At 60.4% G+C, this 51,743-nt stretch carries 49 protein-coding genes; 28 read left to right on the forward strand and 21 right to left on the reverse strand.

Going from position 1 to position 51,743, the window contains the following annotated elements; genetic code table 11:
- Window positions 1-316 precede the first annotated feature (316 nt).
- Window positions 317-787: a MaoC family dehydratase gene (locus tag N5D61_RS25160; protein ID WP_108240104.1), complete on the reverse strand. Its 471-nt coding sequence runs from the start codon at window positions 785-787 to the stop codon at window positions 317-319.
- A gap of 43 nt (window positions 788-830) precedes the next feature.
- Window positions 831-1,775, reverse strand: a complete 945-nt coding sequence (locus N5D61_RS25165) for a lysophospholipase (RefSeq protein WP_279894612.1) — start codon at window positions 1,773-1,775, stop codon at window positions 831-833.
- A 211-nt stretch (window positions 1,776-1,986) separates the two neighbouring features.
- Here N5D61_RS25165 and fadD2 point away from each other — a divergent pair, with 211 nt between their 5' ends.
- From fadD2 to N5D61_RS25185, 4 genes are all read left to right on the forward strand, one after another.
- Window positions 1,987-3,675 (forward strand): long-chain-fatty-acid--CoA ligase FadD2, encoded by a 1,689-nt coding sequence (gene fadD2, locus N5D61_RS25170; RefSeq protein ID WP_279894613.1) that lies wholly within the window; start codon window positions 1,987-1,989, stop codon window positions 3,673-3,675.
- A 315-nt stretch (window positions 3,676-3,990) separates the two neighbouring features.
- Entirely contained in the window at window positions 3,991-5,688 is a 1,698-nt protein-coding gene (gene fadD1 / locus N5D61_RS25175) for a long-chain-fatty-acid--CoA ligase FadD1 (RefSeq protein ID WP_279894614.1), read from the forward strand.
- Window positions 5,689-5,940: 252 nt separating this feature from the next.
- Window positions 5,941-9,852, forward strand: coding sequence for an ATP-dependent RNA helicase HrpA (gene hrpA / locus N5D61_RS25180; protein WP_279894615.1), 3,912 nt, complete (start codon window positions 5,941-5,943; stop codon window positions 9,850-9,852).
- A gap of 261 nt (window positions 9,853-10,113) precedes the next feature.
- Window positions 10,114-11,235 (forward strand): beta-ketoacyl-ACP synthase III, encoded by a 1,122-nt coding sequence (locus N5D61_RS25185; RefSeq protein ID WP_108240099.1) that lies wholly within the window; start codon window positions 10,114-10,116, stop codon window positions 11,233-11,235.
- Between the two features lie 162 nt (window positions 11,236-11,397).
- On the opposite strand, the gene N5D61_RS25190 is transcribed toward N5D61_RS25185, so the two are convergent.
- Window positions 11,398-12,678, reverse strand: a complete 1,281-nt coding sequence (locus tag N5D61_RS25190; protein WP_108240098.1) for a putative porin — start codon at window positions 12,676-12,678, stop codon at window positions 11,398-11,400.
- A 275-nt stretch (window positions 12,679-12,953) separates the two neighbouring features.
- Between N5D61_RS25190 and N5D61_RS25195 the strand changes: the two genes are divergently transcribed.
- Window positions 12,954-14,081, forward strand: coding sequence for a GNAT family N-acetyltransferase (locus N5D61_RS25195; RefSeq protein ID WP_279894616.1), 1,128 nt, complete (start codon window positions 12,954-12,956; stop codon window positions 14,079-14,081).
- A 116-nt stretch (window positions 14,082-14,197) separates the two neighbouring features.
- On the opposite strand, the gene N5D61_RS25200 is transcribed toward N5D61_RS25195, so the two are convergent.
- From N5D61_RS25200 to N5D61_RS25215, 4 genes are all read right to left on the reverse strand, one after another.
- Window positions 14,198-16,057: an ABC transporter ATP-binding protein gene (locus tag N5D61_RS25200; protein WP_108240096.1), complete on the reverse strand. Its 1,860-nt coding sequence runs from the start codon at window positions 16,055-16,057 to the stop codon at window positions 14,198-14,200.
- 177 nt (window positions 16,058-16,234) lie between these two features.
- Window positions 16,235-16,792: a peptidylprolyl isomerase gene (locus N5D61_RS25205; protein WP_279894617.1), complete on the reverse strand. Its 558-nt coding sequence runs from the start codon at window positions 16,790-16,792 to the stop codon at window positions 16,235-16,237.
- Window positions 16,793-16,943: 151 nt separating this feature from the next.
- A complete protein-coding gene (locus N5D61_RS25210) occupies window positions 16,944-17,723 on the reverse strand; it encodes an alpha/beta hydrolase (protein WP_108240094.1) in 780 nt (259 codons plus the stop codon).
- A 36-nt stretch (window positions 17,724-17,759) separates the two neighbouring features.
- Window positions 17,760-18,686: a LysR family transcriptional regulator gene (locus N5D61_RS25215; RefSeq protein WP_108240093.1), complete on the reverse strand. Its 927-nt coding sequence runs from the start codon at window positions 18,684-18,686 to the stop codon at window positions 17,760-17,762.
- Between the two features lie 50 nt (window positions 18,687-18,736).
- Here N5D61_RS25215 and N5D61_RS25220 point away from each other — a divergent pair, with 50 nt between their 5' ends.
- The 3 genes from N5D61_RS25220 to N5D61_RS25230 all read left to right on the forward strand — a co-directional run bounded on the left by N5D61_RS25220 (window position 18,737) and on the right by N5D61_RS25230 (window position 20,734).
- A complete protein-coding gene (locus N5D61_RS25220) occupies window positions 18,737-19,051 on the forward strand; it encodes a 3-phosphoglycerate kinase (protein ID WP_279894618.1) in 315 nt (104 codons plus the stop codon).
- A gap of 408 nt (window positions 19,052-19,459) precedes the next feature.
- Complete coding sequence (locus N5D61_RS25225) at window positions 19,460-20,326, forward strand: carboxylate/amino acid/amine transporter (protein ID WP_279894619.1); 867 nt, start codon at window positions 19,460-19,462, stop codon at window positions 20,324-20,326.
- A gap of 174 nt (window positions 20,327-20,500) precedes the next feature.
- Window positions 20,501-20,734 carry a hypothetical protein gene (locus tag N5D61_RS25230; protein ID WP_279894620.1) on the forward strand — a complete coding sequence of 78 codons (234 nt, stop codon included), beginning with the start codon at window positions 20,501-20,503 and terminating at the stop codon, window positions 20,732-20,734.
- A gap of 185 nt (window positions 20,735-20,919) precedes the next feature.
- Here N5D61_RS25230 and N5D61_RS25235 read toward each other — a convergent pair whose 3' ends face one another.
- Window positions 20,920-22,173 carry a mechanosensitive ion channel family protein gene (locus N5D61_RS25235; RefSeq protein WP_279894621.1) on the reverse strand — a complete coding sequence of 418 codons (1,254 nt, stop codon included), beginning with the start codon at window positions 22,171-22,173 and terminating at the stop codon, window positions 20,920-20,922.
- Between the two features lie 176 nt (window positions 22,174-22,349).
- Here N5D61_RS25235 and N5D61_RS25240 point away from each other — a divergent pair, with 176 nt between their 5' ends.
- Window positions 22,350-23,690 (forward strand): DEAD/DEAH box helicase, encoded by a 1,341-nt coding sequence (locus tag N5D61_RS25240; RefSeq protein WP_108240107.1) that lies wholly within the window; start codon window positions 22,350-22,352, stop codon window positions 23,688-23,690.
- Window positions 23,691-23,870: 180 nt separating this feature from the next.
- Here the strand turns inward: N5D61_RS25240 and N5D61_RS25245 are convergent, their stop codons facing one another.
- On the reverse strand, window positions 23,871-24,146 hold the full coding sequence (locus N5D61_RS25245; RefSeq protein WP_279894622.1) for a hypothetical protein: 276 nt from the start codon (window positions 24,144-24,146) through the stop codon (window positions 23,871-23,873).
- Window positions 24,147-24,321: 175 nt separating this feature from the next.
- Between N5D61_RS25245 and N5D61_RS25250 the strand changes: the two genes are divergently transcribed.
- Entirely contained in the window at window positions 24,322-24,729 is a 408-nt protein-coding gene (locus tag N5D61_RS25250; protein ID WP_279894623.1) for a transcriptional regulator, read from the forward strand.
- 68 nt (window positions 24,730-24,797) lie between these two features.
- Here N5D61_RS25250 and N5D61_RS25255 read toward each other — a convergent pair whose 3' ends face one another.
- The 3 genes from N5D61_RS25255 to N5D61_RS25265 form a co-directional block, all read right to left on the reverse strand.
- Window positions 24,798-25,670 carry a DUF6279 family lipoprotein gene (locus N5D61_RS25255; RefSeq protein ID WP_108240086.1) on the reverse strand — a complete coding sequence of 291 codons (873 nt, stop codon included), beginning with the start codon at window positions 25,668-25,670 and terminating at the stop codon, window positions 24,798-24,800.
- Window positions 25,671-25,733: 63 nt separating this feature from the next.
- Window positions 25,734-26,477 carry a TorF family putative porin gene (locus N5D61_RS25260; RefSeq protein ID WP_279894624.1) on the reverse strand — a complete coding sequence of 248 codons (744 nt, stop codon included), beginning with the start codon at window positions 26,475-26,477 and terminating at the stop codon, window positions 25,734-25,736.
- A gap of 162 nt (window positions 26,478-26,639) precedes the next feature.
- Complete coding sequence (locus tag N5D61_RS25265) at window positions 26,640-27,125, reverse strand: hypothetical protein (RefSeq protein WP_279894625.1); 486 nt, start codon at window positions 27,123-27,125, stop codon at window positions 26,640-26,642.
- 236 nt (window positions 27,126-27,361) lie between these two features.
- On the opposite strand from N5D61_RS25265, the gene N5D61_RS25270 reads away from it, so the two are divergent.
- Complete coding sequence (locus tag N5D61_RS25270; RefSeq protein ID WP_108240083.1) at window positions 27,362-28,198, forward strand: S1-like domain-containing RNA-binding protein; 837 nt, start codon at window positions 27,362-27,364, stop codon at window positions 28,196-28,198.
- Between the two features lie 123 nt (window positions 28,199-28,321).
- On the opposite strand, the gene N5D61_RS25275 is transcribed toward N5D61_RS25270, so the two are convergent.
- A complete protein-coding gene (locus tag N5D61_RS25275) occupies window positions 28,322-28,702 on the reverse strand; it encodes a hypothetical protein (protein WP_279894626.1) in 381 nt (126 codons plus the stop codon).
- Between the two features lie 243 nt (window positions 28,703-28,945).
- On the opposite strand from N5D61_RS25275, the gene N5D61_RS25280 reads away from it, so the two are divergent.
- From N5D61_RS25280 to def, 3 genes are all read left to right on the forward strand, one after another.
- Window positions 28,946-29,137 carry a CsbD family protein gene (locus N5D61_RS25280; RefSeq protein ID WP_108240081.1) on the forward strand — a complete coding sequence of 64 codons (192 nt, stop codon included), beginning with the start codon at window positions 28,946-28,948 and terminating at the stop codon, window positions 29,135-29,137.
- A 245-nt stretch (window positions 29,138-29,382) separates the two neighbouring features.
- A complete protein-coding gene (locus tag N5D61_RS25285; protein ID WP_108240080.1) occupies window positions 29,383-30,384 on the forward strand; it encodes a YihY/virulence factor BrkB family protein in 1,002 nt (333 codons plus the stop codon).
- A 59-nt stretch (window positions 30,385-30,443) separates the two neighbouring features.
- Window positions 30,444-30,983 (forward strand): peptide deformylase, encoded by a 540-nt coding sequence (gene def / locus N5D61_RS25290; protein WP_279894627.1) that lies wholly within the window; start codon window positions 30,444-30,446, stop codon window positions 30,981-30,983.
- A gap of 57 nt (window positions 30,984-31,040) precedes the next feature.
- On the opposite strand, the gene N5D61_RS25295 is transcribed toward def, so the two are convergent.
- Window positions 31,041-31,475: a GNAT family N-acetyltransferase gene (locus tag N5D61_RS25295; protein WP_108240078.1), complete on the reverse strand. Its 435-nt coding sequence runs from the start codon at window positions 31,473-31,475 to the stop codon at window positions 31,041-31,043.
- A 116-nt stretch (window positions 31,476-31,591) separates the two neighbouring features.
- On the opposite strand from N5D61_RS25295, the gene N5D61_RS25300 reads away from it, so the two are divergent.
- From N5D61_RS25300 to N5D61_RS25325, 6 genes are all read left to right on the forward strand, one after another.
- Window positions 31,592-32,533, forward strand: a complete 942-nt coding sequence (locus tag N5D61_RS25300; RefSeq protein WP_279894628.1) for a fatty acid desaturase — start codon at window positions 31,592-31,594, stop codon at window positions 32,531-32,533.
- A gap of 9 nt (window positions 32,534-32,542) precedes the next feature.
- Window positions 32,543-33,322, forward strand: coding sequence for a PhnD/SsuA/transferrin family substrate-binding protein (locus N5D61_RS25305; protein WP_279894629.1), 780 nt, complete (start codon window positions 32,543-32,545; stop codon window positions 33,320-33,322).
- Window positions 33,323-33,460: 138 nt separating this feature from the next.
- A complete protein-coding gene (locus tag N5D61_RS25310; RefSeq protein ID WP_279894630.1) occupies window positions 33,461-33,970 on the forward strand; it encodes a sigma-70 family RNA polymerase sigma factor in 510 nt (169 codons plus the stop codon).
- A gap of 53 nt (window positions 33,971-34,023) precedes the next feature.
- Window positions 34,024-35,037, forward strand: coding sequence for an ABC transporter substrate-binding protein (locus tag N5D61_RS25315; protein ID WP_108240074.1), 1,014 nt, complete (start codon window positions 34,024-34,026; stop codon window positions 35,035-35,037).
- Between the two features lie 242 nt (window positions 35,038-35,279).
- Window positions 35,280-35,789: a hypothetical protein gene (locus tag N5D61_RS25320; RefSeq protein WP_279894631.1), complete on the forward strand. Its 510-nt coding sequence runs from the start codon at window positions 35,280-35,282 to the stop codon at window positions 35,787-35,789.
- Window positions 35,790-35,846: 57 nt separating this feature from the next.
- Complete coding sequence (locus N5D61_RS25325) at window positions 35,847-36,284, forward strand: nucleoside deaminase (RefSeq protein WP_279894632.1); 438 nt, start codon at window positions 35,847-35,849, stop codon at window positions 36,282-36,284.
- 193 nt (window positions 36,285-36,477) lie between these two features.
- Here N5D61_RS25325 and N5D61_RS25330 read toward each other — a convergent pair whose 3' ends face one another.
- From N5D61_RS25330 to N5D61_RS25345, 4 genes are all read right to left on the reverse strand, one after another.
- Window positions 36,478-37,797, reverse strand: a complete 1,320-nt coding sequence (locus N5D61_RS25330) for a PAS domain-containing methyl-accepting chemotaxis protein (protein WP_279894633.1) — start codon at window positions 37,795-37,797, stop codon at window positions 36,478-36,480.
- Between the two features lie 248 nt (window positions 37,798-38,045).
- Window positions 38,046-39,047, reverse strand: coding sequence for a diaminopimelate epimerase (locus N5D61_RS25335; RefSeq protein WP_279894634.1), 1,002 nt, complete (start codon window positions 39,045-39,047; stop codon window positions 38,046-38,048).
- An 83-nt stretch (window positions 39,048-39,130) separates the two neighbouring features.
- Entirely contained in the window at window positions 39,131-39,733 is a 603-nt protein-coding gene (locus N5D61_RS25340) for a LysE family translocator (protein WP_279894635.1), read from the reverse strand.
- Window positions 39,734-39,787: 54 nt separating this feature from the next.
- Window positions 39,788-40,624, reverse strand: coding sequence for an AraC family transcriptional regulator (locus N5D61_RS25345; RefSeq protein ID WP_108240068.1), 837 nt, complete (start codon window positions 40,622-40,624; stop codon window positions 39,788-39,790).
- 312 nt (window positions 40,625-40,936) lie between these two features.
- Here N5D61_RS25345 and N5D61_RS25350 point away from each other — a divergent pair, with 312 nt between their 5' ends.
- Window positions 40,937-41,275 carry a hypothetical protein gene (locus tag N5D61_RS25350; RefSeq protein ID WP_108240067.1) on the forward strand — a complete coding sequence of 113 codons (339 nt, stop codon included), beginning with the start codon at window positions 40,937-40,939 and terminating at the stop codon, window positions 41,273-41,275.
- Window positions 41,276-41,343: 68 nt separating this feature from the next.
- Window positions 41,344-42,483 (forward strand): PQQ-dependent sugar dehydrogenase, encoded by a 1,140-nt coding sequence (locus N5D61_RS25355; protein ID WP_279894639.1) that lies wholly within the window; start codon window positions 41,344-41,346, stop codon window positions 42,481-42,483.
- 50 nt (window positions 42,484-42,533) lie between these two features.
- Here N5D61_RS25355 and N5D61_RS25360 read toward each other — a convergent pair whose 3' ends face one another.
- Entirely contained in the window at window positions 42,534-43,340 is an 807-nt protein-coding gene (locus N5D61_RS25360; RefSeq protein ID WP_279894636.1) for a dienelactone hydrolase family protein, read from the reverse strand.
- Window positions 43,341-43,584: 244 nt separating this feature from the next.
- Here N5D61_RS25360 and N5D61_RS25365 point away from each other — a divergent pair, with 244 nt between their 5' ends.
- From N5D61_RS25365 to N5D61_RS25385, 5 genes are all read left to right on the forward strand, one after another.
- A complete protein-coding gene (locus N5D61_RS25365; RefSeq protein WP_108240065.1) occupies window positions 43,585-43,839 on the forward strand; it encodes a hypothetical protein in 255 nt (84 codons plus the stop codon).
- Between the two features lie 57 nt (window positions 43,840-43,896).
- Window positions 43,897-44,574, forward strand: a complete 678-nt coding sequence (locus N5D61_RS25370) for a response regulator transcription factor (protein ID WP_108240064.1) — start codon at window positions 43,897-43,899, stop codon at window positions 44,572-44,574.
- A complete protein-coding gene (locus N5D61_RS25375; protein ID WP_279894637.1) occupies window positions 44,571-45,914 on the forward strand; it encodes an ATP-binding protein in 1,344 nt (447 codons plus the stop codon). Before N5D61_RS25370 ends, N5D61_RS25375 begins: the two co-directional genes overlap by 4 nt.
- A 352-nt stretch (window positions 45,915-46,266) precedes the next feature.
- Window positions 46,267-47,601 carry a dicarboxylate/amino acid:cation symporter gene (locus N5D61_RS25380; protein ID WP_108240062.1) on the forward strand — a complete coding sequence of 445 codons (1,335 nt, stop codon included), beginning with the start codon at window positions 46,267-46,269 and terminating at the stop codon, window positions 47,599-47,601.
- 178 nt (window positions 47,602-47,779) lie between these two features.
- The gene (locus N5D61_RS25385; protein ID WP_108240061.1) at window positions 47,780-48,961 is read left to right on the forward strand and encodes a CaiB/BaiF CoA-transferase family protein; all 1,182 of its coding nucleotides are present in this window, start codon (window positions 47,780-47,782) and stop codon (window positions 48,959-48,961) included.
- A gap of 73 nt (window positions 48,962-49,034) precedes the next feature.
- Here the strand turns inward: N5D61_RS25385 and N5D61_RS25390 are convergent, their stop codons facing one another.
- Together N5D61_RS25390 and N5D61_RS25395 are read right to left on the reverse strand one after the other, a co-directional pair.
- On the reverse strand, window positions 49,035-49,529 hold the full coding sequence (locus N5D61_RS25390) for a SprT family zinc-dependent metalloprotease (protein ID WP_108240060.1): 495 nt from the start codon (window positions 49,527-49,529) through the stop codon (window positions 49,035-49,037).
- A 138-nt stretch (window positions 49,530-49,667) separates the two neighbouring features.
- The gene (locus N5D61_RS25395; protein WP_279894638.1) at window positions 49,668-50,267 is read right to left on the reverse strand and encodes a Yip1 family protein; all 600 of its coding nucleotides are present in this window, start codon (window positions 50,265-50,267) and stop codon (window positions 49,668-49,670) included.
- A 350-nt stretch (window positions 50,268-50,617) separates the two neighbouring features.
- Between N5D61_RS25395 and ttcA the strand changes: the two genes are divergently transcribed.
- Entirely contained in the window at window positions 50,618-51,442 is an 825-nt protein-coding gene (ttcA, locus tag N5D61_RS25400; protein ID WP_108240058.1) for a tRNA 2-thiocytidine(32) synthetase TtcA, read from the forward strand.
- Window positions 51,443-51,743: the final 301 nt, after the last annotated feature.

The following is a 51,743-nucleotide window of genomic DNA, read 5'->3' on the forward strand; positions in this document are numbered from 1 at the left end:
GTCGCAAATGGATCAGCCCTCGGTATCGGGACCGTTCAACCCTGCCATCGGCGCCGCTGAGATCGGGGGCAGATCCGTTTGCATGTGAGCTGGGAGCCGGACCGAATGCACGGTGGCATGCCTCGGCGCCGCTCCGTGGGCACACCCCGGACGGCCATCCCTGGCCGCGCGGCTCTCGCGGGTTCTGCCGCTCAACCCACTCCACAAAACTGGGTCCGGCTGGGACACACATGCGATCGGCGGCGTTTGGTCTACCGCATTTCAAGCGCAAAGCAGAACTGAAGAAAGTGGACCTCGCGACTGCGGATTTCGGGCTTCAACCCACCGTAATGGTCGGCAATTCCACCAGCGTCACGTTCTGCTCCTTGCGCGGTGCGAGGATTTCCGCTTCACCTGCAACCACCAATTCATCGTTCTGGTTGTACACGTTGGTCGCGATCCGGACCTTGAACTTCGGCAGCTTTTCGAGAATTTCCAGGCGCACGGTCAGGGTGTCACCGATCTTCACCGGCTTTTGAAAACTCATCTGCTGGCCCAGATAAATCGTGCCAGGCCCGGGCAGTTCGCAGGCGACCGCGGCGCTGATCAGTGCGCCACTGAACATGCCGTGGGCGATGCGGTCCTTGAACAGGGTCTTGGCGGCGAACTCGGCATCCAGGTGCACCGGGTTACGGTCGCCGGAGAGTTCGGCGAACAGTTGGATATGACGCTCTTCGACCGTTTTGGTGTAGCTGGCCTTCTGGCCGACTTCCAGCGCTTCGTAGGGCGTGTTGGTAACGTGAGTCATGCTGCGGTCCTGTGACTGAAGATGAAAAGTGAGAACGAGGCATTCATTCACTGCGGGGCGGGCGGGGCTCCGTCAGCGCCTCGTCGAGCCAGGCGAGTAAATCACGAGTGACTTCGTCTCGGTTGGTTTCGTTGAGGATTTCATGCCGGGCCTGTGGGTAGAGTTTCAATGTGACGTAAGGATGATCCGCACTGCTCAGGGCCTCGGCCAAATCCTTGAGACGTCGGCCTTCGCTCACCGGATCACATTCGCCGCCCATGATCAGCATCGGCAGGCGCTTGTCTATCTGCGCCAGGCTGGACGATCTGCTGATGCGTTGCAGCCCGCCCAACATGTCGATCCAGAACTGATTGGTACAACGAAAGCCGCAAAGTGGGTCGCTGAGGTACCGATCGACCTCATGTGGATCACGGCTCAGCCAGTCAAAAGGCGTGCGAGCGGGTTTGAACCGCTTGTTGAACGAGCCGAAAGAGAGAAATTCGATGAATGCGCTGCGTCCCGTCGGCCCCTGACGCCAGCGTTCGAGGCGAGCAATGACCGCAGCGATACGGTACAGCGCTACCGGTTGAAAGTTCGAGCCGCTGAGCACCGCCCCCTGCAGGTTGGCGCTGTGATGCAGCAGGAAGGCCTGCGCAATGTAGCTGCCGATGCTGTGGCCGAGCAGGAACACCGGAACACCCGGATGGCGCAGGGCAATCGAGGCTCGTAGCGTGGCCAGGTCACCCACCACTTTGTTCCAGCCATCCCGATCCGCGTAATGACCCCGTATCCCTTGGCTGGCCGTGCGGCCATGACCACGTTGATCGAGGGCATACAGCGCATACCCCGCCTCGGCAAGGGCCAGGCCCAGTCGTTCATACCGCCCGCTGTGCTCGGCCATGCCGTGGGACAGCATCACCACGGCCTTGAGCTGAATCGTGGGCTGCCAGGCGTTGACGAACAGGCGGGTTCGATCAGAAGTGTCGAGCCAAAAGGCGTCGTGCGTCATGGACCTGGCCTTGTATGAATGTGTCGTTAAAAAGCGTTTGGGCGAGTACCGATCCGCAGTGTATAGCCGTTATCCAATGGCGGTCAGATCACTCGCGAGATTCACGTCGGTGATGACGCCTGCCCTGGTATTTGCCTTCTTTGCCTCAACTGCTAACGTCGGGCAATCACAAGCGTGTCACAGCGCTCTCAGGTATGAGGATAAAAACAACATGCAACCTGATTTCTGGAACGACAAGCGCCCGGAGGGCGTCCTCTCTGAAGTGGACCTGCACGCCTATCAGTCAGTGGTCGAAGTTTTCGAGCGCAGCTGCAAGAAATACGCAGATCGTCCCGCCTACAGCAACATGGGCGTGACGCTCAGCTACGCCGAGCTGGAGCGGCGATCGGCGGCCTTCGCCGGGTATTTGCAGCAGCAGACCGAGCTCAAGCCGGGCGACCGCATCGCCGTGCAGATGCCCAACCTCATCCAGTACCCCATCGCAGTCTTCGGTGCCATGCGCGCCGGGCTGATCGTGGTCAACACCAACCCGCTCTACACCGCCCGTGAGATGCGCCACCAATTCAAGGATGCCGGGGTGCGGGCCTTGGTCTACCTGAATGTCTTTGGCAAAAACGTCCAGGAAGTTTTGCCCGACACCGACATTCAATACCTGATCGAAGTGAAGATGGGTGACATGCAGTCTGCCGCCAAGGGCTGGTTGATCAACACCGTCGTTGAAAAGATCAAGAAGATGGTGCCGGAGTACCATTTGCCTCAGGCCGTATCGTTCAAGAGCGTGTTGAAATTGGGCCGGGGCGACCACCTGCAGCGCGTGCCGCTGGATCTGGACGACATCGCGGTGCTGCAATACACCGGCGGCACCACGGGTTCTCCGAAGGGGGCGATGCTCACCCATGGCAACCTGGTCGCCAACATGCAGCAGGTGTACGCCTGTATGTTGCAGCATGGCCCGGATGGGCTGCCGGTTTTCAGGCAGGGCAGTGAAATCATGATCGCGCCGCTGCCGATGTACCACATCTATGCCTTCACCTGTAACTGCATGTGCATGATGGTCAGCGGCAACCATAACGTCCTTATTACCAACCCTCGCGACATCGCAAGCTTCATCAAGGAGCTTAAGAAGTGGAAGTTCTCGGCGATGCTGGGGCTCAACACCCTGTTCGTGGCGCTGATGGACCACCCTGATTTCAAAACGCTGGATTTTTCCAACCTGCGGCTGACCAACTCGGGCGGCACGGCGTTGGTCAATGCCACGGCTGAGCGCTGGTTGGAACTGACGGGATGCCCCATCGTGGAGGGTTACGGCTTGACTGAAACCTCGCCGGTGGCCACGGCCAACCCCTACGGCGGCAAGTCGAAGGTCGGCACGGTAGGCATGCCGGTGCCTGGCACCAGCGCCAAGATCATCAATGATGAGGGCGAGGAGTTGCCCTTGGGCGAGCGGGGCGAGTTGTGCCTGAAAGGGCCGCAGATCATGCTCGGCTATTGGCATAAACCGGATGCGACGGCCGAAGTGATCGACAGCGAAGGCTGGCTCAAGACCGGCGATATTGCGGTAATTGACCCCGACGGGTTCATTCGAATCGTCGACCGTAAGAAAGATCTGATTATTGTGTCGGGATTCAACGTATATCCCAACGAAATCGAGGACGTCGTCTCCCGCCATCCGAAGGTGGCCAACTGCGCGGTCATTGGGGTCGCCGATGAACGCTCAGGAGAAGCCGTGAAGCTCTTCGTGGTCCCTCGGGATTCCAGTCTCACCACCGAGGAGCTGAAAACCTACTGCAAGGAAAACTTCACGGGCTACAAGATTCCCAAGCACATCGTGCTGCGCGAATCATTACCCATGACGCCGGTGGGCAAGATTCTGCGGCGCGAACTGCGCGACATGGCGTGAACCGGCTATAAACAAAAACGGCGTGTTGCGAAACACGCCGTTTTTTTTGCGCGGGCGGCAGCGGCGCCGTGGAGGCAGGGCACAATTTCGACATTTAGGTTCATTGCTCTAAACGTGACTAAACATTATTCAAGAGTCATGTTCGTGACTGTAGAGGCTGCTTTTGCCTCTGGTCGACCCTCGGCAAAGCTGCTACGCTCGGCCCGCTTTTTGTTCAGTCGATAGGCAGAAAGCGGTGGCTACAACCATTCCAAACACAAGAAATCATCGCTTCGAGCGGTGTGTAGAAACGCTGTCGCTGAGGAGTCGGCTTCCATGATCGAAAATTTCTGGAAGGATAAATATCCGTCTGGTATTGCTGCCGATATCAACCCGGACGAGTACCCAAATGTCCAGGCGGTATTGAAACAGTCCTGCGAGCGTTTCGCCAATAAACCTGCCTTCAGCAACCTGGGCAGGACCCTCACCTATGGCGAGCTGTACCAACTGTCCGGCGCGTTCGCGGCATACCTGCAACAGCACACCGACCTGCAGCCGGGTGATCGTATCGCGGTGCAGTTGCCCAATGTACTGCAATATCCGATTGCCGTCTTCGGCGCCATCCGCGCCGGACTGATCGTCGTCAATACCAACCCGCTGTACACCGCGCGGGAAATGGAGCACCAGTTCAACGATTCCGGCGCAAAGGCGCTGGTTTGCCTGGCGAACATGGCGCATCTGGCCGAGAAAGTCCTGCCCAAGACAGGCGTCAGACACGTCATCGTCACCGAAGTCGCCGACCTGCTGCCGCCTCTCAAGCGCCTGCTGGTCAATAGCGTCATCAAGTACGTGAAGAAAATGGTCCCACCCTATCACCTGCCCAGGGCCGTCAAATTCAATGACGTGCTGGCACAGGGGCAGGGTCGGCCAGTGAACGACGCGTCGCCGAAGAGCAGCGATGTCGCGGTGCTGCAATACACCGGCGGCACCACCGGCGTGGCCAAGGGCGCGATGCTGACGCACCGCAACCTGATCGCCAATATGCTGCAGTGCAAGGCGCTGATGGGCTCCAACCTCAATGAAGGCACGGAAACGCTCATCACGCCGCTCCCGCTGTATCACATCTACGCCTTCACCTTTCACTGCATGTCGATGATGCTGATCGGTAACCACAACATTCTGATCAGCAACCCGCGCGATCTGTCAGCCATGGTCAAGGAGCTGTCGAAATGGAAGTTCACCGGCTTCGTCGGGTTGAATACCCTGTTCGTGGCGCTGTGCAATAACCCTGATTTCCGCAAGCTGGATTTTTCTACGCTCAAACTCACCCTCTCCGGAGGGATGGCGTTGCAATTGGCTGTCGCCGAGCGCTGGAAAGAGGTCACGGGTTGTTCGATCTGCGAAGGGTACGGGATGACAGAGACCAGCCCGGTCGCCACCGTCAATCCCATCCAGAAGATTCAAATGGGCACGATTGGTATCCCGGTGCCTTCGACCTTGTGCAAGACCATCAACGATGCCGGCGAAGAACTGGCGCTGGGCGAAGTGGGTGAGTTGTGCGTCAAAGGCCCTCAGGTCATGAAAGGCTACTGGCAGCGTCAGGAAGCGACCGATGAAATGCTCGATGCCGAGGGATGGCTGAAGACGGGGGATATCGCGATCATTCAACCCGATGGCTACATGCGCATCGTCGACCGCAAGAAAGACATGATTCTGGTCTCCGGTTTCAATGTTTACCCGAATGAGCTCGAAGATGTGCTCGCGACCCTGCCGGGTGTCCTGCAATGTGCGGCGATTGGCGTGCCGGACGAGAAATCGGGCGAGGCCATCAAGATTTTCGTGGTGGTCAAGCCGGGCGCGACTTTGACCAAGGAGCAGGTCATGGAGCACATGCGCGGCAACGTCACAGCCTACAAGGTACCGCGCAGCGTCGAGTTCCGCGACGCGCTGCCGACCACCAACGTCGGCAAGATCCTGCGTCGCGAGCTGCGCGATGAAGAACTGAAAAAACTGGCGCTGAAGAAACCGGCATAAGCGCTTCCCCTTACCAGACCCCGCCCTCGTGCGGGGTTTGTTGTTTTCGGACATACCGCAAAACTGCTTCTGATCGTTCCCTCGCTCTGCGTGGGAACGCCGCCCTCGACGCTCCGCGTCGGTTATACGCGGTGACGCAGAGCGTCTGGGGATGCATTCCCACGCGGAGCGTGGGCACGATCATGTGTCGTCTGCGGGTAAATCTGCGACAATCCGCGCCCTGCTTTCAGAAAGTAAAGACTTCGCGCCCTGATGACCGACGAATCGCCCTCCATCGACTCCCTGTTCAAGAACCTCGACCACGCGATGATCAGGGATCGCCATCGCCTGCGCCGCCAATTGCACGAGCTGCGCAAGAAGCCTGACGAGGCAAAGCTCGCGCAGTGGGTCGAGCGCGTGCAGGCGTCGTGTGCGCTGGCGAACTCACGCAAGCAGAGCGTTCCGACGCTTCGCTATGACGAGAACCTGCCCATCGCCGCCAAACGCGACGAGATCAAGGAGGCACTGCTCAAGCATCAGGTGCTGATCATTGCAGGCGAGACCGGTTCGGGTAAGACCACCCAGTTGCCCAAGATCTGCCTGGAAATCGGCCGCGGGCAGCACGGGTTGATCGGCCACACGCAGCCGCGTCGGATCGCGGCGCGCAGTGTCGCCAGCCGGGTTGCCGAGGAGATCGGCACGCCGCTGGGTGGTCTGGTTGGCTATCAGGTGCGCTTCGAAGACCAGAGTGACGAAAACACCCTGATCAAGCTGATGACCGACGGCATCCTGTTGGCCGAAACCCAGCATGACCGGTTTCTGGAGCGCTACGACACGATCATCGTCGACGAAGCCCACGAGCGCAGCCTGAACATCGATTTCCTGTTGGGTTTCCTGAAAACCCTGCTGCCACGTCGCCCGGACCTCAAGGTCATCATCACCTCGGCGACCATCGATCTCGAGCGGTTCTCTGAGCATTTCGACAAGGCGCCGATCGTGGAGGTGTCGGGCCGGACCTTTCCGGTGGAGACCTGGTACCGTCCCCTCACCGCCGAGCAGGACGAGGAGGGCAACAGCGTCGAGGACGACCTGACGGTCGATCAGGCGATTCTCGCGACCCTCGATGAATTGGATGCCTTCGAGCGTGCCGAGCGCAAGACCCCCGGGGATGTGCTGGTATTTCTGCCCGGCGAGCGGGAGATCCGTGACGCCGCCGAAGTGCTGCGCAAGGCTCAATTGCGACACATCGAGATTCTGCCGCTGTACGCGCGCCTGACCCCTGCCGAGCAGGCGAAGATTTTCCAGTCGCACCCTGGCCGTCGCGTGGTGTTGGCCACCAACGTTGCCGAGACCTCGCTCACCGTACCGGGCATCCGCTACGTGATCGATACGGGGACGGCGCGGATCAGCCGTTACAGCTATCGCGCCAAGGTTCAACGCCTGCCCATCGAAGCCATTTCCCAGGCCAGCGCCAACCAGCGCAAAGGGCGTTGCGGGCGCGTCGAGCCGGGGCTGTGCGTGCGCCTGTACAGCGAAGAGGATTTCCTCTCGCGCCCCGAATTCACCGACCCCGAGATTCTGCGCACCAACCTGGCAGCGGTCATTCTGCAGATGTTGCATTTGCGGCTGGGCCAGATCACCGACTTCCCGTTCATCGAGCCGCCGGATGGCAAGGCGATCAGCGACGGTTTCAACCTGTTGCAAGAGCTGTCAGCGGTTAACCGCGAAAACCAGCTCACTCCGCTGGGCCGCCAACTGGCGCGCCTGCCGGTGGACCCGCGCATGGGCCGCATGCTGCTGGAAGCGGCCAAACAGGGCAGCCTTCAGGAAGTGCTGATCGTCGCCAGCGCGATGTCGATTCAGGACCCTCGTGAGCGCCCACCCGAGCGCCAGCAGGCCGCCGATCAGGCCCACGCGCAGTGGAAGGATCAGGACTCGGACTTCGCCGGGCTGGTCAATCTGTGGCGGGGCTTCGAGGAGCAGCGCCAGGCCTTGAGTTCAAGCCCGCTGCGCAACTGGTGCCGACGCAATTTCCTCAATTATCTGCGGCTGCGCGAATGGCGTGACGCACATCGGCAGTTGAGCCTGATCTGCCGCGACCTGCAGTTGAACGTCAACAAGGAACCGGCGGATTACCCCAAATTCCACAAAGCCGTGCTCTCCGGGCTGCTGAGCCAGATCGGCCAGAAAACCGAAGAGGGCGACTACCTGGGCGCACGCCAACGGCGTTTCTGGGTGCATCCCTCGTCCGGATTGGGCAGAAAGCGTCCGCAATGGATCATGGCCGCCGAACTCGTGGAAACCACCAAGCTCTATGCGCGCATGGTCGCGAAAATCGAGCCTGAGTGGATCGAGCCGTTGGCCAGCCACTTGGTGAAGAAAAATCACTTCGAGCCCCATTGGGAGAAGAAACGCGGGCAGGTGGTCGCCTACGAACAGATCACGTTGTTCGGCCTGATCATCGTCGGGCGGCGGCCGGTGCATTTCGGCCCCATCGATCCGGTGGTGTCCCGTGAGTTCTTCATTCGCGAGGGGTTGGTGCGTGGCGAGATTCAGTCCCGGGCCAAATGCCTGAGCGCCAATACCCGGTTGCTCGAACAGTTGGACGAGCTTGAGGCCAAGGCCCGGCGGCGCGACATTCTGGCCGACGAAGAAACGCTGTTCGGTTTCTACGATGCCCGTCTGCCCGCGGAGATTCACCAGACCGCGACGTTCGATGCGTGGTATCGGATGGAGAGCCAGAAAAACCCGAATTTGCTGATCATGCGCGAGGAAGATGTGCTGGCGCGCGAAGCCAGCGAAGTCACCGCCAATCTGTACCCCGACACCCTGCGGCTGGGGGACTTGACCCTGCCATTGAGCTATCACTTCGAGCCCAACCATCCGCGCGATGGGGTGACCTTGCGGGTGCCTGCACCGTTATTGTTGTCCTTGCCTGCCGAGCGTCTGGAGTGGCTGGTCCCGGGCCTGTTGGAAAACAAGTGCGTGGCGCTGGTGCGCAACTTGCCCAAAGCCCTGCGCAAGAACTTTGTACCGGTCCCGGATTTCGTGAAGGCCGCGTTGCAACGCATGGTCTTCGCCGACGGCTCGCTGCCTCAGGCGTTAGGCCGCGAATTGCTACGCATGACCGGCGCACGGGTGCCGGACGAGGCGTGGGCCGAGTCCGCGCAGCAGGTGGAAAGCCACCTGAAAATGAACCTGGAGGTGGTTGACGCCCAGGGCAAGTTTCTCGGCGAAGGGCGCGATCTGGACGCCTTGACGGCGCGTTTTGCCGAAGCCGGTCAGGCCGCCCTCGCGGTGCCGCAATCGGCGAAGGCCCAGCAACCGGTGGAAGCGAAAGGCTTCGCCAAGGTGGAAGAGAAAACCCAACAAAAGATTGCCGGGTTGTCGATGACGGTCTACCCCGCCCTTGTGGAAGAAGGCGGTACGGTCAAGGAAGGGCGTTTTTCCACCCAGGCCGAAGCCGACTATCAACACCGCCGCGCCTTGCAGCGTCTGCTCCTGCAACAACTGGCCGAACCTGCGAAGTTTCTGCGCAGCAAATTGCCGGGGCAGACCGAACTGGCGCTGCTGTACCGTGACATGGGGCGCGTCGATGCGTTGATCGAAGACATCCTGCTGGCGAGTCTGGACAGTTGCATTCTCGACGGCGAAGCCACCTTGCCCCGGGACGGCGCAGGCTTGCTGTCGTTGGCCGAGCGCAAGCGCGGCAGCCTCACCGAGCACGCCGAACGGCTGGCCCGGCTGACGCTGGAGATCCTCAAGCTGTGGCACGGCCTGCAGAAGCGCTTCAAGGGCAAGATCGATCTGGCTCAGGCCGTGGCCCTGAACGACATCAAGGCACAGCTCGGGCACTTGGTGTATCCCGGTTTCGTACGTGAGACACCTGCGGTCTGGCTCAAGGAGTTGCCACGTTATCTGAAGGCCATCGAATTGCGCCTTGAAAAGCTGGGGGCGCAGGTGCAGAAAGACCGGGTCTGGAGCATTGAGTTGGGCAACCTCTGGGCGCAATACCAGACGCGCGCCGAGAAGCATGCCCAGGAAGGCAAGCGCGATGCGGAACTCACCGTCTATCGCTGGTGGCTGGAAGAGTACCGCGTGTCGCTCTTCGGTCAGCAGTTGGGGACCAAGGTGCCGATTTCCGACAAGCGCTTGAGCAAACAGTGGAGTCAGGTCGAGGGGTGAGGCCGTCGTACGTGAGCAGGCTGACGCTCACGGCACAGGGCTTTCCGAGAAGGGCTCGCCTTCGGCGTTCGGTGCTTGGCTAGCGCCAAATGGCAGCCGTTGTGGCACACTTCGCGGTTAAAACGGCACTGCATTACAAATAACCATCCCCCATCAAATGGGGGGCTTTATCGTTGCATTGGTACTGTCGTCCCACAAGCGGCCGGCACCATGCTTGCGCAGGCGTCTTGTCTGCTGCCATCCAAGAAGAGAGGAACGACCGTGTACGACGTCGTGATCAGTGGCACAGGGCTCTTTACCCCAGCCAACAGCATTTCCAACGATGAACTGGTGAATTCTTTCAACACCTACGTCGCGCAGTTCAACGCTGAAAATGCCGCCGCCATCGAGGCCGGAGAAGTGCAGGCGCTGACCGAGTCCAGTGCGGCATTCATCGAAAAGGCCAGCGGCATCAAGAGCCGTTTCGTCATGGACAAGGCCGGCATCCTCGATCCACAACGCATGAAGCCCCGGCTCCCCGAACGCTCGAATGACGAGTGGTCCGTTCTGTGTGAAATGGGCGTCGCTGCGGCGAAACACGCCCTCGAGCGCGCCGGGCGTACAGCGGCCGATATCGACGGCGTCATCGTCGCCTGTTCCAATCTGCAACGCGCATACCCGGCGATTTCCATCGAAATCCAGGCTGCCCTGGGTGTTCAAGGGTTCGGTTTCGACATGAACGTCGCCTGCTCGTCGGCCACGTTCGGAATCCAGACTGCCTACAACAGTGTCACATTGGGCCAAGCGCGCGCCGTGTTGGTGATCAGCCCGGAAATCTGCACCGCCCACCTGAACTTCCGTGACCGCGACAGTCACTTCATTTTCGGCGACGCGGCGACGGCGGTGGTCGTCGAGCGCGCGGACCTGGCCACCTCCCCGTACCAGTACGAGGTCGTCAGCACCAAGCTGCTGACCCAGTTCTCCAACAACATCCGCAACAACTTCGGCTTCCTGAACCGCACCGCCGAAGAGGGCGAGGGCAAGCCAGACAAGCTGTTCGTTCAGGAAGGCCGCAAGGTCTTCCGCGAGGTTTGCCCGATGGTGGCCGACCTGGTCGCCACTCACCTGGCGGAAAACAGCCTCAATGCCAGTGACGTGCAGCGTTTCTGGCTGCATCAGGCGAACCTCAGCATGAACCACTTGATCGTGAAGAAGCTGCTGGACCGCGATGCCACCGTCGAGGAAGCGCCGGTCATTCTCGACAGTTACGCCAATACCAGCTCTGCGGGCTCGGTGATCGCCTTCCACAAATACCAGGACGATCTGCCCAGCGGCGCCCTGGGCGTGCTGAGCTCGTTCGGCGCAGGCTATTCGATCGGCAGTGTGATTCTGCGCAAGAAGTGATAGGGCGGTATCCAGAAAAAAAACAGCCTGGCGTGCCCTGTCGAAACGGATGATGGGGATCCGACAGGGCAGCGCCAGGCTGGGAGAGTCGCGTCAGGTCGAGGGAGCACTCGAATCTGACGCTATGAGCGTGCCGCTAAACGTTGCAGCCGATTCGAGCGCTTAGAACTTGGCCAGTACATCCAATTGCAGGGTATTGGCGTCGGCGTCGCGTTGAGAGGCCACGGCGTAGTCCGCTTTGGTCAGGAAGTAAGTGGCCCCGATTGCGAAGTTCTTGTCGATGTCGTAGGAAACGCCCAGCTTGTGACCGCGCGAGCCGGTGGTGCCGTTGGCGAAATCGGAGTCGGTGAAGGCGCCGACCACCGCATTGCGCTGAACGTCGCGGTAGTTGTAATCCAGACCGAACCCGAACACCTTGGTCTTCACGCCTGCCAGCCAACCGGTGTCTTCGTCGCTGTCGGTGGCGTTATTCGTCACGTATTGACCGTAGAGCGCCAGGGGCACGGCCAGACCGTTGAAGTCCACTTGGCCAAAGCCTTCCAGCAGACGGAAGCGGTCGGTGTTGTTGCCGTTCACGCGTAACGCGGCACTGTCCTTGTCGTTCTGATACTGGTAGATGCTCGCGCCGGCCGTTACCTTGAGGGCGTCGATAGGCGTGAACTTGGCACCCAACTGCGCCGCGTTCAGGCGCAAGTCATTCTTGAACTGCGTGCCGTCGCCGTTGATGTTGTCCTTGAGGGTGTAATTACCCGCGCTGCCGAACAGCTCGAAGCCTTTGTTGATGGGCAGGCTGTAGGTGGCCGCCAGACCTTCCGGGTTGATGTCGCTGTCCCAGATCATGTCGCCCATGCTGACCCACGGCTGAGCCATTTTGCCGCCGATGATGTGCAGGTTCGGCAGAGCGGTCGGGTGGTAATCGATATAGCCCATGTCCAGCCACAGGTCTTTCTTGACGAAATAGCCGTCCAGGTCCTGGTTGGTGGAGCGGGCATCGTTGCTGCCGCCGGTGGCGATACGGATGCCGGTGCTGACCTGAGGATTGATGTCGGTGTAGGCGCCCAGGCGCACGCGAATACGTTGACGATCCTTGTCTTGCGAATTGTTCTGGCCATCGATCTTGATGGTTTCCTGACGCACGCGGACATCGCCCTTGAACTGGGTCTTGGCAGCCCAGGCCACCTTCTGTTCGAACGCCGACAGTTCCGAAGACTTGGCAGTCGCTGCGGCAATCTGATCAGCCTGTGCCTTTTGGGCTTGCGCTTGAGCCTGCTGATCCTTGGCCAGTTCGGTTTGCAATTCGGCGTACTGAGCTTGCGAAATCGAACCGTTGGCCTTGAGCATGTCGAGCAGTTTCGCGTCGACTGCGGCACTGGCCGGTACACTGGCGGCCAGCAGCAGACCGCCACACAGGGCTGCCGCAGTTTTCGTGGAAGCAAGACGCATATCAATCTCCGTAGATGAGAGGGAGGACAGAGCCATCCCGGAAACGACCGACCTTCAAACGGACGGGGAAAATGAGTTTTAAGAACAGAGGGCTCTAAAAACAGGCGCCAGTATCACGATCGTTTATGACAGACCTATGGCTAGGTGATGGCACGTCAATGACAGGGGCAGCGCAGGCGCCAACTGCGGTCTAGAGCGTCCGCCTGCGAATTTCATGTGCGCCTCCGCTTAATGGGTGATACTGCGCAAACGTTGGCGGGCAAGAGGAACAGTCGATGGCGTTGCATCGTTTGGACAGGTTGTCGGATCTCGGGGCGTCGGAGTGGGATGCGCTGATCCCGGGTGATTCGCCTTTCCTGCGCCATGCCTTCTTGAGCGCGCTGGAAGACAGCGGCAGCCTCGGTCCCCGGTCCGGTTGGCGCGCTGAGCATCTTCTGCATTACGAAAACGAACAGTTGATCGCCGCCTTGCCGACTTACCGCAAGTGGCATTCCTATGGCGAGTATGTGTTCGACCACGGCTGGGCCGACGCCTGTCGCCGCGCGGGGATCAGCTATTACCCCAAGTTGCTGGTGGCCGTGCCATTCAGCCCGGTCACCGGTCCGCGCCTGCTGGCCAGAACGCCGGAGGAGGGGGGTGAGTTGCTTGCCTGCTTGCCTGGCTACGCCGAGGCAGAGGGCCTATCCAGTGTGCACGTCAACTTCACCGAACCGACGCTTGACGCGTGGCTCGCCCAACAGCCGGACTGGCTTGCGCGCATTGGTTGTCAGTACCACTGGCAGAACCGCGGATACCGGGATTTCCAGGACTTCCTCGACGCTTTGAGTTCACGCAAGCGCAAGCAGATGCGCAAAGAGCGCGAGCAGGTCGCGGGGCAGGGAATCGATTTCGAGTGGCTGCATGGCCAAGCGGTGACCGAGGCGCAGTGGGATTTTGTCTACGCCTGTTATTCCAACACCTATGAAGTGCGCGGGCAGGCGCCTTACCTGACCCGAGCGTTCTTCAGCCTGCTGGCCGAGCGGATGCCCGACAGCATTCGGGTGGTTCTGGCAAAGCAGGGCGCACGCCCGGTGGCTATGGCGTTCAGCCTGATGGGCGGCGACAGTCTGTACGGCCGCTACTGGGGGTGCCTGGCCGAATTTGACCGGCTGCATTTCGAGACCTGTTTTTATCAAGGCATGGATTACGCCATCGCCCAAGGTGTGCAGCGGTTCGATGCCGGCGCACAGGGTGAGCACAAGCTGATTCGGGGCTTTGAGCCGGTGATTACCCATTCGTGGCATTACCTGGCGCATCCAGGTTTGCGCGAAGCGGTGACCGAATTTCTCGAGCGGGAGCGGGCGGGTATTCTGGCTTACGCACAAGAGGCGCGAGCCGCGTTGCCGTATCGACAGGCCGGGTGATTGAGCTGCCCCGCATCCGCACACTGGGTGTACGCACCGGGCGCCCGGTTGCGCGAGCGCGGTCCTCGGCGGGTTGACGAGCGACCGCTCAACTCACCGAAAACCGCGCCTTCCTGTCACAAAGACTGCGGTGCCAGAGGGAAATCCTCGACCCCTACGAAGCCCCCGGTCTGATGCGCCCACAGCCGCGCGTACAGGCCTTTTTGCGCCAGCAGCTCGGCATGGGTACCGCTTTCGGCGATCCGCCCATTTTCCAGCACGATCAGGCGGTCCATTCGCGCGATGGTCGATAAACGGTGCGCGATGGCGATCACGGTCTTGCCCTGCATCAGGGTTTCCAGGCTTTCCTGGATCGCCGCTTCCACCTCCGAATCCAGCGCCGATGTGGCTTCGTCCATGATCAGAATGGGTGCGTCCTTGAGCAGGACCCGAGTGATCGCGATGCGTTGGCGCTGTCCTCCGGAGAGTTTGACGCCACGCTCCCCCACATGGGCGTCCAGCCCGCTACGCCCTTCCGAATCGGTCAGCAAGGGAATGAACTCATCGGCCCGCGCCTTGCGCATCGCTTCCCACAGTTCGGCATCCGTGGCATTGGGTTTGCCGTACAGCAGGTTGTCGCGGATCGAGCGGTGCAGCAGCGAGGTGTCTTGCGTAATCATCCCGATGTGTGAGCGCAGACTCTCCTGCGCGACATGGGCGATGTCCTGGTCATCGATGGTGATACGCCCGCCCTGCACGTCGTACAGACGCAGCAGCAGGTTGACCAGCGTTGATTTGCCGGCGCCCGATGGCCCGATCAGACCGATTTTCTCGCCCGGCCTGATGTTCAGGTTCAGGTCGTGGATCACCCCTTTGCTTTTGCCGTACTGAAATTGCAGGTGCTCGAACTTCACCTCGCCGCGGCTGACGACCAGTTTCGGAGCCCCCTCGCGGTCCGTCACGCCGACGGGCTGGGAAATGCTCTGCAAGCCATCCTGCACCATGCCGATGTTCTCGAAGATGCCGTTGACCACCCACATGATCCAACCGGACATGTTGACGATGCGGATCACCAGGCCGGTCGCCAGGGCAATCGCGCCGACCGAGATCAACGACTGCGTCCAGAGCCAAAGCGCAAGGCCTGTGGTCCAGACGATCAGGATGCCGTTGAGCGCGGTGATCACAGTGTCCATCTCAGTGATCACGCGGCCCGCCAGTTGGGTCTTCTCCGTCTGCTCGCTGATCGCCTCGCGCGCATACTGCTGCTCCGAGCTGGTGTGTGCGAAGAGCTTGAGTGTGGTGATGTTGGTGTAGCCGTCGACGATGCGCCCCATCAGCTTCGAGCGCGCATCCGACGACACTACTGAGCGTGCCTTGACCCGTGGCACGAAATACCAGAGGGCGATGACGAAACCGGCGATCCAGCTAAGGAGCGGGATCATCAGGCGCCAGTCGGCCTCGGCGAACAGCACCAGGGCGCCGATCGAATAGATCAGCACGTGCCACATGGCATCCACGGTCTGCACGGCGGAGTCACGCAACGCGTTGCCGGTCTGCACGATGCGCTGGGCGATACGGCCGGCGAAGTCGTTCTGGAAGAAGTTCACGCTTTGCTTGAGCACGTAGCTATGGTTCTGCCAGTTGATCATGCTGGTCATGCCGGGGCTGATCGTCTGGTGGACCAGCAGGTCATGCAGGGCCACGAAGATCGGGCGCAGGACCAGGGCGACGATGCCCATCCACGCCAGTTCCAGCGCATGGTCGCTGAAGAAATTCGGGTTGGGGGCGCCTTGGGCCAGGTCGATGATACGACTCAGGTAGCTGAACAGCGACACCTCGATCAGTGCGCCAATCAGGCCCACCACCAGCAGCGCGAGAAAGCTGGGCCAGACCTGCTTGAGGTAATACACGTAAAACGCGACGACCCGGTTAGGTGGGGCGGCGGTCGGCGCTTCGCGGAAAATATCGATGAGCTGTTCGAAACGGCGATAGAGCATTGGCTATGACGCCCACGCTTGAGCGGGCTCTCCATTCTGAGGGGCTGTATGGGCGATGTTGCATGCGTCCCCGATCAGACCACATCAGCGCCCGATTGCTCGGTTTTTTTCCTGTGATGTGCCTCCCGAAAACGAAAAAGCCGGGCGCGTGCCCGGCTTTTGCACGCGTCAGACAGCTTAGTTCACGCGCTTGGCCGACTTGATGTAAATCGGGTCAAGCGGCACGTTCTGCATGCCTTTCACGTTACCGGTCTGGACGTTGACGATCTGATCGACCACGTCCATCCCCTTGACCACCTTGCCGAACACGGCGTAGCCGTAATCGCGGACGCCATGGTCAAGCATGCTGTTGTCGACGACGTTGATGAAAAACTGGCTGGTCGCCGAATTGACATCGGACGTCCGGGCCATGGCGAGGGTGCCGCGCACGTTGTGCAGGCCGTTGTCGGCTTCGTTCTTGATCGGGTCGTTGGTCGGCTTCTGCACCATCTGCCCCGTGAAGCCGCCTCCCTGAACCATGAAGCCCGGAATCACCCGGTGGAAAACGGTGTTCGAATAGAAGTTGCTGTCCACGTACTTGAGGAAGTTGGCGGTGCTGACGGGCGCCTTGTCCTGGTTCAACTCGATTTCAACCTGGCCAAAGCTGGTATCCAGCACGACATGCGGCGCAGGAGCGGCCATCAGCTTGGAAGCGAACAGAACAGCGGCGGCGCAAAGGGCAATTTTTTTCAGCATGGGGCAGTGGGTCCTGATTGATTGTTCGACTGCAAACGTTGGCAAGGGAACCACGTTTGCGCAGATTTTGACAGGGGGCATCCGGGCGGTGTTCGTGGGCCCGCCACGCAGACCTGGGTTTGCAAGGGTGGATGAGCTGGCGTCAGGAACGTCATGAGTCGAGGAACGCCAGCAGCGCGCGGTTGAAGGCGTCAGGTTGATCCAGCGGTGTCGCATGGCGGGAGTCTTCGATCACCACGAGTCTCGCATTGGGCATGAGCCGCACATACGCCTCCTTGAGCGCGACCGGCGTGTAATCGTTGTCGGCCGTTACAATCAGCGTCGGGCATTGGATGCGCGACAGCGCGTCCTCCACGCCCCAGCCGACGATGGCACTGAAGCTGGCCAGATAGGCGCGTTTATCGTTCTGCGCCCAACGCAGTGCTGCCTTTTCTCGCAAGTCGGCCTGTTCTGGGAGGGGGAACAGGTGCTTGCCCAGTGCCTTGCCGATGGCTTCCATGCTGAATGCCCTCGCCAGCAACCAGCGTTTGGCGAATTGCCGAAAGTCGGTGAACGATTTGATTTTGACAGCTGGGGCGCTGTTGACGATGGTCAGGCTTTTGAGCAGCTCTGGGCGATCTACCGCCAATTGGAAGCCGATCATGCCGCCCATCGATAACCCCACCAGGTGCACGGGGCCAGTCTGCAGGTGGCTGATCAGCGCTTGGACGTCCGCGCTGAATGCGGCCATGCTGTAGCGCTCGCGCGGCTTGTCGGAGCGCCCATGGCCTCGGACATCCAAGGTGATCACCCGGTATCGGGCTGCCAGGACTGGAATCTGATATTCCCAGTCCTGGCCGCTGGACCCCAACCCGTGAACCAGTAAAACCGGATCGCCCTGACCGAATGCCTCGTAATGCAAAGCGCAGCCGTCATGTTCGAAGCGGGGCATCGAGACCTCCCGTAGCGCAAGATCAAGGTGAGCGGGTCAAACGGCCTGTTGAGGCGTCGGGAACGCCGCGTCCAGCGGTGCGGTATCGAAAGTCCGGATCAATTCGACCAGGATCTGCGTGGCAGGCCCGAGCGGCTTTTCCTTGCTCGCGTAAAGATAGAAAGTCGGGTTTCTACTGCCACCCTTGTCCAATGGCAGGGGCTTGAGCACACCTTCGCGGATGTCTCGCTCGACCATGTGCCGCGGCAGCCAGGCAAAGCCCAGACCGCTGCTGACGAACTTGGCCGCCGTGGCCAGGCTGCCCACGGTCCAACGCTGTTCGGCGCCCAGCCAGCCGACGTCCCGGGGTTGATTGCGGCCCGAATCGCGAATCACCACTTGCAACTGGCTTTCCAGGTCCTGGAACGTCAATTCCCGCTGCATCTGGTGCAAAAAGTGATTGGGATGGGCAACGGCCACGAATTCGACGCTATTCATTTCAGTGCCCAAGTAGCCGGGAATATTGAACCCGCTGATGGCCAGGTCCGCCACGCCTTCAAGCAGAACTTCCTCGACCCCGGAAAGCACTTCCTCCCGGAGCCTGACCCGACAGCCGCGGCTTTGCGGCATAAAGGCCGTCAGCGCGCGCACCAGCCGGGCATTGGGGTAGGCGGCGTCGACTACCAAGCGAACCTCTGCTTCCCAGCCCTGTTCCATGTGATGGGCCAGGTCTTCGAGTTGGCTGGCGTTCTTCACCAGTTGCCGCGAACGCCGTAGCAGTACTTCGCCGGCGTCTGTCAGCACGGCCTTGCGCCCGTCGATACGCAGTAATGGGACGCCCAGTTGCTCCTGCATCCTGGCGACGGTGTAACTGACTGACGACTGTGAGCGGTGCAACGCTTCAGCCGCCTGGGCGAAGCCGCCGTGATCGACCACTGCTTGCAGGGTGCGCCATTGATCAAGGGTCACACGGGGCGCTTTCATCTTTCGTTCCTTCTGTCCTAAGCTGGCCCATCTTTCTGGGAGACTGCCGCATGAAAAAAATCTGTTGTGTGCTGCTGGCGATGCTGCCGTTAAGCGCATTTGCCTACCCGATTGATGTGGAAAAGCACATCAACGGTGTGCAAATCGATTACACCAGCCATGACACCGCGTATGACATCGGCACCGTCACCCTCAATAACTATGGCGATGTACCCGCCAAGTGCACGGCGGTGTTCAGCAACGGACCCGAGGCTCCCCGGACCCGGCGCGTTCAGCTCGCGCCAAAAAGCAGTGCCAACGTTACCGTCAAGTTCAGTCGCGAGATTGTCAAATTGCGCATCAAATTGACCTGCGACCCACAGTGAGCACCGCTGTACTGACGAAGAGCCTAGAGGCGTCTGGTGACTAAAACAAATTATTAGATATTTAGTAGCAAATTTTTGTGCTTTTTCATCGAATACCTTATCGCTAGTCTCGCCTCCATTGCCGCAACGGTGCTCCATCCATTGCACGCGCCCTTGTGCCTTACAGGTTCGCCCTCGAAAGCTACCGCTCGTTCTAGCGCGCGAGCGGGAAGGCTTAATGGTCCGTTAATTCCCGCGAGGGATGCTTCCTGTGTTCATCGACTCCTTTGGTACTCGAACCGCTCCTGAGTACGTCGCCCGATCACCGCGCCTGATAGCGTCGGACGATCGGGTTTTTTATTGCCTGGAGAATGCTTGAACGGGGCAGCCTGAAACCGCTAAGGTCGCGGCCTTCGAAACGAGGCGACCATGGGCTATTTACTGTTTGTCACATTGATCCAGGCATTTTCATTCAGCTTGATCGGGGTTTACCTGGCAGGGCACGTCGACAGTTATTTCGCCGTATTGATTCGCGTCCTGCTGGCCGGGCTGGTTTTTCTTCCCTTGACCCGTTGGCGTCAGGTCGAACCCGCTTTCCTGCGCGGCATGCTGTTGATCGGCGCGCTGCAATTTGGCGTCACCTATGTCTGCCTGTACTTGAGCTTCCGCGTGCTGAGCGTGCCGGAAGTGTTGCTGTTCACCATCCTCACGCCGCTGCATGTCACCCTGATCGAAGATGCGCTGAACCGGCGGTTCAACCGCTGGGGCCTGCTCGCGGCTATGGTTGCGGTGTTGGGCGCCGTGATCATTCGCTACGACCGCGTCGATGCGCACTTCCTCGGCGGTTTCCTGTTGCTGCAAGTGGCGAATTTCACCTATGCGGCAGGGCAGGTGCTGTACAAGCATCTGGTGGCACGGCACCCAAGCGACCTGCCGCATTACCGACGCTTCGGCTACTTCTACCTGGGTGCGCTGGCCGTGGCCTTACCAGCGTTTCTGATGTTCGGTAACGCGCACCATCTGCCCGATGGGCCCCAGCAGTGGGGCGTATTGCTGTTTCTGGGCCTGTGTTCGACCGCGCTCGGCATGTACTGGTGGAACAAAGGCGCTTGCCTGGTCAATGGGGCCACCCTTGCGGTGATGAATAACCTGCACGTACCGGTCGGTTTGCTGATCAACCTGCTGATCTGGGGGCAGGAAGAGGATTTGACCAAGCTGTTTTTTGGCGGCCTGGTGATCATTTCGTCGGTATGGATCAGCCGGTTCAGCTTGACCTCGCGCACGCCGAACGCTTGAAAGCGTTGGTCTAGAGGCTCTGGTGCTTTACATCATTGGAGTTGATGTTCGATATCTGCACGCTTGGTTTTTCATGTAAGGGCCGACCGAATAAATTGGCCCCAACGAAACGAACTAACCCGCTTACATCGAAACTCAACTTTGAAACTTACTGGCTTACCGGAGATTAAGATCATGAAAAAGTCCATCGCATTCGGCTTCGCACTTTCCATCCTCGCGGCAGGCTCGGCTTTCGCCAGCCCTGAGAAAACCTACCAGCGCGCCATCGTCGACAGCTCCAGCGCCAGTGTTCTGGACAGCAAGCTGGCCAGCAGAGATGCGGTTAAACCCTTTGATAGCAAGGCCTCTAGCACTGTGATCGTTGCGGAGAATCGTAAAGAGTTCGGTTCGACCTATCAGCGCTACTGAGTCAAGGCGCTCTTTCGGATACGTCTGAACTTCACCTAAAAACCCGGCAGTAGCCGGGTTTTTTTATGGTTGCTTAATTAATGAATCAACGTACTTAATTGAGACGATAGCGGTGCTTTATGATGAGTCGATGTGACGCGCTATATGCGCGACAACGGTTTTTAATAGTGTGGCGAGCACATCATTCAGCGCACAGCCAAACCGACCCTCATGTCTGACCCGCTCGGTTGTTGGTAAAGGCTCAGACCGAATTCCGGCAGGATGGCCAGCAAGTAATCGAAGATGTCCCCCTGAATCCGCTCGTAATCCGCCCAACTGGTGGTGCGAGTAAAGCAGTAGATTTCCAGCGGCACGCCTTGGGCGGTGGCTTCCATCTGGCGAACCATGCACGTCATGTCCGGGTGGATGTCGGGGTGGCTTTTCAGGTAGGCCAGCGCGTACGCGCGGAACGTGCCGATGTTGGTCATGCGACGGCGGTTGGCAGACAGCTCGGCGACGTTGCCCTGGGCCTCGTTCCAGGCGTTCAGTTCGGCCTTCTTGCGGCCCATGTAGTCGGTGAGCAGGCGCACTTGCGTGAGCCTCTGCTCTTCGGCATCTGCCACGAAACGCACACCACTGGCGTCGATGTAGAGGCTGCGCTTTATCCGGCGACCTCCGGCCTGCTGCATGCCACGCCAGTTCTTGAACGATTCGGACATCAGGCGCCAGGTGGGGATGGAGACGATGGTCTTGTCGAAATTCTGCACCTTGACGGTGTGCAGCGTGATGTCCACCACATCGCCGTCTGCCCCTACCTGTGGCATCTCGATCCAGTCGCCCACGCGCAGCATGTCGTTGCTGGTCAGTTGAACGCTGGCCACGAAGGACAGCAGGGTGTCCTTATAGACCAGCAGGATTACCGCCGACATCGCGCCGAGCCCGGACAGCAGCAACAGCGGGGAACGGTCGATGAGCGTGGCGACGATGATGATGGCGGCGAAGACATAGAGAATCATCTTCGCCAGTTGCACATACCCCTTGATCGAGCGGGTGCGTGCATGTTCGGTGCGGGCGTAGAGGTCCAGAAGGGCATTGAGCAACGCCCCGACGGTCAGCATCAGGAACAGAATGGTGAAGGCCAGGGCCACGTTGCTCAACACATGGGCCGTGGTGGCGCTGAGGTCGGGAACCAGGTTCAGGCCGAACTGGATGACCACGGAAGGCGTCACCTGCGCCAGACGGTGAAAGACCTTGTTATGCAGAAAATCGTTGATCCAGAACAACGCCGGTTGGCGGCCCAAGGCCTTCATGGTGTACAGGATGACGAAACGCATCAGACGGCCCATCGCCAGTGCGGTAATCAGCAGCACCAGCAGACCCATGCCCGTGCGCAGCATGGGTTGATGTTCGAGCACGTTCCAGAGTTCCTGGACGCGCAGCCAGAGAGATGAGGTGTCCATGGGCGCAAGTTCTCCTGAAGAAAAAAGGCGCGATTAGACCATTGGTGATGGCTGCGGCGCAGCAATGGGAAGATCCAGAAACAAATTAGCCCCGTTGAGCTAAAGAAACTCGGCGAATGCGGCTTAAACCGGTAACCTATGCGACTGTTTTTTTGCATCCCGTCGAGGTACCACCCGTGTTCTCCCAATTCGCCCTGCACGAACGCCTGCTCAAAGCCGTGGCCGAACTCAATTTCGTCGAGCCCACGCCTGTGCAAACGGCGGCCATTCCGCTGGCGCTGGAAGGGCGGGACCTGCGGGTGACGGCGCAGACCGGGAGCGGCAAGACAGCCGCTTTCGTACTGCCCATGCTCAACCGCCTGATCGGGCCAGCCAAGGTACGGGTCGACATTCGTGCCGTGATCCTGCTGCCGACCCGTGAGTTGGCGCAGCAGACCCTCAAGGAAGTGGAGCGGTTCTCTCAATTCACCTTCATCAAGGCCGGGTTGATCACCGGCGGCGAAGATTTCAAGGTGCAGGCGGCAATGCTGCGCAAGGTGCCGGATATCCTGATCGGCACGCCAGGGCGCCTGCTGGAGCATCTCAACGCAGGCAATCTGGACCTCAAGGAAGTCGAGTTGCTGGTGCTCGACGAAGCCGACCGCATGCTGGACATGGGCTTCGCCGAAGACGTCGAACGCCTGGCCAACGAATGCGCCAACCGTCAGCAGACGCTGCTGTTCTCCGCCACTACGGGCGGTTCCGGCCTGCGCGAGATGATCACCAAGGTGCTCAAGGACCCGCAGCACTTGCAGGTCAACAACGTGAGCGAATTGGCCGAAGGCGTCCGCCAGCAGATCGTGACGGCAGACCACAACGTCCATAAAGAGCAGGTCCTGCACTGGTTGCTCGCCAACGAGACGTATCAGAAAGCGATCATCTTCACCAACACTCGCGCAATGGCCGACCGGATCTACGGGCGTCTGGTGGCGCTGAATTACAAGACCTTCGTGCTTCATGGCGAAAAGGATCAGAAAGACCGCAAGCTGGCCATCGATCGCCTGAAGCAAGGCGCAGTGAAGATTCTGGTCGCCACCGATGTGGCGGCTCGCGGGCTGGATGTCGAAGGCCTGGACATGGTCATCAACTTCGATATGCCGCGCACGGGTGACGATTACGTCCACCGTATTGGCCGTACCGGGCGCGCGGGCGCCGAGGGACTGGCGGTCTCGCTGATTACCCACGGCGACTGGAATCTGATGTCGAGCATCGAGCGCTATCTGAAACAGAAGTTCGAGCGCCGCACCATCAAAGAGGTCAAGGGCAGCTATACCGGTCCGAAGAAGGTCAAGGCGTCGGGCAAGGCCGTTGGGGCGAAGAAGAAAAAGACCGACGGCAAGGGCGACAAGAAAAAGGCCCTTGCCAAAGCGCCGACCAAACGCAAGACGGTGAACCGGCCAAAGGCCGAGTCACTGGTCAGTCAGGACGGCATGGCGCCATTGAAGAAGCGCGTGATCCGGCCACCGGTCTCGGAGTAACGCTTAAGGAGGGGCAGCCTTGGGCGCGGGATGCCGTCTCAATGGACGCCCCCCATTGTGTTCATGCCATGCTTGGCTTGGGGCGCGCGCTGTTGGAAATCGCCCCTTCTACCGTGAGCGAATGCGTCCAGTGCGCGCAGGCCGGAGTAGGCATCGATCCCAGGTGTCTACCCCAGGTGTCTACCCGTCGGCTTTCTTCCCCGCATCATCCATCTCCTTCAGTCGCTGATCGATCAACTGGCACTTGTCCGGCACTTCCCTGGCCGAGGTCTCCAGTTGCATGTCCTTGATTTCCTGATTCAACTCCTTGGCCTTTTCCGGACTTTGCTGGGTCAGCCGGTGGACTTCCTGCGCCAGTTGCTCGCGTTTGGCTTGCGCCTCCTCAGGCGTGCAGGCCCAGGCAGACGCCACCGTCAGCAGGGTCATCGCGCCGGCGATATTTGTCAGGGTTTTCATGACGGCCTCCGTTCATTGGCGGGCTTACTGGAGTGGAGAGGGCCGTGTCAGCAAAAGTTCACCCTGTGACCGTTGGGCGCTTCGCTGGAACGGCCCTGAGCGCGTTGGGTCGCAATGCTGAATACCTGACCCGCTGACCGGACGTCACGGGCAACCACCGTTAGGAGGTTCACAGATGGCTGACACGTACGATTGGGACCTGATCGAGCGCTTGCTGCATGAAGTGCAAAACAGCGCTGGCAAGCCTTTTGCGCCCCGCAAATACGCCGAGGAACACGCCGCTGCCAGAGCGGCTGCCGGTCAGGGCACTGGCGACCTGGATGCGTTGAAAATGCAGGCAGCCGACCTCGAAGCGTTGCTGTTGAAGCGAGGGTTCATAGAATCACGGCCTGAAGAGGAGGGCGGCAATGGGGAAAACTTTATCCTCACCCCGCGTGGATCGAGCCTGTTGGCGATGATCGACAGCAGTATTCCCGGCAATGCGCCCCCACGTCAGTTGCTCGATGAACAAGGCGATGCGCTGGACCCTGAAACCTTTGACCGAGTGTCTTCCAAGCCGCAGGCCGCCCCCGGCGCCATCTAAGGTCGGCCCAGCGATTCGAGCCCCCTGGCAGGTCCGCGAGGCTGCCAGGGGCTAGATAGAGCAATCCTTCACGATGCTTTCCTGCTGCCTTTCAGGCAGCCCAGGTCGTTGAAATCCCCTCGCACGTCCGCCATTTTTTCCACCAACTTCTGCCGTTGTGCCGGTGAGCTCTGCGCCATCAAGTCCGTGATCAAGGCAATTGCCGCTTGCTCGGTATGGTCATAGGCTGCCCGGTACTCGGGCGTCCAGAAGGTCTCACGGTCCTGCAGCAGTTTCGCGATTTTCTGATCGAAGCCCGGGGCGTTGCGCTGTTTGACCGCCGCAACCAGCAGCGCCTGCCAGTGTGCACGGTTGTCGATCCAGATGCGGTTCTGTTCGCCCAGCGATGCGGACCACTGCATCACGCGATCTCGCTGCGCTGTGCTGAGTTTGCCGATCCAGGGGCTCAGGCGCTTCTCCATGCGCTGTGCGCGTTCGCCGATCTGTTGAGCCAAAGGCTGATCGACGTAGTCCGCCTCGTGCTTGCGCAAGTCCTTGGCGAAAGCCGCTTGCATCTCGGCCACTTGCTGGTCGTTGAGTTGACGCAGCAGGTCAACGGCCGTTGGGGTGATTTCGCGGGAGATGGTTGCGATCGCCTCGCGCGCTTCGGCGGTGCGGGCGCGAAGTTGCTCTTCGTTGACCTGCCCGGTCTGCACCATCGTCTGCAAGCGATCCAACCAGCTCAGGTAGCCAGGGATTTGCGTGGTGCAGTGCCAGTTCAGGTGCTCCTTGAGGCGCTCATCCAGCCAGTCCTTCTGGGTGGCATTCATGTCCAGGTAGTCATTGAGCGACCAGGGGATGATGAAATCCAGATGCCGGTAAGTCAGACCTATCTGACTGCATCCTGTAACGAGGAACAGGCTCAGCCACAACGAAACCCAGGTCTTGAAAACGATGCGCATGACAGCTCCTTGCCGGTTCGTCTCCCAGCTATAGAGCCAGTCAGGCGCCACCGGTTCAGCCGATCAGAACAGCGAGCGCACCAGCTTCAGCGTTACGGTGCTTTCGCACTGACTGTTGTGGCCGCTGTACACGCTGCAGTCGGCGCCGGTCAGGCTCGAGCCGCTGTACATCAGGTTCATGTCCATTCCCAGCCACGGACGGGAAATGTTGAACGACCAGTCGTTGTAGGTGCTGATCAGGCCACCGCCGTCGATGGCGGTCGGCGTATCGAGTTGATGATTGCCGTACTGCATGCGCAGGTCTACGCCCAGCAGTGGCAGGCCACCCAAGTCGAGAAACAGCGTGCTGTCCTGGCGCCCTGCATCGGTGCTGAAGGCCGTGCCGATGCGGCTGTCGAAGATCCGGAAACCGGCATACAGCTCATGACTGTCGATCTGGCTGGTGTTGGGGTAGCTGTAGCGAATAACGCCCAATTCGTAACCCAGCGTCTTGTCGAATGGCTTTTTGAAGCCCAGGTAGGAGTCGACTTCCAACGTCGTGTCAGGCGCCAAACCGGCACTCGGCGACCATTGGCCGAAATAGAAACCGCTGTCATGCGTCAGGTCCAGCCCACCGTGAAACTTTGAATCACCGGTGCTGGGTGTGACCAGGCCCTGGGCCATGGTGCGGCTGGGTGTGGTTCCGACCTTGAGGCTGAAATCCCCAAGCTGCCGCTCCAAGACCTGAGCATGGGCCGTCTGTTGCGCAAGCAGTGTGCAAACGAGCGCGGCACCGGTCCAGTGCGGAAAATAGCGAGCATAAGCCATGCTTCACTCCTTTTCAGGTTCAGAGGAGTGGATCGAAGGTGTCGTATCGAAATGCCTGACGGCTCGATAAGAACCGCGAGCTAGAGCCTCGCAAGCATACCGTTGAACGGGCCGGGGTTTCGACCGTTGGTCGATTGGGTGCAGAAAAATTGAACTTCGCGATCAGGGGTTCGGTGCGATCAGCCCGTTGACCACCACCAATGCCTGCTGAAATGACGGGTAACCGCTTTTGGCGACATCAAGCTTGTCGTATTGCGCACGGTAGCCGCGGGCCTTTTCCTGGTCCACGGAACCGGCCCGCTGCGCCAGCAGCGCGATGGCCAATGGGTATTGATGATCGGCTGAATCCTGCAGCTTTTCATGGACCTTCGTGTCTTCGGCCTTGGAGCGGATGAGCAGGATAGCTTGGTAGAACTCGGCCTCACCGGTCTTGTCCTGACGCGCTGCGCGGTTCAGCAGCGCGCTGGCCAACTCATAATCGTCTTGGCGCCGTTCGTTGATGATCCATTTCGCTTGCAGCATATCGTTCTGATACAGCAGATAGTCACTGCGGCACTCGCTACCTGCGGCGGACACATCGCAGCGATGGCTTGCGCAACCGCCCAGCCCGATAAAGAGGACGGCGCCGAAAAACATCCATTTGTTCATATCCGGTTTCCGCAAAGGCATTCGGTGATCAGGACTCGTACAGACTGTCGATTCGTTGGCGACGTCGCTGCGTCAGGCCACGAAACACAGGCCATGAAAACGCAGTAAAGCAGAGCTTTTGTGCTCGGCGAGAACGAATCGTTCAACCGGATGCACCAGGATCGGGGAATCGCCACCTCCGCAAGCCTTTGTCAAAGTCAGGTAGAATGCCGGCCACGCAATGAGGGTATCGGGATATGGCTTTAGTCGGGCGCTACAACAGCTTGCAAGTGGTGAAACATACGAACTTCGGGTTGTACCTGGACGGGGGGCAGGACGGCGAGATCCTGCTGCCGAATCGGTACATTCCCAAGGACGTGCCCAGCGCAGACGAAGACTGGTTGAATGTCTTCGTGTACCTGGACAGCGATGACAAGCTGATTGCCACCACGGAAAAGCCCAAGGTTCAGGTTGGCCAGTTCGCGAGCCTCAAGGTGGTGGAGGTCAACAGCATCGGTATCTTCCTCGATTGGGGGTTGTCCAAGGACTTGCTGCTGCCTTATTCGGAGGAAAAGCGCCCGCTCAAGGCCGGTGACTACTGTGTGGTGCATGTTTACCTGGATCGACACAGCCGCCGGATCACCGCCACGACGCGCCTGGATCGTTACCTGGACAAGACCCCGCCCCCTTACACCGTTGGCCAGGAGGTCGACTTGCTGGTGGCGGAAGAAACCGCGATGGGCTTCAAGGCAATCATCAACCACGCGCATTGGGGCCTGATCCACAAGAACGAAGTGTTCAAGTTCCTGCGGCCTGGCAAGCAGGAAAAGGGTTACATCAAGGAACTGCGCAGCGACGGCAAGATCAGCCTGAGCCTGCAGCCGGTGGGCGAGCAACTGGCCAGTGGGCTGAGCGAGCAGATTCTCGCCAAATTGCGCGAGCACAACGGTGTGCTGCCCGTGAGCGACAAGAGTGATCCGACGGTGATCAGCAACCTGTTCGGCGTCAGCAAAGGCAACTTCAAGAAGGCCATCGGCGGGTTGTACAAGCAGGGCCGGATCGTGATTCACGCTGACCGGATCGAATTGGCCTGAACCCCGACAGGCCTGCTCGACTGACCGCGCGACGCCGTCGGAGGAAGGGGGGCAAGTCGCTTCGGGCAGGCGCGGCTGGCTGACCAGAGCGCCTGTACCAGCCCGATCAACGCCTTTTGGCGATCACTTCTGGACGAACGCCGCGAAACTCAGGTGCGCGCCGTTCGGACGCATGTCCTTGAGGAAGGAATCCTTGTTAGCCGACAGCTCCAGGCTGACCGTCGACTTGCGCTTGCCTTCGTTGCGGATGACTACGTCGTCCATGTGCTCGCGCAAGAAGCGGGTCGTGACTTTCAGGTGAATCAACTCATCGGTGCTTGGGGTGTGCAGCAGGAGGTGCAGCCATTCGTATTGACCAATGGCCAGACGGCTGACAGGCAGGTCAAACCACCAGATGTTGCGTTTGGGGTCCAGCGTCGCGAAATGGGTGTTGTTGGTGCCCAGTACCGCGCCGCCCAGTTCCTCGTTGCGGCGCGCGATGGCCTGCTGCTTGTCGATTTTCATAGCGTTCCTGTGAATCCTGTTTTCATGAGCCTGACGCGAGCCTGAACGGGATCCGCAAGAGGTTCAGGCCAGTCTCGGCCGCGCATTCTCCGGGGTTGCCGGGAAAACATAAAGTCCCATCGACGAAACGCGGTATTTCGCCAGCGAAGACCGTTCGTAAAAATATTTGAAACTCAGCGAAACGGCGAGTGGTCCATCGAATGTCGAGGTTATGACACCTTATTTCTGATCTGGAGACATCCCATGAGCAGCACCACCGATAAAGTCAAAGGCATGGCCAACGAAGCGGTCGGTAACGTCAAGCAAGGCGTGGGCAAGGCGACCGATAACGACAAGCTGCGTGCAGAAGGCAAGGCCCAAGAGTTGAAAGGCGAAGCCCAGCAAGCGGTCGGCAAAACCAAGGATGCCGTGAAGAAAGGCGTCGACAAGGCCTGAGTGCGATCTGCCCGGGCCTGTTGAAGGCCGGGCGATGATCTGAACCGACGATGACGGCCATCCAGCGATGGCCGTCATCGCGTCTGGTACCCGCGAATGGATCGGCCGAAACAATTCAGCCGTGGTCAACGTGCTTAACTCACTGTAAAACCCGCCGTTGTGCGGGCGTACGGAATTTAGAAGCCTTTGCCCGCTCGTATAAATGAATGTGTTTCAGATATGTCTATGTCGCGAAAGGAGACGCCATGATATTCCCGGATTTGCGCCAGTTACGTCTGACGACGGTGCTGGTCAGAACGGTCAAAGAATTTCTCGACGATGAGATGTCGACCTACGCCTCGGCGCTGGCCTACCAGATGCTGTTCTCGCTGTTCCCGTTTTTACTGTTTCTGATCGCACTGATCGGTTTCCTCCACCTCCCCGATTTTTTCAGTTGGCTGCGCCTGCAATCCGAGCTCGTGTTGCCGCCGGTTGCGCTCGATCAAGTCAACCCGGTCATCGACCAGTTGCAGCAGTCCAAGGGCGGATTGCTGTCCATCGGTATCGTCATCGCATTGTGGAGCGCCTCGGCCGGTGTACGGCTGATGATGAGCGCCATGAATGCCGCCTACGACGTGGTTGAAGCCCGTCCGATCTGGAAACGACTCCCGCTCTCGGTGCTGTATACCGTCGGCTTTGCCGGCATGTTGCTGGCCGCTGCAGCGCTGATGGTCACGGGACCGGTGGTGATGAATTGGCTCGCTGCCCAGATTGGCATGGAGGACTTCATCGTCACCCTGTGGACCATTCTGCGCTGGCCGGTGATTATCCTGCTGCTGATGGTTTCGGTGGCAATGATGTATTACGTTATGCCTGACGTGCAGCAGGAATTCCGCTTCATCACCCCAGGCTCGGTATTGGCGGTGGTGGTCTGGATCCTCGCCTCGCTGGGCTTCGCGTACTACGTGAAGACTTTCGCCAACTATGACGCGATGTACGGCAGCATCGGGGCGATCATTGTCTTGCTGCTGTACTTCTACATTTCGGCATCGGTGCTGCTGTTGGGCGCTGAGATGAATGCGGTGATCGAGCACATGTCCGCCGAAGGCAAGGACAAAGGCGAGAAAACGCCCGACGACGGGGGCCAGGATGCCGAACCGGAGGTCGCCTACGAGAAGAAACACGTCTCCGGGCTGGGCCGAGACCACACCCGCGACCATGACGATTATCAGCAGCCGATGCAGGTGCTGAAAACCGACGAGTCCTGACCGATCCTGTGGCAGGATGCGCGATACCCGGCGCATCCGCCCCTTAGAAAGGTTCTTCCATGATCCGTGACATTCTGAAAATGGGCGACGCGCGCTTGCTGCGCATCGCGCCACCGGTCCCTGAATCGATGTTCGGCTCTCGAGAGCTGGACGCGTTGATCGAAGACATGTTCGAAACCATGCGCAGCGTTGGCGGCGTTGGCCTGGCCGCGCCGCAGATTGGTGTCGACCTGCAGCTGGTGATCTTCGGCTTCGAGCGCAGCGAACGCTACCCCGATGCCGAGGCGGTGCCTCAGACGATCCTGCTCAACCCTCTGATCACGCCGCTCGAGCCCACGCTGGAAGAGGGGTGGGAAGGCTGCCTGTCGGTGCCTGGCCTGCGCGGCGTGGTGGAGCGCTACGAGCACATCCGCTACGAAGGTTTCGATCCTTCGGGCAAGGCGATTCAACGGGTCGCGCGTGGCTTCCATGCGCGCGTCGTGCAGCACGAGTGTGACCATCTGATCGGCCGCCTCTACCCCTCGCGGGTCAAGGACTTTACCGGTTTCGGGTTCACCGAAGTGCTGTTCCCTGACATGGACCCAAACGCCGATGATTGACGCGTCTTCGGCCGTCAAACCCCGCAACCTGCCGTGAAGCGGCGCGATGATCCATCGCTATCCGCTCGCGGCCGAGCCGACTGACCGACGCGGGGCAGGCCTGACCAGGGCCAGTAGAGGCTTGGTCTGCCGATAACGGGCCAGGCGATCGGCGAGTTCCTGAGGCAAGTCCCAAGCCTGGGCAAAGCCCGACCGCCGATAGAGCCCCAACCGATCCGGCTCGCAGAACAGCCACACCTCACCCTCCAATCCGCCGAGTGCTGCTTCGATCAGGGCATGGGCGAGTCCCAGCCCTCGCCGGACGGGCGCCACGAACATGCCGGTGAGCCAGTGACCGGTTCCGACAGGCGTCAGGCACAGCGCGGCGACGATATCCGGGTCTCTGGCCACCCACATCTGTGCACCGGCCCGGGGCTTCATCCCCGACCGATGCGCCTTATAGAACTTTTCCAGCAGCGGGCGCTGAATCGCAGGGAGGGGTTGAAATAGCATTGCGCGGCGCTCGCGTTCAGATTTGGATGTTTGTTCTACCGTCATAACCAATCGGTCTACAAGATTCGACGCCGTAGCGCCACAAGAGGGGTATCAGCCTTTTTGCAGGAGCGGCCATGGCCCATTACCTCGACACCGCCCAGCGCGAAGACATCGCCCGTCTGCGCGAACGCTTCACCGGCCGCACGGAGTGGCCGACGTGGTTGCTGTTGCTGGGCGTCTACGCTGCATGGCCGACCCTGGTGCTCGTCAGCCCGAGTCTGGGCGTATGGCCGACCACGAGTTTGATGATCCTGCTGACGGTGTTGTGGATGTCGTTGCAGCATGAGTTGATTCACGGCCACCCGACGCGTTGGTCGTGGCTCAACAAATGCCTGGGTTATGCGCCGCTGGCGGTCTGGTATCCGTACACGCTGTATCGGGACACCCATATGCAGCACCATCGCGACGAACACCTGACCGTTCCAGGTATGGACCCGGAAAGCCGTTACCTGAGTCAGTTGCGCTGGGCACAGACCGCCGCGCCAATGCGTCTGCTGCGATGGCTCGACAAGACACCGCCGGGGCGCCTGGTGTTCGGAGTGCCGCTGGCGCTGGGCAGCCTGCTCATCGGGGAATCGAGGCGCTTGTGGCACGGTGAGCGTCAAGCCTGGGCGATGTGGGCGACTCACGGTTTTTTCCTGGTCTTGATGTTCGCTTTCATCGAGCACTACAGCGCCTTCTCCAGTGTGCATTACCTGCTGCTGGTGAGTGTGCCCGCGCTCGCGATCTCCATGGTGCGTTCCTATTACGAACACCGTCCGGCCGAGCATTCGCACCAGCGCACGGCGATCAACGAGGCATCGTGGCCGTGGCGCTGGCTGTTTCTCAACCTGAACCTGCATCTGGTGCACCACGACCTCCCTGGCCTGGCCTGGTATCACATCCCGATCGTGTACCGCGAGGGTCGCGCTCAGTGGGTGGCGCGCAGTGGTGGTTTTCTGGTGCCGGGGTATGGTGAACTGTTCCGGCGTCACAGCTTTTCCCCGATCGACAGCCCTCAACATCCCCACGTCTAGGATCTGCACATGGCTCAGGGTCTCGCCGAATTACGGATGTATGTCGCGCCCGAACGGGTTCAGACGGCCCAGCATCACTGGTTGAACCGGGTGTTGACGCTGTTGGCGGCAGAGCGCCTGGAGGCCGGGGACCTGACGCTCGATCAAGTCTGGCGCTCGCCGCAACTGCTGGTGGCGCAGACCTGCGGCTATCCGCTGATGACGCAATTGCGGGGTGAGGTGCGAGTCGTGGGGCGTCCGGTCTACGCGTTGCCCAACAGTTCGGCAGGTCGCCATTGCAGTTTGATCGTTGCGCGCGCCGACGATCCCCGGCGCGGGCTTGAAGCGTTTCGCGGCAGCCACGGGCTGCTCAATTCGGTGGACTCCAATTCCGGCATGAACCTTTTCCGTCACGCCCTGGCGCCATTGCAGCGAGACGGAACATTTTTCCGCCAGGTCTCCTTGACCGGTGGGCATCGCAACAGCCTGGCGGCGATCAAGGCGGGGCAGGGCGATCTGGCGGCCGTCGACAGCGTGACCTTCGACTATCTGGCGCGGGATCACAGCGAGGAAGTGGCGGGCATCAAGGTCATCGGGCGTACCGCGTTTGGGCCTTGCCTGCCTTACATCACGCGCCAGGGTGAGGATGGCGCAGCGATTCGGCGGGCCATGAATCAAGCGCTGCTGGACCTGCCGGACGTGGCACGCGTGCTCGCGATCACCGACATTTTGCCTGCCGATGAGGCGGAATATGAGGTGCTGCTGGATTATGAGCGTCAAGCAGCGGCCCAAGGCTTGCGCCACCTCTAGCACCCAGCGGACGGTCCATGCGAAGCGTTTGAGGTATGTCTTTTCGATCTATAACCATCGCTTTTAAATATTATTAATGCATATGAGCCCTTGCTAGCATGGCCTGGCGCACACTTACTACGTGCTCAGGGAAGCGATATGTCAGGCGTCGATGGGCCTTATGCCAATTACGTGAGCGAACTCTTTCAACGCCATCACCGCTGGTTGTGCGAGCGCCTGCACCGGCAGGTGGAAAATGTTGAAGCCGCCGAGGACATTGCCTCTGAAACGTTCCTGCAACTGCTGACCTCGCCCAATGTGGTGGCGATCCGCGAACCGCGGGCACTGTTGACCACCATCGCTCAACGTTTGGTCTACCAGCGCTGGCGGCGACGCGGACTTGAACGCAAGCACCTCGACGCACTAGGCGATGAACACCCCTTATCGTTGGTTTCGCCCGAGCATCTGGCGGCGACCTGGCAGACGCTGGATCGTATCGATCAGCGTCTGAATCGCCTCCCGTCGAAGGTCAGAACCACATTCCTGCTCTCACGCAGCGTCGGTTTGACCTACCCTGAAATCGCCACCCGGCTGGGTATTTCCCCTCGTTCGGTCAGCGATTACATGGAAACGGCTGAAACCTGTTGCCTCCGCGCGTGTCTGGAATGAAGCGTGTCCTGAACCGAACCTGTTCTGCCCCCTTTGAGCCACGAGAGATCTTCATGACATCGATAAAAAAACTGCTCGGCGGCTCGCTGCTGGCACTGACAGTACTGACGCAGCCCGCCCACAGCGCGGAACAGACGGCGCCCATTCATTTTGGTGACATCACCTGGGAAAGCGGCAGCCTGATCACGGAAATCCTGAGGACCATCGTCGAAAAAGGGTATGGCTACAAGACGGACAAACTGCCGGGCAGTACCGTCAGCCTCGAAGCGGCGCTGGCCAAGAATGACATTCAGGTGATCGGCGAAGAGTGGGCCGGTCGAAGCCCAGCGTGGGTCAAGGCGGAAGCCGAAGGGAAGGTCTACGGGCTGGGCGATATCGTCAAAGGCGCGACCGAGGGCTGGTGGGTGCCGGAGTTCGTGATCAAGGGTGACCCGGAGAAGGGCATCAAACCCCTGGCTCCGGACCTGAAATCGGTCGCCGATCTGCCCAAGTACAAAGACGTGTTCAAAGACCCTGAATCGCCAGATAAGGGACGATTCCTCAACAGCCCGACCGGTTGGACCTCGGAAATCGTCAACACCCAGAAGCTCAAGGCATACAAACTCAACGACAGCTACGTCAACTTCCGCACCGGTTCAGGCGCGGCGCTGGATGCGGAAATCGCTTCGTCGATCCGGCGCAACAAGCCCGTGCTGTTCTACTACTGGTCACCCACGCCACTGTTGGGACGTTTCAAATTGATCAAGCTGCAAGAGCCACCCTTCAACGAGGCGGCGTGGAAGACCCTGGCCGACGCCAGCAACCCAAACCCGATCGGCTCAAGCTCCCTGGCCGCGCATCTGGCCATTGGCGTGTCGGAGCCGTTTCACAAGCAATACCCGGAGCTGGTCAGCTTCTTCGAGAAGGTTGACCTGCCCATCGACCTGCTCAATCAAACCCTGGGGGACATGAGCGAAAAACGCCTGGAGCCGGATGCGGTGGCCAAAACCTTCCTCAAACAACACCCGGAAGTCTGGAACGCGTGGGTGCCCGCGGACGTGGCCCACAAGGTCACCGCCGGGCTCTAGTCGTAGTGCCTTAGGCGCCGTGCGCCCCAGTCGGAGCGAGTGCTTTCACTCGCGCTGATTGGGGCGTCTTTGTTTGGCGGTCAACCTTGATCGATCCTCGCGGTCAGATTTCCGTATGCGACAGGAGCGTGGCCAATCACGCCCTGTCCAGTCCGGTGAGCTGGCAAAGGAACGTTCACCTGCTAGTTTCACCCGGGCAGTCAGTGCGTTGATCACCGATAAGAAGTCGCTGGGGAGAGGACATGGGATATAGCAGATCGACTGCGTTGACGGCGCTGAATGGGGCGGTACTCAGCCTTTTGCTGTCGCTTCCGGTGTTGGCAGAAGAGGAGAAAACGGCATCATCGCCCGCTGTCCCCGCCAATGCGCTGGCCTTCGTGCAGGACCGGCACCTGGGCGAAAGCCTAGGCTGGTTGGGGTATCAGGTGGCCTCACGCACTGTGACCTTCGCCACCATCGTCGAAACGGTCGGGCGGACCAAAGCGCAGGAAATCGTCCAGGACGAGCTGCAATACTTGCAGCCCCAGTATCAGCAGGAATGGGATCGAAATCTGGCCGCGTCCTACGCCGCCTCCTTCACCCCTGAAGAACTGACCGCGCTCGATATTGGTGACCCGCCGCCGGAGATTGCCAATAAATTCCGCACCAAACAGCGTGACGTCGGCATGGACATGAAGAACCGCTCCAGTGAACTGCTCAAGGTTTATGTCTCGACAGCACTGGACAACGCGCTGAAAAAAGCCAAGCCTTGACGCGTCCGGGCTGTCTGGACGAGGCGCTTTCGTTTTGATTCACGGGAAGGAGACACCATGGACCCATTCATGCAGGCCGCCATTGACGAGGCGCAAAAAGGGCTGGACGAGGGGGGCATTCCGATCGGTTCGGTGATCGTCCATGACGGCAGGATCATTGGCCGTGGCCACAACCGACGGGTTCAGGAGGGCAGTGCGATCAAGCACGGGGAAATGGACGCGCTGGAAAACGCCGGGCGTCAGCCTGCAAAAATCTATCGTGAAGCCACCCTCTACACCACCCTTTCGCCCTGTGCGATGTGCAGCGGCGCGATTCTGCTCTACGGCATCCGCAAGGTCGTCGTCGGGGAAAACGAAACCTTCATGGGCGAGGAAGCGCTCCTGCGCGCACGTGGGGTACAGGTCGACGTGGTGCATGACGCGACCTGCGTTGCGCTGATGAAGCAATTCATCGCCGACAAGCCCGAGTTGTGGAATGAGGACATCGGTGAGTAGCCGACCCTGATCCCGACGCCGCGGGGTGCCCCGCCCGCCGCGAAACGTTGGCCGTCTCCTCCGGGGGCGACGGCCATCCGCTAGGCCTTGACGCCAGTCACTGGCCATTGGCCCATTGCCTTGGGCCGCGCGTCAGTCAGTGATCCCGGGCGAGTCGCGACATGCGGAGTGGCGTGGCGCTTGCCTGCGGCAATCAGTCCAGTCGCAACGTCGAGTTGAACTGGCTGATGGCGTCCACCACATGCCTTGATCCCTGCTGGATCTCCAGGATGACTTCGCCAGCCTCATTGGCCAGCTCGACGCCGGTGCTGGTTCGACTGAGGCTCGATTGCATGCTGGAGACGGCACTCCTGGCCAGTTCATTGTTCTGCCGGACCACATCGACGATCTCGACCGTGGCCTTGCTGGTACGCGCGGCCAAACCTCGCACTTCGTCGGCCACCACGGCAAAGCCGCGGCCATGCTCGCCAGCCCGCGCCGCTTCGATGGCCGCATTCAGCGCCAGCAGGTTGGTCTGATCGGCGATGCTGCGGATGGTCTGAACGATGGTCGCGATGATTTCCGACTGTCTGTTCACCGCATCGATACTGCGGGCGGCTTCGTTGAGGTCGCTGGAAATCTGTTCGATCACCTCGACGGTCTGCTGCACCACACTGGACCCCTTCTGCGCGCAGGCGTCGGTACGCACGGATGTGTCATGGGCCGTGATGGCGGCGTTGCGCTGGACCGTCACTTGTTCGGTGATGTCACTGGCGAACTTCACCACTTTATAAAGGCGCCCTTTGACGTCGAACAGCGGGTTATAGGTCGCTTCCAGGTACACGGTCTGGCCGAGTTTGTTGACCCGTGCAAACCGGTGAGCGTGATACTCGCCCCGGTTGAGCGAGGCCCAAAAGGCTTTGTACGCCGGGGATTCCACCTCTTCCCGTGGGCAGAACATGCTGTGGTGCTGGCCTACCACTTCTTCGAGCGAATAGTGCAGGGTGCGCAGGAAGTTTTCGTTGGCGGTGATCACTCGGCCGTCTGGGGAAAACTCGATCATCGCCATCGAGCGGCCGATTGCATCGATCATGCTCTGGTTTTCATGGCCCTTGTAGGCGCGGGCGGTGATGTCCGAGGCGACCTTGATCACGCTTTGCACCCCGCCGTCGCTGTCGAACACGGGCATGTAGCTCGCCTCCAGCCAGACCTCACGACCGGACTTATCCAGGCGCATGAACTCGCCGCTCAATGGCTCGCCTCGGGCCAGATCGCGCCACAGCGCGCGGTAGGCATCGCTGTCGCAAAACGTCTTTTCACAGAAGATCCGATGATGCTTGCCCACCAGCTCACCGGGCTGATACCCCATGGTCCGACAGAAGTTTTCGTTAGCGTCGAGAATGATGCCGTCCGGGGTGAATTCGATCATGGCCATGGATTGGCTGATCGCTGCCAGCTTGGCCTTGGACTGGCACAGGGCGGCGGTGGATACCTGTAATTCGTATTCAACGGCTTTGCGGTGTGAATTGAACATCTGCCACCCTACCTCGCGTCCTTGGTCGATGAGTGCTGCCACGCGCGCAGGCCCTGATGCCAGGACGCTTAAACGCGATCGTTGAGAGAATAGACAAGGGCAAGCGGGATGCAATCTGAATAGTGGCAATTTGGCAGGTGCGAGGAATGGGCCGACAGCCCGCCGTGATCAGGCGGGGCTGGCCGTTGATCGATATCCACGTAGGCCACGGCCAGGCGGTGTATTCGTTGGCTGAGCGTTGCGGATGTTTATTGCTGTAGTTTCGCCGTGCCAAACAAATGAACCTGCCGCAATAACCCTTCCTCTGCGAGCAAACGCACGGGAGCGGTGCCGCCGGGCATGACCACCTCAACCAGGCCGGCGCTTACCCAGCCAACCCGCCACGCCGCGCATGCCACTGCGCTGGCGCTGGTGCCCGAGGACGCCGTGGGCCCTTCGCCGCGCTCGAACACGCGGGCCACGATGCGGTTCGCACCGACGTTCGCCGCCCATTGCAGGTTGATCCCGGCAGGGCAGGGCTCCCCGTCACCGAATTCACCTCGGGCAAAGGCAATGCGCGTCAGCGCCTCATTGAGGGGGGCGTTGTGCAGTGCTTCAAACGTCGGCAATGACCCGATGCCCACTACCAACGTGACGCAATGAGGATTGCCCACCCTGACGAACGCGCTGCTGTGCCAGTCGGGCTGAAGGCGTGCCAGGCGATCGACACGATGAACGACGGCATCGCCGAGCCGGGCCTCGCTGAGGCCCGATCCCACAGCGCCCACGGCAGCCGGGCCGAAATCTGGGGTGCCGATGTCCAGCCAGAAGCCTGGGACGCCTTCGACGGTGGCTGCGAACACGTCGATCGAGGACGGGTTGATTGCTCCGCCATGGTCGTGATGCACGTGCAGCGTGAACCCCTCGTCGTTCGCAAGTCGGCCCGAATCGGCCAGCGATTGGGAGAAGATGGTCAACCCGTTGCCGCTGCGCTCGGCCAGCGTGCCGTCGGTATTGACGATCAGTACGTCAAAGGGGGCGGCCTGCTGAAATGGCCCGACCAGCAGCCCGTCCGAGCGATGAGCCTTGCTGCCCTGTGGACGTTCGCCCGTCGGCCAGTCGCACACGGTGGCGACCGCGCGTGTTGTCCAGCATTGCCGAGAGAGCGCCGCTTGTGCCGCAGAGGCGGGTAGGTCGATGCCCATCGCGCGCAATGCATCGGGAGAAATCACGGCGTAAACGTTACCGCGTGCATCGTAGAAGGTGGCCATGGCGGGTCCGGCGTCGGTCACAAAAAACGCATTAAATCATGCGGGGCCCCCCGACGAATTCGCTTCCGTGACGCGCTCGCCGCTCACATCACCAGTGTCAACCACGCTGACGCCAATAACAGCAACGCCATGACTTGATTGAAGCGTTTCATGCTGCGGGCCGAACGGCAGAATTTCGCGGCGCTGACACCCAGATACGCCCAGGCGCTCATGCAGGGGATGGCCACCAGAAAGAACACCAATGACAGCCATACGATCCGCCACAGGCGGTCGGCGTCGCTCCCCGCGAACACACTGACCACCGCCAGCGCCATCATCCAGGTCTTGGGGTTGACCAGTTGCAGGCTGGCGGCGCTCCACAGGCCCAGTCGCGGCCCTCGCGCTGCAGTGTCGGGGTCAACGGCTTCGGCCGGCGCGCTGAAGATCTGCCACGCCAGCCAGGTCAGCCAGGCGATGCCAACCCAGGTCATGACCCGTTGCACCTGGCGGTGGTGTGCCAGCAGGTCGCCGAGACCGGTGCCGACGATCAGTACCATCAGGGCAGCCCCGGCACAGCCCCCCAGCATGAGCGGCAACGTGCGCAGCAGGCCATGCCGTGAACTGTTGGTCAGCACCAGGATGTTGGTCGGACCTGGCGTGATGGAAGCGACGAAGGCGAACAGGACGAAGGGCAAAAGGGTTTCCATTGGGGCAACTCGGCAGCCAGTGATCTGAACCTGATCATCGCGACGAGAAGGGCATCAGTCTGGAAGATTTGAGCAACGTCTGCGGTAGTCGGCAGGGGTCATGCGATAGGCGCGCTGGAACCAGCGACCCAAATGACTCTGATCGGCGAAGCCCAGGGCCACTGCGACGTTGACCGGCAATTCGCCACGCGCCAGTAGGCGTCGGGCACGGGTCAAGCGCAGTTGAATCAGGTAGGCGTGCGGTGCCAGCCCGAAAGCGGCCTTGAAGGCACGGGTCAGGCGGAAGCGGTCGACGCCGGCCACCTTGGCGAGGTCGTCCAGGCCGATGTCCTGATGCAGATGGCTGTGCAGGTAATCCCGCGCGCGTTGGGCCACCAGCGGCAAGCGTGGGTCGGGGTTGATCAGCGTCTGCCAGCGCAGGTGGCTGGTCAGGCTCGACAGCAGATGGTCCAGCGCGGTCTGCCGCACGATACGCAGCTCCTGCGTGTGCATGGCTTCGAACGCGTGCGCGGTGGCGACGGCCAGCCGAGGATCATCGGCCAGCGTTTTGCCGAAGCTCAGTTGGGCATGGGCAGGCGCTTCGTCGAACTGGGCGCGCAATTCCCGATCCAGCCAGTGCGGGTCAATGTACAGGGTGCGATAGGTGAAGCCGCCCGCTTCCGGGGCATGGCCGTCGTGGATGTCCCCCGGCTCAAGCATGAACACCTTGCCGGGGGTGCTGTTGTATTGCTGGCGGCGACAGTTGAATTGCTGCACCCCCTGCTCGGTGATGCCCACCAGATAGGTGTCATGCCAGTGGGGGTCATAGGCATGGCCTTCGAAATGCGCGCGTATCGTCTCGATGCCGGACATCGCGTCCTGCTTGAGATCGATCCAGTTGCGTTCGGGCATAAGGGTCCTGGTCCGGCGGTAGGAGGTCAACGGGATGGCGAGCGTTCCACGCTGCCGCGTAAGGTGACGGTGAATAAGAAAGCCGCATCGCCCATCTCGGTGCCGCGAGCTTCAGGTGAATGTATCGCTAGGCTAACCGCAGGTCTGGAAGATTTGTGCAACTTCCGACGGTTAGCCTACTGACTATCCTTGTTACAAACTGAATCTTCCTACACGTTGCCCATCCTCCGCTCCAGGGCGAACCTACGTCCCCGATGGCTATCAAAGACCGCAGTCTTCACGCATTCCTGCTCAATCCCAATGAGGTCAACGATGAACAGCTTCTCGCGACACCTCGCGCTGGTCATTCTCGGCGGATTCCTGAGTCTTGGCGCGGTTCAGGCCGATGAACACGTGGCAGCCGACCCTATGCGTCTGGCCTCGGCCAGCTACCCCAACCGCAGCAGCCAACCTGACAACGGCGCCATTCGCCGGGCCAATCCGAACAGCCGCCAAGGCACCCAATCCATCTCGCCGAGCACCCGAGCGCCCAACCTCAGCCCGGCGCCGTCGCGCCCGCCGACCCTTGAAAATGGCGGCATCGGTAACGGCTACCCTTCCAGGCAAAACGCCCCGCGCCCTGCCGGTACTCCTCAACGCAGCGACCACTGACCTGACGTCGTGTGTCGACCGATCTCGCCTCATCCCAGCAAAAGGAATCGCCCATGTTGCGTAGCACATTGATCCGCCAGACCTTGATTGCCAGCCTGTGCGCCACCGCACTGCTTCATCTGCCGTCGCAGGCAGCGACCTACAAAAGCGAGGAGGGCACCTTGACGGTGGACGAGGTCGTGGGCGGTCTGCAGCACCCTTGGGCCGTGGCGTTTCTGCCTGACAACAAGGGCATGCTAGTGACCGAACGCACCGGCAGCCTGCGAGTGGTCAGCCCGGACGGCAAATTGTCTGCGCCTGTGTCAGGGGTGCCTGCCGTTTGGGTTCAGGGGCAAGGTGGCTTGCTCGACGTGGTGTTATCCCCGGATTTCGCCAAGGACCGAATGGTTTATCTGACCTACGCCGAGGTCGCCGCCGACGGCAAGACCGGTGGTACGGCAGCCGGCCGTGGGCGGCTTTCGGACGATCTGACCCGACTGGAGGGTTTCACTCGCATCTTCCAGCAACAACCCAAGCTGTCGGTGGGCAACCATTTCGGTTCGCGGATGGTGTTCGACCGCGATGGCTACCTGTTCATCGCGCTGGGTGAAAACAACAACCGCCCAACGGCCCAGGATCTGGACAAGCTGCAAGGCAAGATCGTGCGTCTCTACCCCGATGGCTCTATCCCCCAGGACAATCCATTCGTCGGTCAAAAAAATGTGCGCCCCGAGATCTGGAGCTACGGCCACCGCAATCAGCAGGGCGCTGCGCTCAATCCATGGACGGGCACACTGTGGACGCACGAGCATGGCCCGATGGGTGGCGATGAAGTCAATATCATCGAGCGCGGGGCCAACTACGGCTGGCCGATCTCCACGTTCGGAATCGACTATTCCGGCCAACCGATTCCCGAGTCCAAAGGCAAGATCGTCGAAGGGGTCAAGAATCCGTTCCACATCTGGGAGAAGTCACCCGGCATCAGTGGGATGGCGTTCTATGACTCGGATCGCTTCAAACAGTGGGATCACGACTTGTTCGTCGGGGCACTGGCGGCCCAGACCCTGATCCGCCTCGAACTCAAGGACGACAAAGTGGTGCACGAAGAGCGTCTGCTCGGGGAATTGAATTCCCGTATTCGCGACGTGCGACAGGGTCCTGACGGCTATCTCTATGTGTTGACGGATGAAGACAGCGGCAAGCTGTTGAAGGTCGGGCTGGCACAGTAAGCCGAGGGGCCGCGGGGAGGGCGATGGATCGCTCGCCCCCGCGGATGGCATTACAGGCTCGAATTCTTCGCGAACTGCTCCTTCAAGAAGGCTTTCATGTCCGCCCATGAACTCATGTCGGCGGTCTGGTTATAGCCAATGTCAGGCCCGCCATGATCCCCGTGGCTCAGCTTGTCGGCGTCCGGGTTGGTGAAGCCGTGCTTGGCGCCGTCGATGCCGACGAATTTGTAGTCGGCCTTCGCGGCGTCCATTTCTTTTTTGAAATCTGCAACGTTCTGCGCGGTGACCATGGTGTCGCCATTGCCGTGTTCGACCAGGATTGGCGTTTTCGTCACCCCTTCCTTCGCTGGGGTTTTGGTCGCCAGCGCGCCATGGAAACTGATCACTGCGGCCAGCGGCTCACCTCGGCGCGCGGCATCCAGCACGACGCCCCCACCGAAACAGTAGCCGATGGCAGCGATTTTCTGCGGATTGGTCTGTGGCTGCTTTTTCAGTTGCTCGACCCCGGCATCGAAGCGTTTGGCCGAGGCGGCGGCGTCTGCGGTGGCCGCTTGCATGAACGCCATGGCGTCCTTGGGGTGCTCCGTGTTCTTGCCGTCGCCGTACATGTCGATGGCCATCGCGCTGTAACCCAGCACGGCCAGGTCTCGGGCGCGGCGCTTGGCATAATCGTTCATGCCCCACCACTCGTGAACCACCACCACGCCCGGGCGCGGCCCCTTGATGGCGTCGTCGTAGGCGTAATAACCCACCAGTCGGGTCCCGTCGGCACTTTGGTAGTCGATGGTGCGGGTCTGGACTTCGGCCTGTGCCAGGCCGGCCAGGCAGGTGAGGGTAAGGGCGAGCAGATAACGCATGTTCATCTCCTTTGGTCGAGGGCGTGTTCGGCCTTGAGCCTAGACGATTGTGTCTAAAGGGGGGCGCGACCCCACTTTGGCATGAAGGCCGCACGCAGTGGACAAACGGCCCTTCCTTGGTCTGGACCCCTCTTGCACGACGATGTTCAGCCCAGGTTCAGAACGCGTTCAGGAGGGGTTCAGCGCTTGCTGCGTATGCTCGATCCCGTACCCAACAAGGCGCCTGGCGCCGGAGGACCTGCACATGGTGACGATCAACAAGTTTTTCCTGGCTCTGGCTTTTCTGGGGGGCAGCGCTGCCGCGCAGGCCGCTGAAGGCAATCCCGATGCGGTGCGCGTGGACCTGGCGCGCAACAGCAAAAAACTGTCGGGAATCATGATGGCCAACACGGTTAGACTCTCCGATGCCACGTCGGCGATGAGCGGTGCCTACGCGCCACAATCGTCTAGCCTCAGCCAGGGTCCCGACAACTATTTGCCCGTCTATCATCGGCTGTAAGCCATCATGGTCAAAGGGTCACCCACCGAGAGGTATGTCTGTGCCTGGGAGAGCGTCATGAAACTGCTGGTTGTCGAAGATGAAGCCCTGTTGCGCCATCACTTGCAGACCCGGCTGACCGAAAGCGGTCATGTGGTCGAAGCGGTGGGCAATGCTGATGAGGCGTTGTATCAGGTCGGCCAGTTCAATCACGATCTGGCGGTGATCGATCTGGGGTTGCCGGGGATCGGCGGGCTGGACCTGATTCGTCAACTGAGGGCGCAGAACAAAGGGTTTCCCATCCTTATTCTCACCGCTCGCGGCAATTGGCAGGACAAGGTCGAAGGGTTGGCGGCCGGCGCGGACGATTACGTCGTCAAACCCTTCCAGTTCGAAGAGCTGGAAGCCCGAATGAATGCGTTGTTGCGCCGCTCCAGTGGCTTTACCCAGTCCACCATCGTCGCCGGGCCGTTGACCCTGGACATCAACCGCAAACAGGCTTCGCTCGACGAGCAGCCGTTGGCGTTGACGGCCTATGAATACCGGATTCTGGAATACCTCATGCGTCACCATCAGCAAGTGGTGCCCAAGGAGCGTCTGATGGAGCAGTTGTACCCGGACGATGACGAGCGCGATCCGAACGTGATCGAGGTGCTCGTCGGTCGCCTGCGCCGCAAGCTGGAAGGCCCGAGCGGGTTCAAGCCCATCGATACCGTGCGCGGGTTGGGGTACCTGTTCACTGAGCGTTGTCGATGATTCGATCGCTTCGCGTCCGTTTGATGCTGGCCGCCGCGACACTGGCGGTCATTTTCATGTTGCTCATGCTGCCTGCGCTGCAGAGCGCATTCAGCCTGGCGCTTGAAAGCTCGATCGAAAAGCGCCTCGCTTCGGACGTGACCACCCTCATCTCGGCCGCCCGCGTGGAAGAAGACCGGCTGCTGATGCCCACCCTGCTGCCCGGCGAGCAGTTCAGCCTGCCCGACAGCCGCTTGCTGGGTTACATCTACGACCGTGCGGGCAAACTGGTCTGGCGGTCACGGGCCACCGAAGACGAGAACATCAATTACCAGCCTCGTTATGATGGGCTCGGCACCGAGTTCGCCAAGATCCGCCAACCCACTGGCGAAGAGTTTTTCGTTTACGACGTGGAAATCAAGCTGCTGGGCGGGCGCAATGCGGCCTACAGCATCGTGGCCGTGCAGCCGGTGCGCGAGTATCAGGAAACCATCTCCGGCCTGCGCAAAAAACTCTATCTGGGCTTTGGCGGCGCGTTGTTGGTGCTGTTGATCCTGCTTTGGGGAGGGCTGACCTGGGGCCTGCGCTCATTGCGCGGCATGAGCCAGGAGCTCGACCAAGTGGAGGCGGGTTCCCGGGAAAGCCTCAGCGAACAACACCCCAGTGAACTGTTGCGTCTGACCGATTCACTCAACCGGCTGCTGCGCAGCGAGCGCGAGCAACGCACCCGTTACCGTGACTCGCTGGGCGATCTGGCCCACAGCCTGAAGACGCCGCTGGCGGTGCTGCAGGGCGTCAGTGAGAACTTCGCCAAACGCCCCGAGGACCTCGAACAGGCGCGCATCCTGCAATCCCAGATCGAACGCATGAGCCAGCAGATCGGCTACCAATTGCAGCGCGCCAGCTTGCGCAAAAGCGGGCTGGTGCGCCATCAGGTCGCCTTGAAGCCGGTGGTCGAGAGCCTGTGTAACACGCTGGAAAAGGTCTATCGCGACAAACGCGTCGGTGTCACGCTGGATCTGCCGGACGACTGTCAGGTGCAAATGGAGGAGGGTGCCTTGCTTGAAATGCTCGGCAACCTGCTGGAGAACGCCTACCGGCTGTGCCTCGGCGAGGTCCGGGTCAGTTGGCGTCCCTCGATCATGGGCAACGAGCTGTGCATCGAGGATGACGGCCCTGGTGTGCCCCAGGGTCAGAGAGCGCGGATTCTGGAGCGCGGCGAACGGCTGGATCGACAGCATCCGGGGCAGGGCATCGGGCTGGCGGTGGTCAAGGACATCATCGAAAGCTACGGTGCGCAATTGACCCTGGAGGATTCGGTACTGGGCGGCGCAGCGTTCCGTGTGAGGTTTGCGATTTAAGTGCCCTCGGTTTGCCGGGCCTCCAGTCCCCTACAAGCGCCGTAGCGTTCTTTCTACTGCCACCCATGAGTTCTGGAATGGGCGGATACCCGCCACTGCACAGGCTTTTTCATCGTGAATGGGCGGAAAACCGCCACCAGGGATGGCACTTTTCAACCAGTGTTAACCAGGCAGTCCATGCCGTTCGGGGCCTGCAGCGATTTGTTGAATCATGGCACGGTGCTTGCGATAGACAGCGCAGAGGTCTGCCCCGTGCAACTCGACAAAAACAAATCCCTCCTGGCAGGAGGGTTCGCACTTTAGGCTCCGGCGTATCAGGCACGATGCCGCCGAGGCTCTTGAGGACACTGCAATGACGACTCGTCAGCCTATCTACAAATCCCTGTATTTCCAGGTGATCGTTGCCATCATCATCGGCATCGCCATCGGTCACTGGTACCCCGATGCCGGTAAAGCGCTCAAACCCCTGGGCGACGGCTTCATCAAACTGATCAAAATGGTCATCGCCCCCATCATCTTCTGCACCGTGGTCAGCGGCATCGCTGGCATGCAGAGCATGAAATCCGTAGGCAAGACCGGCGGCTACGCCCTGCTGTACTTCGAAATCGTCTCCACCATCTCGCTGATCATCGGCCTGGTCGTGGTCAACGTCGTGCAGCCTGGCGCTGGCATGAACGTCGACGTGTCGACGCTCGACGCTTCGAAGATTGCAGCCTATGTCACTGCAGGTCAGGACCAGAGCGTGATCGGCTTCATCCTGAACGTCATCCCTAACACCATCGTCGGCGCCTTCGCCAACGGCGATATCCTGCAAGTGCTGATGTTCTCGGTGATCTTCGGCTTCGCGCTGCACCGTCTGGGCGCGTATGGCAAGCCGATTCTGGATTTCATCGACCGCTTCGCCCATGTCATGTTCAACATCATCAACATGATCATGAAACTCGCTCCCCTGGGTGCGCTGGGCGCCATGGCGTTCACCATCGGTGCGTACGGCGTAAGCACCCTGGTGCAACTGGGCCAGTTGATGCTCTGCTTCTACATCACCTGCCTCCTGTTCGTGCTGGTGGTGCTGGGCGGTATCGCTCGCGCTCACGGCTTCAGCATTCTGAAGCTGATCAAGTACATCCGCGAAGAGCTGCTGATCGTGCTCGGCACCTCGTCGTCCGAGTCGGCCTTGCCACGCATGCTGATCAAGATGGAACGTCTGGGCGCGAAGAAATCCGTAGTGGGTCTGGTGATCCCGACCGGTTACTCGTTCAACCTGGACGGCACTTCGATCTACCTGACCATGGCTGCCGTGTTCATCGCTCAAGCGACCAACACCCACATGGACATCACCCATCAGATCACGCTGCTGCTGGTGTTGCTGCTGTCTTCCAAAGGCGCTGCGGGCGTGACCGGTTCGGGCTTCATCGTTCTGGCGGCCACCCTGTCCGCTGTCGGCCACCTGCCGGTTGCCGGTCTGGCGCTGATTCTGGGTATCGACCGCTTCATGTCCGAGGCACGCGCGCTGACCAACCTGGTCGGTAACGCCGTTGCCACGCTGGTTGTCGCCAAGTGGGTCAAAGAGTTGGACGTGCCGCAGATGAATGCCGAACTGGCGTCTGGCGGACGTGCTATCGAAGAGAACCGTCCACATGACGACCTGGGCGTCGCCGAAGGCCAGCCACAGGTGAGCCGTTCGTAATCGCTTCGCGTCACGCTGAATTGAAAAAGCCCGCCCCGGCGCACTCCGGGGCGGGCTTTTTCGTGGGCTGAGGACACGTACTGCTCTTGCGTCTGCCCGACGGGCGCCATCGGGCATTGCCGCCTGGGTGACCCGCATCTACGCTGTCCGCATCACCGATGCCCAGGGATGCCCCCGCATGCAAGGCCCGTTGTCTTCGCTCAAAGTGCTCGATTTCTCCACGCTCTTACCGGGCCCGTTCGCCTCGCTGCTGCTAGCCGACATGGGCGCACAGGTGCTGCGCATCGAGTCACCGACCCGGCCGGATTTACTGCGCACGATGCCGCCCCACGATCAGGGGATATCGGCCAGCCATGCCTACCTCAATCGCAACAAACGCAGCCTGACGCTGGACCTCAAGCGCCCCGAAGCGGTGGACGTGGTGAAACGGCTGGTAGCCGATCACGACATTGTGCTGGAGCAGTTTCGGCCCGGCGTCATGGATCGCCTGGGCCTGGGTTACAGCGCACTCAAGGCGATCAACCCCCGGCTGATCTACGTCGCGATTACCGGGTACGGCCAGACCGGGCCCTACCGCGCTAGAGCCGGGCATGACATCAACTACCTGGCGTTGGCGGGGCTGGCGAGCCAGACCGGTCGTGAGGGCAGCGGACCGTTGCCGTTGAGCGTGCAAGTGGCGGATGTCGCCGGCGGTTCGTTGCATGGGGTCATCGGGCTATTGGCCGCGGTGGTGGCTCGCCAGCAGACCGGCCACGGCCAATTCGTGGACATCAGCATGACCGATTGCGCCTTCAGTCTGAATGGGCTGGCCGGCGCTGGTGCGCTGGCCGCCGGCCTTGAACCGGAGCCGGAAGGCCACTTTCTCAACGGTGGCAGCTATTACGACTATTACCGCAGCCGCGAGGGCCGGTGGTTTTCCGTGGGCAGCCTGGAGCCGGTGTTCATGAAGACACTGTGTGAGGCGCTGGGCCGGCCTGAGCTGGCCAAGCGTGGCCTCTCCCCCGAACGCAGCGATCAGCAGGCCCTCAAGGCAGAGTTGCAGATCGAATTCGAGCGGCGCAGCTTTGAAGAACTCGAAGCCCTGTTCGCTGGCGTCGACGCCTGTGTCGAACCGGTGTTGCGCTTCTCCGAAGCGGTTGACCACCCACAGTTGCAGGCTCGTCAGGTCGTCATGCCGGTGCCGCGCGGCGACGGCTCTTCGCAGTTGCAGATGGCCTGCCCGATCAAGTTCGAAGACGGCTTGCCCGAAGCCCGGCACATTGGCGTCGCTTTGGGCGCACACAATGATGAGGTACTGAAAACGCTCCAGTTCAGTGACGCCGAGATCGAAACGCTGCGCCGCACAGGGGTCCTTGGCTAAGCGTCGGGGCCGGTGGCGGGCATGTTCATGAGCCTGCTTACGGACGGCGAGGCTCGAGCAACGCTTTGCCGCTTCATTCCACCCGCGTTTCGCCGCTGAATACAAGGATCTCCCGGCAGCGACGGCACAAATAGCGACGCCCCTTGCGCACCAAGCGGTGACGCTGCACCGAGAACGGAAAATCGCTTTCCGGGCATGGGCAGCGATAGATGTAGCGGGTCACGCGGCGTCGTTTCACTTCGTAGTTATGGCAACGGTTGGGCGGCAGTTCGTACACCCCGCGCATGATCAGCTGCCATTCTTCGCCGTGGGGCTGGATGGTGTCGCCGAACAGTTGGTGGGCGACCAGATGCGCCACTTCATGGGCGACGGTCTGGCGCAGGAAGTCTTCGGTGTTTTCCCGGTACAGCTGAGGATTGAAGCGCAGCATGTTTTCGTGCAGATGCGCGACACCGGCCTTCTGGCCGCGCAACTTGAGGCTGACCACCGGGCGTTTGAAAGGGCGTTTGAAAAATTCTTCAGCGAGTTGGTAGCAGGATTCGACGCGGGTGTTGAGTGGTTCGAGCATGCTTCATCGGTCTCCAGAAGAGACGAGTATGCCGCAAAGCACGCCTTGCCCGAAAACTGAAGCTGCCGAATGGTCGTGAAGGCACCGCACAACCCTGTGGGCGCGGGGCAAGCCATGCGTCCACAGCGTTTACAGTCGTCAGTTCGTGTACTCGGGGCCTACCCCAACCCCCCACAGCACCACGGTGAACGCCATGATCGCCACGAGCACCACCAGGCCCACCGCCAGAACCGAGCTTGAGAACATGAAGCCTTCGTCCGGATGGATGTTCATGAACACCGGCAGCCCAACGTACAGCAGGTACACGGTGTAGCAAACCGCCGCCATACCGACCATCATGCCCAGCCACATGTGAGGGTACAGCGCAGCCAGGCCGCCAAGGAACAATGGCGTCGCCGTGTAGGTGGCGAATGCCACACAGCGTGCCAGGCTGGGACTGGCATCGTAAGTGCGCGCCATCCAGTGGATGAACGCGCCCATTACGGCGACCCCGGCAAGCATCGCCAGGTAGGACATGATTGTCATCCAGACGGCGCTTTCGCTGGTCAGCATCACCGGCGCCCGACCGCCGATGACCCAGCCGACCTGCGTGGTGCCGATGTAAGCCGACACCGCCGGAATCGCGGCCATTATCAGCGTGTGGGTGAGGTACATGTGGCCGATGGTCTCATCTTCGCCACGTATCTGTTGCCATTCCTGATCGGGGTGGGTGAACAGCCCCAAAACGTGATGGATCATGCCTTGGACTCCTCCGCTGAAACCGTCGCGCCTGGCTGCCTGATGCGGTCAGGGCAAGGCCACGTGCTGCAAAGGGAGAGCGGCTGCGACCTCATTGCAAGTATAGGAAGCTGCATCTCGCGAAAAACGGGCGCTTTAGAGTAAATCGTGCCTTCAGCGTCGAGGGTAATAGCCAGAGATGATCATGAGGCAGTACGTAGCCACGCCCTGATGTATCCACGACTCACCCCGCGCCGGATCCCAGGTCTACAGGCACCGCTTGGCGAGACGATCAGCAGGCATTACCACCTGGAACGTTTATGCGTAAAATACCGCCCCTTTCCAGAGTCACAGCGAGCGAAACCAGCGCCATGGGCACCCTTTCAGTCAACCAGAACAAACTGCAGAAGCGTCTGCGTCGGCTTGCGGGCGAAGCGGTGGCCGATTTCAACATGATTGAAGAGGGCGACAAGGTGATGGTCTGCCTGTCCGGCGGCAAGGACAGCTACACCATGCTGGATGTGCTGATGCATTTGCAGAAGGTCGCGCCGATCAAGTTCGACATCGTCGCGGTGAACATGGATCAGAAACAGCCGGGTTTCCCGGAGCATGTGCTGCCTGCCTACCTTGAAGCGCTGGGGGTGGAATACCACATCGTCGAAAAAGACACCTACTCGGTGGTGAAGGAGCTGGTACCCGAAGGGAAGACCACCTGCTCACTGTGTTCGCGCCTGCGTCGTGGCACGCTGTACACCTTCGCGGACGAGATCGGGGCGACCAAAATGGCCCTGGGGCACCACCGTGATGACATCGTCGAAACCTTCTTCCTCAACATGTTCTTCAACGGCACGCTCAAGGCCATGCCACCCAAGCTGCGCGCCGACGATGGCCGCAACGTGGTGATCCGCCCGCTGGCGTATTGCGCCGAGAAGGACATTCAGGCGTACTCGGACATGAAGCAGTTCCCGATCATTCCATGCAACCTCTGCGGGTCGCAGGAAAACCTGCAGCGTCAGGTGGTCAAGGAGATGCTCCAGGACTGGGATCGTAAGACCCCGGGCCGTTCGGAAATGATTTTCCGTAGCTTGCAGAACGTGGTGCCTTCGCAGCTGGCGGACCGTAATCTGTTCGACTTCGCCAGCCTGAAGATCGACGAGACGGCCGCTTCGCGGTTTGTCAATGTCGTGAATCTTTGAGGTTGGACGAGCGTTTCCAAGCTGTGGGGGCCGTTCATGGCGCTGTGATTTGAGATTGGGGGCAGATCCGTTTGCGCGTGGGCTGGGAGCTGGGGTTTCGCTCTTTGCGGGCGACTCCATTTTGTTCTTGGCAAAAATGGGGCCGCTGTAAAAGCGGAACGGTGAATCGGCGTCACCCTCGTCAATGGATCAGCTCGCCTACATCCGGACACACGGCTCAACTGGATTGCTGAAGCTGGCGTAGCTGGAATCGGGGGCAGATCCGTTTGCGCGTAGGCTGGGAGCTGGGGTTTCGCCCCTT

The organism is Pseudomonas sp. GD03842 (genome assembly GCF_029841165.1).
GTDB lineage: Bacteria > Pseudomonadota > Gammaproteobacteria > Pseudomonadales > Pseudomonadaceae > Aquipseudomonas.

Coding starts and splice junctions, on each gene's coding strand:
- N5D61_RS25165 (WP_279894612.1), bottom strand. CDS start 1,775: ATGACGCACGACGCCTTTTGGCTCGACACTTCTGATCGAACCCGCCTG.
- N5D61_RS25265 (WP_279894625.1), bottom strand. CDS start 27,125: ATGAACAAATGGATGTTTTTCGGCGCCGTCCTCTTTATCGGGCTGGGC.
- N5D61_RS25285 (WP_108240080.1), top strand. CDS start 29,383: ATGATATTCCCGGATTTGCGCCAGTTACGTCTGACGACGGTGCTGGTC.
- N5D61_RS25295 (WP_108240078.1), bottom strand. CDS start 31,475: ATGCTATTTCAACCCCTCCCTGCGATTCAGCGCCCGCTGCTGGAAAAG.
- N5D61_RS25210 (WP_108240094.1), bottom strand. CDS start 17,723: ATGCCCCGCTTCGAACATGACGGCTGCGCTTTGCATTACGAGGCATTC.
- N5D61_RS25190 (WP_108240098.1), bottom strand. CDS start 12,678: ATGCGTCTTGCTTCCACGAAAACTGCGGCAGCCCTGTGTGGCGGTCTG.
- N5D61_RS25320 (WP_279894631.1), top strand. CDS start 35,280: ATGGGATATAGCAGATCGACTGCGTTGACGGCGCTGAATGGGGCGGTA.
- N5D61_RS25275 (WP_279894626.1), bottom strand. CDS start 28,702: ATGAAAATCGACAAGCAGCAGGCCATCGCGCGCCGCAACGAGGAACTG.
- N5D61_RS25345 (WP_108240068.1), bottom strand. CDS start 40,624: ATGCCCGAACGCAACTGGATCGATCTCAAGCAGGACGCGATGTCCGGC.
- def (WP_279894627.1), top strand. CDS start 30,444: ATGATCCGTGACATTCTGAAAATGGGCGACGCGCGCTTGCTGCGCATC.
- N5D61_RS25375 (WP_279894637.1), top strand. CDS start 44,571: ATGATTCGATCGCTTCGCGTCCGTTTGATGCTGGCCGCCGCGACACTG.
- ttcA (WP_108240058.1), top strand. CDS start 50,618: ATGGGCACCCTTTCAGTCAACCAGAACAAACTGCAGAAGCGTCTGCGT.
- N5D61_RS25370 (WP_108240064.1), top strand. CDS start 43,897: ATGAAACTGCTGGTTGTCGAAGATGAAGCCCTGTTGCGCCATCACTTG.
- N5D61_RS25160 (WP_108240104.1), bottom strand. CDS start 787: ATGACTCACGTTACCAACACGCCCTACGAAGCGCTGGAAGTCGGCCAG.
- fadD2 (WP_279894613.1), top strand. CDS start 1,987: ATGCAACCTGATTTCTGGAACGACAAGCGCCCGGAGGGCGTCCTCTCT.
- N5D61_RS25350 (WP_108240067.1), top strand. CDS start 40,937: ATGAACAGCTTCTCGCGACACCTCGCGCTGGTCATTCTCGGCGGATTC.
- N5D61_RS25390 (WP_108240060.1), bottom strand. CDS start 49,529: ATGCTCGAACCACTCAACACCCGCGTCGAATCCTGCTACCAACTCGCT.
- N5D61_RS25380 (WP_108240062.1), top strand. CDS start 46,267: ATGACGACTCGTCAGCCTATCTACAAATCCCTGTATTTCCAGGTGATC.
- N5D61_RS25330 (WP_279894633.1), bottom strand. CDS start 37,797: ATGTTCAATTCACACCGCAAAGCCGTTGAATACGAATTACAGGTATCC.
- fadD1 (WP_279894614.1), top strand. CDS start 3,991: ATGATCGAAAATTTCTGGAAGGATAAATATCCGTCTGGTATTGCTGCC.
- N5D61_RS25340 (WP_279894635.1), bottom strand. CDS start 39,733: ATGGAAACCCTTTTGCCCTTCGTCCTGTTCGCCTTCGTCGCTTCCATC.
- N5D61_RS25255 (WP_108240086.1), bottom strand. CDS start 25,670: ATGCGCATCGTTTTCAAGACCTGGGTTTCGTTGTGGCTGAGCCTGTTC.
- N5D61_RS25365 (WP_108240065.1), top strand. CDS start 43,585: ATGGTGACGATCAACAAGTTTTTCCTGGCTCTGGCTTTTCTGGGGGGC.
- N5D61_RS25335 (WP_279894634.1), bottom strand. CDS start 39,047: ATGGCCACCTTCTACGATGCACGCGGTAACGTTTACGCCGTGATTTCT.
- N5D61_RS25395 (WP_279894638.1), bottom strand. CDS start 50,267: ATGATCCATCACGTTTTGGGGCTGTTCACCCACCCCGATCAGGAATGG.
- hrpA (WP_279894615.1), top strand. CDS start 5,941: ATGACCGACGAATCGCCCTCCATCGACTCCCTGTTCAAGAACCTCGAC.
- N5D61_RS25270 (WP_108240083.1), top strand. CDS start 27,362: ATGGCTTTAGTCGGGCGCTACAACAGCTTGCAAGTGGTGAAACATACG.
- N5D61_RS25305 (WP_279894629.1), top strand. CDS start 32,543: ATGGCTCAGGGTCTCGCCGAATTACGGATGTATGTCGCGCCCGAACGG.
- N5D61_RS25385 (WP_108240061.1), top strand. CDS start 47,780: ATGCAAGGCCCGTTGTCTTCGCTCAAAGTGCTCGATTTCTCCACGCTC.
- N5D61_RS25260 (WP_279894624.1), bottom strand. CDS start 26,477: ATGGCTTATGCTCGCTATTTTCCGCACTGGACCGGTGCCGCGCTCGTT.
- N5D61_RS25235 (WP_279894621.1), bottom strand. CDS start 22,173: ATGGACACCTCATCTCTCTGGCTGCGCGTCCAGGAACTCTGGAACGTG.
- N5D61_RS25215 (WP_108240093.1), bottom strand. CDS start 18,686: ATGAAAGCGCCCCGTGTGACCCTTGATCAATGGCGCACCCTGCAAGCA.
- N5D61_RS25230 (WP_279894620.1), top strand. CDS start 20,501: ATGAAAAAGTCCATCGCATTCGGCTTCGCACTTTCCATCCTCGCGGCA.
- N5D61_RS25315 (WP_108240074.1), top strand. CDS start 34,024: ATGACATCGATAAAAAAACTGCTCGGCGGCTCGCTGCTGGCACTGACA.
- N5D61_RS25310 (WP_279894630.1), top strand. CDS start 33,461: ATGTCAGGCGTCGATGGGCCTTATGCCAATTACGTGAGCGAACTCTTT.
- N5D61_RS25300 (WP_279894628.1), top strand. CDS start 31,592: ATGGCCCATTACCTCGACACCGCCCAGCGCGAAGACATCGCCCGTCTG.
- N5D61_RS25205 (WP_279894617.1), bottom strand. CDS start 16,792: ATGCTGAAAAAAATTGCCCTTTGCGCCGCCGCTGTTCTGTTCGCTTCC.
- N5D61_RS25250 (WP_279894623.1), top strand. CDS start 24,322: ATGGCTGACACGTACGATTGGGACCTGATCGAGCGCTTGCTGCATGAA.
- N5D61_RS25245 (WP_279894622.1), bottom strand. CDS start 24,146: ATGAAAACCCTGACAAATATCGCCGGCGCGATGACCCTGCTGACGGTG.
- N5D61_RS25195 (WP_279894616.1), top strand. CDS start 12,954: ATGGCGTTGCATCGTTTGGACAGGTTGTCGGATCTCGGGGCGTCGGAG.
- N5D61_RS25325 (WP_279894632.1), top strand. CDS start 35,847: ATGGACCCATTCATGCAGGCCGCCATTGACGAGGCGCAAAAAGGGCTG.
- N5D61_RS25280 (WP_108240081.1), top strand. CDS start 28,946: ATGAGCAGCACCACCGATAAAGTCAAAGGCATGGCCAACGAAGCGGTC.
- N5D61_RS25225 (WP_279894619.1), top strand. CDS start 19,460: ATGGGCTATTTACTGTTTGTCACATTGATCCAGGCATTTTCATTCAGC.
- N5D61_RS25200 (WP_108240096.1), bottom strand. CDS start 16,057: ATGCTCTATCGCCGTTTCGAACAGCTCATCGATATTTTCCGCGAAGCG.
- N5D61_RS25220 (WP_279894618.1), top strand. CDS start 18,737: ATGAAAAAAATCTGTTGTGTGCTGCTGGCGATGCTGCCGTTAAGCGCA.
- N5D61_RS25360 (WP_279894636.1), bottom strand. CDS start 43,340: ATGCGTTATCTGCTCGCCCTTACCCTCACCTGCCTGGCCGGCCTGGCA.